Here is a 55,200-nt window from a genome sequence, read left to right as displayed (position 1 = left end):
GGGTCTTGTGCGGCAGGCCGCCTTCATACCCGCGGTTGCGCTTGAACAATTTCAGCAGCCCGTCCAGCGCCGCCTCGTACTGCTGGCGCGAGAGCTGCTGCACTGCCAGCTGATACGCCGCCTCGTCATCCTCGGCGTTCTGTGCCAGGCGTGACTTCAGGTCGGCCACGTCCGGCAGGCTGGCGGCCTGCTTGAGGAACGTCAGCTGCGCCTTGGCACCGGCCAGTGCAGCCTTGTGCTCATCGCTCTTGACCGCATCGAGCACGGTCTGCGCTTCGCCCAGCTCGCCACGCTCGGCCAGGCAACGGGCATACAGGATCAGTGCGGCGGCATTGCTGTTGTCTTCGGTCAGCAGGGCCTGGAGCAGCGCCTCGGCCTCGCTGAAGCGTCCCTCGGCAAACAGCCCCTGGGCCACTACCAGCGGGTCGGCCGCCGCCGGTGGCGGCAGTTGCACATGCGGTTCGAGCATTGCGCGGATTTCCGACTCCGGGCGTGCCTCGGCAAAGCCGTCGACCGGCTGGCCATCCTTGAACAGCACCACCGTCGGCAGGCTGCGGATACCGAAGCGCGCGACAATGTCCTGTTCCACATCGCAGTTGACCTTGGCCAGCAGCAGCTCACCCCGGTATTCGGCGGTGATTTTCTCCAGCAGCGGCATCAGCACCTTGCACGGCGCGCACCAGTCGGCCCAGAAGTCGACGAGCACGGGTTTGACGTGGGAGTTCTGGATCACCGACTGGTCGAAGTCGGCGCTGGTGGCATTGAAGATGTACGGGGTTTCCTGGCTCATCGCGACTCTCGCAAATCCTTGAATGGCAACACTATAAAGCGCTGCGGCTGGCGTGGTACAGGCTCACCTGGCGGAATTCGTGGGGTTCGGCCAGGTCTGGCAGGGTCAGGGCGTGCAGGGTGTCGAGCTGGCGGTACAGGGGGTGACGGAAGTCGCGCACCCGCGAGTCGGCCACCAGCGCCTGGTGCCCGCGGCTGAGAAACGCATCGAGCAGCGGCAGGTTGGCGCGGTCGTAGAGCACATCGGCCACCAGCACCAGGTCGAAGCGGTCGGCCTCGGCGAAGAAATCGCTGGAGTAGCCCAACTGCACCTGGTTGAGCGCGGCATTCGCGCGGCTTGCCTGCAGCGCCAGCGGGTCGAGGTCGCAGGCCACCACTTCAAGCGCCCCGGCGCGGGCGGCGGCGATGCCGGCAATGCCCGAGCCTGCGCCGAAGTCCAGCACGCGTTTGCCGGCCACCCACTCGGGGCGGGCGGCCAGGTAGCGCGCCATGGCCAGACCGCTGGCCCAGCAGAAGGCCCAGTAGGGCGGCTCGTGCAGGATGCGCCGGGTTTCCTCGGGGCTGAACGCGCGGTCCATGTTGTGCGCATCGATCAGCCACAGCTTGAGGTCGCAGGCCGGCAGCTCGCTGACCACCAGCCGTGCGTCCCCCAGCAGCCCGCTCAACGCCTGTTGCAGGTGGATCGGCGCGGTCACGGCGCTTTTTCGAGGCGCAGCGGGCCGGTGGCCTGGGTTTGCGGGCTGCTGACCGCCACAGGTTGCAGGTGCAGGATCAGCTGCCCGGACTGGCTGGCGCGCCCGCGCAGCTCCACCCGCGCACCGGCAGGGAACGCCTCGGGGTTGAAACGCAGCTGGAACGGCAGGTCCTGGCCGTTGGCGTCCAGGTTGCTGCTGGCCAGCAGGCGTTGCGGGCGGCCGCGCGGGTCGACCACCAGCAGCGCCAGCTCGACCTCGGCGCCCGACGGGATGCCGAGCAGGGTGCCGCTGATTTCACGCTGGTAGGCCGGCAGCGGGCCCAGGGCCACAGGTTGCTTGGCCGCTACCGGGGCCTTGGGGGCCAGCACCGGCTTGGGTTCATCGCTGCTGCAGGCGGCCAGCAGGGCGGCAAAACTGAGCACAACGAGCGCTCTAAAGGGCATGATCAATTCCTTCGGGGGGATATTTCCTCACTGGATGGTAACTGCTTTGGCTTGTCTTGCCAGTGGGATGCGCTACCATGACCCTCCCTTTTTTTGTTGCCTGCCACCATGCACTGTCCCTTCTGCGGTGCCAACGACACCAAGGTCATCGACTCGCGACTGGTTGCCGAGGGCGAACAAGTGCGCCGTCGCCGCGAATGCGTGGCCTGCGGTGAGCGCTTCACCACCTTCGAAACCGCCGAACTGGTGCTGCCGCGCCTGATCAAGACCGACGGCAGCCGCCAGCCCTTCGACGAAGAAAAACTGCGCGCCGGCATGCAGCGGGCGCTGGAAAAGCGCCCGGTGAGCGTCGAGCGCCTCGAAGCGGCGCTGGCCCACATCAAGCACAAGCTGCGCGCCACCGGCGAGCGCGAGGTCAAGTCGCTGGTCGTCGGCGAACTGGTGATGGCCGAGCTGCAAAAGCTCGACGAAGTGGCCTACATCCGCTTCGCCTCGGTGTACCGCCGCTTCCAGGACCTGGACGAATTTCGTGAAGAAATCGACCGCCTGGCGCGCGAGCCTTCCAAGCAATGAGCCTGCCCAGCGAACGCGACGTGCTCGACGCCCACTACATGGCCCGTGCGCTGGAACTGGCGCGCAAGGGTCTCTATTCCACCCATCCCAACCCGCGGGTCGGTTGCGTGATCGTGCGTGACGGGCAGGTGGTCGGCGAAGGCTGGCACGTACGCGCCGGCGAACCGCATGCCGAGGTGCACGCGCTGCGCCAGGCCGGCGAGCTGGCCCGTGGCGCCTGTGCCTATGTGACCCTGGAGCCGTGCAGCCACCACGGGCGCACGCCGCCGTGTGCCGAGGCGCTGGTCAAGGCCGGTGTGGCGCGGGTGGTGGCGGCCATGCAGGACCCCAACCCGCAAGTGGCGGGGCAGGGGCTCAAGCGCCTGGCCGACGTCGGTATCGAGGTTGCCAGCGGTGTGCTGGAGGCCGAGGCCCGCGCACTCAACCCGGGCTTTCTGAAACGCATGGAACACGGCCTGCCCTTTGTGCGGGTCAAACTGGCGATGAGCCTGGACGGGCGCACCGCCATGGCCAGTGGCGAGAGCCAGTGGATCACCGGCCCGGCCGCACGCTCGGCGGTGCAGCGTCTGCGCGCGCGCTCCAGCGTGGTGCTGACCAGCGCCCAGAGCGCGCTGGCCGACAACGCGCGCATGACCGTGCGCGCCAGCGAGCTTGGGCTGGACGCCGACAGCACCGCCCTGGCGATGGCCCGCCCACCGTTGCGCGTGCTCATCGACGGGCGCCTGCGCCTGCCGCTGACGGCGCCGTTCTTCCAGGCCGGCCCGGTGCTGGTGGTGACGGCCGCCGCGCCAGTTGCGCAGTACGCCGAGGCCGGCCATGACCTGCTGAGCCTGCCCGGCCCCGACGGGCACGTCGATCTGCCCGCGCTGCTGCGCGAACTGGCCCGGCGTGGTGCCAGCGAGGTGCTGGTGGAGGCCGGCCCGGGCCTGGCCGGTGCCTTCGCGCAACAGGGCCTGGTGGACGAATACCAGCTCTTCATCGCTGCCAAGTTTCTCGGCTCCAGTGCCCGCCCATTGCTCGATTGGCCCCTGGCCAGAATGAGCGAAGCGCAGGCCCTCAAAATCACCGACATGCGCGCCGTAGGCGATGACTGGCGAGTCACTGCCATTCCTGTGCCTGCGCCCGGCGTATAATTCGCGGCCTGCGCCTTGCGCGACCCGTTCTGAAGGAGGACTCATGTTCACCGGCATCATCGAATCCATCGGCAGCATCCGTTCACTCACCCCCAAAGGCGGCGACGTGCGCGTGTATGTCGAAACCGGCAAGCTCGACCTGGGCGACGTGAAACTGGGCGACAGTATCGCCGTCAACGGCGTGTGCCTGACCGCCGTCGAACTGCCTGGCGACGGTTTCTGGGCTGACGTCAGCCGCGAAACCCTCGACTGCACCGCCTTTGCCGACTTCAAGGTAGGCAGCCGGGTCAACCTGGAAAAGGCCCTGACCCCCAGCAGCCGTCTGGGCGGCCACCTGGTCAGCGGCCACGTCGACGGTGTCGGCGAGGTCATCTCGCGCAGCGATAACGCCCGCGCCATCCAGTTCCGCCTGCGCGCGCCGGCCGAACTGGCCAAGTACATCGCCCACAAGGGCTCGATCACCGTCGATGGCACCAGCCTCACGGTCAACCAGGTCGATGGCGCCGAGTTCGAGCTGACCATCGTGCCGCACACCCTCGCTGAAACCATCATGGCCGACTATCGCACTGGGCGTCGGGTTAACCTTGAGGTCGACCTGCTGGCCCGTTACCTGGAGCGTCTGCTGCTGGGCGACAAGGCCGCCGAGCCGGGCAAGGGTGGCATCACCGAAAGTTTCCTGGCCGCCAACGGCTATCTGAAATCCTGATTTAGAAGGGGGTGCCGCGTGGCGCTCAACAGCATCGAAGAACTGGTCGAAGACATTCGCCAGGGCAAAATGGTCATCCTGATGGATGACGAAGACCGCGAGAACGAAGGCGACCTGATCATGGCCGCCGAGTGCTGCAAGGCCGAACACATCAACTTCATGGCCAAGCACGCCCGTGGTCTGATCTGCATGCCGATGTCGCGCGAGCGCTGCGAGCTGCTCAAGCTGCCGCTGATGGCCCCGCGCAACGGCTCGGGCTTCGGCACCAAGTTCACCGTTTCGATCGAAGCTGCCGAAGGCGTCACCACCGGTATCTCCGCCGCCGACCGCGCGCGCACCGTGCAGGCCGCCGCCGCCCGGGACGCCAAGGCCGAAGACATCGTCAGCCCGGGCCACATCTTCCCGCTGATGGCCCAGCCCGGCGGTACCCTGGCCCGTGCCGGCCACACCGAGGCGGCCTGCGACCTGGCGCGCATGGCCGGTTTCGAGCCGAGCGGGGTGATCTGCGAGGTGATGAACGACGACGGCACCATGTCGCGTCGCGCCGAGCTGGAAGTGTTCGCCGCCGAGCACAACATCAAGATCGGCACCATCGCCGACCTGATCCACTACCGCATGATCCACGAACGTACCATTCAGCGGATTTCCGAGCAGCCGCTGGACAGCGAACTGGGTCAGTTCAACCTGGTGACCTACCGCGATTCGGTCGAAGGCGACGTGCACATGGCCCTGACCCTGGGCAAGATCTGCGCCGAGGAACCGACCCTGGTGCGGGTGCACAACATGGACCCGCTGCGCGACCTGCTGCTGGTCAAGCAGCCCGGTCGCTGGAGCCTGCGCGCCGCGATGAGCGCCGTGGCAGAGGCCGGCAGCGGCGTGGTGCTGCTGCTCGGCCACCCGCTGGACGGCGACGTGCTGCTGGCGCATATCCGCGAAAGCGCCGACAGCAGCCAGGTCAAGACACCCACCACCTACAGCACCGTGGGTGCCGGTTCGCAGATTCTGCGCGACCTGGGCGTACGCAAGATGCGCCTGATGAGTTCGCCAATGAAGTTCAATGCGATATCCGGATTCGATCTGGAAGTTGTAGAATACGTGCCCTCCGAATAAAGCAGGGGCTGGTTTCCCGCTGTTGATCCGGAACAAAACTCCCACAGGCCGCACCGTTGCGGCCTGGCTCTTTAAGATGAGAACCCCGCAATGTCCCTGAAGACCATCGAAGGTACCTTCATTGCCCCCAAAGGTCGCTATGCTTTGGTGGTTGGCCGCTTCAACAGCTTCGTCGTCGAAAGCCTGGTAAGCGGTGCCGTTGATGCCCTGGTTCGCCACGGCGTGAGCGAAAGCGACATCACCATCATCCGTGCACCGGGTGCGTTCGAGATTCCGCTGGTGGCACAGAAGGTCGCCCAGCAGAGCGAATACGCCGCGATCATCGCCCTGGGCGCCGTGATCCGTGGTGGCACCCCGCACTTCGAATACGTGGCGGGCGAATGCACCAAGGGCCTGGCCCAGGTGTCCATGGAGTTCGGCGTGCCGGTTGCCTTCGGTGTCCTGACCGTCGATTCGATCGAACAGGCCATCGAGCGTTCCGGCACCAAGGCCGGCAACAAGGGCGCCGAAGCGGCCCTGTCCGCCCTGGAAATGGTCAGCCTGCTGGCGCAGTTGGAGGCCAAGTGATTAGCGACGAAAGCGATCGTTTCAACCCGCGCGATCCAAAACCTGCGGATGCTGGCAAGCCCTCCAAGAGCGCCAAGCGTCGCGAAGCCCGCAAGCTCGCGACCCAGGCGCTGTACCAGTGGCACATGGCCAAGCACTCGCTGAACGAGATCGAAGCGCAGTTCCGGGTCGATAACGATTTCACCGATGTCGACGGTGCCTACTTCCGCGAGATCCTGCACGGCGTGCCGGCGATCAAGGAAGAAATCGACAAGGCCCTTGCGCCTTGCCTGGACACCGTGCTCGAAGAGCTCGATCCGGTCGAGCTGTCGGTGCTGCGCCTGTCCACCTGGGAGCTGATCAAGCGGGTCGACGTGCCTTACCGCGTGGTCATCAACGAAGGTATCGAGCTGGCCAAGGTGTACGGCGCCACTGACGGGCACAAGTTCGTCAACGGTGTGCTCGACAAGCTCGCACTGCGGCTGCGCGAAGCCGAAGTGAAGGCGTTCAAGCGCTGATTGCGGCGCTGCCTGCCCATGGGTGAATTCGAGCTGATCCGCCACTACTTCGCCGCCGCGCCCTGTGCGCAGGCCGGCGACGGGGTCGCCCTGGGGATCGGCGACGATTGCGCCCTGCTGGCGCTGCCGGCCGGCGAGCAACTGGCCGTGTCCACCGACACGCTGGTGGCCGGGGTGCATTTCCCGGCTGTGTGCGACCCGTTCCTGCTCGGCCAGCGCTCGCTGGCGGTGGCTGCCAGTGACCTGGCAGCCATGGGCGCCACCCCCGTGGCCTTTACCCTTGCCCTGACTCTGCCGACGGTTCACGCCGATTGGCTGAAGGCCTATGCCCAGGGTCTGAACCTGATGGCCCGACAATGCGGCCTGAGCCTGGTAGGCGGGGACACCACCCATGGGCCGCTGAGCCTGACCATGACCGTGTTCGGCCGCGTGCCTGCCGGCCAGGCCCTGACGCGCAGCGGTGCGCAGCCTGGTGACCTGGTGTGTGTCGGCGGTGAGCTGGGCAACGCTGCCGGGGCCTTGCCGCTGGTGCTTGGCGAACGCGAGGCGGCGGTGGCGCTGGCCGAGCCGCTGCTGGCGCACTACTGGTCGCCGCCACCGCAACTGGCGCTGGGTCAGGCGCTGCGAGGCAAGGCCAGCGCGGCGCTGGATATCTCCGATGGCCTGCTGGCCGATTGCGGACACATTGCCACGGCCTCGGGCGTGTCGATTGTGCTGTCGCTCGAACAGCTGCCGCTGGGTGCGGCGCTGCAGGGCCTGCTGGGCCTGGAAGGTGCGCGACAGGCCGCGCTCACCGGTGGCGACGACTACGTGATTGCCTTCACCTTGCCCCCCGCGCACCTGGCCGGCCTGCAGGCTGCCGGCTGGCCGGTGCACGTGGTCGGTCGGGTGGAGGCGGGCAGCGGCGTCAGCCTGCGTGACCACGCCGGGGCGGACATCACCCCGCGCACGCGGGGTTATCAACATTTTTAGGGAGACACCGTGACCGATCACCCCAATCAGGTGCCGGCAGAAAACGTGCCGCCTTCAGTCTGGCGCAACCCCTGGCATTTTCTGGCCTTCGGCTTCGGCTCCGGCACCCTGCCCAAGGCGCCGGGCACCTGGGGTTCGCTGGTGGCCGTGCCGTTCATCCCGCTGTGGCAGATGCTGCCCGACTGGGGCTACTGGCTGATGCTGGGGCTGACCATGCTGTTCGGCGTATGGTTGTGCGGCAAGGTCGCCGACGACCTGGGCGTGCATGACCACGAGGGCATCGTCTGGGACGAGATGGTCGGCATGTGGATAACCCTCTGGCTGGTACCGGAAGGTTGGCTATGGTTGTTGGCAGGCTTTCTGATGTTCCGCTTCTTCGACATACTCAAGCCGTGGCCGATCCGCTGGATCGACCGGCATGTGCATGGCGGTTTCGGCATCATGTTCGATGACGTGCTGGCCGGCGTGTTCGCCTGGTTGGGCATGCAGGCGCTGGTGTGGAGTTTCACCTGAAGGGAGTGGCCTGATGCGCGCATGGCGAGTGTTGCTGCTGGTGTTGGCGCTGGGTGGCGGCATCGCCTGGGCTGGCGAGCCGACCGCGTTGCCGCAGGAGGTGCGCCTGGCCAGCGAGATCTGGCCGGACTACACCGACGTCGAAGGGCGCGGCATGGCCTGGGACGTGCTGCGCAAGGTGTTCGAGCCGGCGGGGGTCAAGGTGCTCGCCATCAGCGTGCCCTACAGCCGCGCAGTGGGCCTGGTCAAACGCGCCGAGGCCGATGCCTGGGTCGGCTCCTACGAGCAGGAAAGCAACGACTACCTTTACCCGCGCAACGCCTTCGACCAGGACCATATCTACGCCCTGGGGCTGGCCAGCCTGCCGGTGCCGAGCGCCGCCACCATCGGCCGCTACAAGCTCTCCTGGGTGCGTGGCTACGAGTACCAGCGCTACCTGCCCGATGTGAAGGAGTTTCGCGAGGTGCAGCGGCGCGACGGCATCCTGCCGATGCTCGAACTCAAGCGCGTGGACTTCTACATCGATGCCCAGACCGAGGTGGACTACGTGTACAACCAGGCCCGTGACAAGGCCCGGTTCCGCCGTACCCACATCGCCGAGTTGCCGTTGTACCTGGCCTTTGCCAGGACCGAGCAGGCCTGTGCGCTCCGGGCGCTGTTCGATCGGCGCATGGACGAACTGATCGCCAGCGGTGAATTGCGCGAGATCTTCGAGCGCTGGCAGCAGCCGTATCCGTTCCCGATTCCGGGCAGGGCGAACGTGCCAGCATCTAACTTCTCGATCTGTTTGCCCAAGAATTCAGCCTAAGCACCTGCCTTACGCTGCTGTTACAATCGGCGCACATCAAATTTCACGTTATTGATCAGGAGCACAAGGTGCCCGTCGTCTTTGTTGCCGCTTCCAAGCTGCCCACCCCCTTTGCCACGTTCACCATGCATGGTTTTCTCGACGAAGCCACCGGCCGCGAGCACGTTGTGCTCAGCCTGGGTGATGTAGCCGATGGCGAGCCGGTACTGGGGCGCCTGCATTCCGAATGCCTGACCGGCGATGCGCTGTTCAGCCAGCGCTGCGACTGTGGTTCGCAGCTGGAGGCCGCTCTGCAGGCCATTGCCCGCGAAGGCCGTGGCGTGCTGCTGTATCTGCGTCAGGAGGGCCGTGGCATCGGCCTGCTGAACAAGATTCGCGCCTACGAACTGCAGGACGGCGGCGCCGACACCGTCGAGGCCAACGAGCGCCTGGGCTTTGCCGCCGACCAGCGTGACTACGCCATGTGCCAGCCGATGCTCGAGCACCTGGGCGTCACGTCATTGCGCCTGATGACCAACAACCCGCGCAAGGTAAAAGCCCTCACCGCCATGGGCATTGCGGTAGCCGAGCGCGTGCCGCTGCACACCGGGCACAATCCGCACAACAAGCACTACCTGGCCACCAAGGCCGGCAAGCTCGGCCACATGATGGGCAACGAGCACCAGGGCGAGGCCGGTCGGGCGTGACCCGCGGCCAGGTCAAGCGGCGGCTGGCGTTCGCCTGGTGGCAGTTCTTCGCGATTGCCCTGGCGCCGCTGCTGGTGTTCGGCTGGGCATTCGGGGGCAGCGTGGCGCGTGTCCCGCTGCTGGTGATGCCGGTGTTTCTGGCCGGGCTGGCCTCGATGTTCTTCAGCCTGCCGCGTTTCAGCGCCTACAAGCGTGCATTGATTGCCACTGAAAAGGCGCTGAACAGCGCTGAGGAGCCGGCGGCCTGGATAGAGCTGGCGCGGGTTCGCCGTGTGTCGATGCTGTTTGCCTGCCTGCCGGCGTGGGTGGCCGCACTGTCGGTGTTCGTGGGCCTGGAGGGAGTGCCGCAGATTCTGCTGGCCATCGCCAGCGTGGTGATCCTTTACCTGTACCGGGTACCGCGTCAGCTGGGCTGATGCGCCCTTCGCCAGCCAGGCTGGCTCCTGCAGGCAGGAGCAAGCCTGGCTGGCGAAGGGGTCTAAAGGCCCAGCAGTTGCATCCGCTGACGCACCGAAGCCTCGATCCCGGCAGCATCCAGCCCGCATTCGGCCAGCATCTGCGCCGGCTTGGCATGCTCGACGTACACATCCGGCAAGCCCAGGTGCAGCATCGGCTTGAGCACGCCTTCAGCGCTCAGGAACTCGCTGACCGCAGAGCCGGCGCCGCCCATGATGGCGTTCTCTTCGATGGTCACCAGCAGGTCGTGGCTGCCGGCCAGCTCGCGCACCAGCGCTTCATCCAGCGGCTTGACGAAACGCATGTCGACCACGGTGGCATCCAGGTTTTCGGCCACCTTCAGTGCTTCTGCCAGTTGCACACCGAACACCAGCAGGGCGACCTTGCTGCCCTGGCGGCGAATCACGCCCTTGCCGATCTCCAGCGGCTCAAGGTCGCCGTCGATCGTCGCGTTCGGCCCGCTGCCACGCGGGTAGCGCACGGCGGCAGGGCCGTTGTACAGGTGCCCGGTGCTGAGCATCTTGCGCAGTTCGTTCTCGTCGCTGGGGGTCATCACCAGCATGCCGGGGATGCAGCGCAGAAACGACAGGTCGAAGCTGCCGGCGTGGGTCGGGCCGTCTTCGCCCACCAGGCCGGCGCGGTCGATGGCGAACAGCACGTCGAGGTTCTGCACCGCTACGTCATGGATCAGCTGGTCGTAGGCGCGCTGCAGGAAGGTCGAATAGATCGCCACCACCGGCTTGGCGCCCTCGCAGGCCATGCCCGCCGCCAGCGTCACCGCGTGCTGCTCGGCAATCGCCACGTCGAAGTAGCGCTCGGGGTAGCGTTCGCTGAACGCCACCAGGTCCGAGCCTTCCTTCATGGCAGGGGTGATGCCCACCAGGCGCTGGTCGGCGGCGGCCATGTCGCACAGCCACTGGCCGAACACCGCCGAGTACTTCGGCCCGGCGGCCTTTTTCGGCGCGGTGGCCGGGGCGTCCAGCGGTTCGAGCTTGGTGATCGCGTGGTAGCCGATCGGGTCGACCTCGGCCGGGGCGAAACCCTTGCCCTTCTTGGTCACCACGTGCAGGAACTGCGGCCCCTTGAGGTCGCGCATGTTGCGCAGGGTGGCGATCAGGGTAGGCAGGTCGTGGCCGTCGATGGGGCCGATGTAGTTCCAGCCCAGCTCTTCGAACAGGGTGCCGGGCACCAGCATGCCCTTGGCATACTCTTCGGTGCGGCGGGCGATCTCCCAGGCGCCGGGCAGGCGCGACAGCACCTTCTTGCTGCCCTCGCGCATGCTTGCATAGGTGCGGCTGGAGAGGATCTTGGCCAGGTAGTTGGACAGGCCGCCGACATTGCGCGAAATCGACATGTCGTTGTCGTTGAGGATCACCAGCATGTCGGCGTTGACTTCCTGGGCGTGGTTCAACGCCTCGAAGGCCATGCCGGCGGTGAGCGCGCCGTCACCGATCACTGCAATCGACTTGCGTGCCTGGTTCTGCAGGCGGGCGGCGATGGCCATGCCCAGCGCGGCGCTGATCGAGGTGCTGGAGTGCCCGACGCCAAAGGTGTCGTACTCGCTCTCGACGCGGCGCGGGAAGGCGGCCAGGCCGTCCTTCTGACGCAGGCTGTGCATGCGTTCGCGCCGACCCGTGAGGATCTTGTGCGGATACGCCTGGTGGCCCACATCCCACACCAGCCGGTCGTCCGGGGTGTCGAAGACGTAGTGCAGGGCGATCGTCAGTTCGATGACGCCCAGGCCGGCACCGAAGTGCCCGCCGGTCTGGCCGACGCTATAGAGCAGCTCCTGGCGCAGTTCGTCGGCCAGTTTCTCCAGGTCGGCTTCGGCCAGACGACGCAGGCCGGCTGGCGTATCGGCACGGTCAAGCAGCGGCGTGACCGGGCGTTCGCGGGGGATCTCTTGAAACGTCGTGGGCATCAGGCGAATCGTTATAGGTGTGATGAGGCGGCAGTTTACCTTATTGCGGTGAAGGCTGCCCATTGAGGTATGTGGTGTGCGTTTCGCCGGCAATGCCGGCTCCTACAGGGTTCGATGCAGGAGCCGGCATTGCCGGCGAAGGGCCGCTGCGGTCAGCTGCGGCGTTCGACGATGTACCGCGCCAGCGCCCGCAGCGGCTCGGCCTTGTCATCGAACCCAGCCAGCGCTGCCAGCGCCTGGTCGCGCAGTTCCAGCGCGTAGGCCTTGGCGGCTTCGAGCCCCAGCAATGCCGGGTAGGTCGGCTTGTCGCGGGCGATATCTGCGCCCTGGCGCTTGCCCAGGGTCGCGGTATCGCTCTCGACATCCAGGATGTCGTCCTGCACCTGGAACGCCAGGCCGATGGCCTGGGCATACTGCTGCAAGGCCGCAAGCGTCTGGGCATCGGCCCGCGCGCTGGCCAGGGCGCCGACCTTGACGCTGGTTTCGATCAGCGCGCCGGTCTTGTGCCGGTGCATATATTCCAGCGCGGTCTGATCGAGCTTGAGCCCCACCGAGCCCAGGTCGATGGCCTGGCCACCGACCATGCCGGCGGGGCCGGCGCCCTGGGCCACGGCCTGCACCATGGCCAGGCGAATGGCATCGCCCTGCGGGCTCAGGCGCGGGTCGAGCAGGGCGCTGAAGGCCAGGCTCTGCAAGCCGTCGCCGGCCAGGATCGCGCAGGCCTCGTCGAATTTCTTGTGGGTGGTGGGCTGGCCGCGACGCAGGTCGTCGTCGTCCATTGCCGGCAGGTCGTCATGCACCAGCGAATAGGCGTGGATCAGCTCGACTGCGCAGGCGGCGCCGTCGGCATCGCTGCTGGCGCCACCCAGCGCCTCGCAGGCGGCATAGGCCAGCAGCGGGCGTACCCGCTTGCCGCCGTTCATCACGCTGTAGCGCATGGCGGCATACAGGCGCTCGAGTTCGCTCGAGGGGGCGTGGAACAGGGTTTCCAGCGCGGCATCCACCTGGGCCTGGCAACGGGCCTGGTAGGCGGCAATCATTCCGGCTGTTCCGCGTCGAACGGCTCGGCGCGCAACTCGCCGTCGCGCTCCAGCAGCACCTGGACCTTCTGCTCGGCCTGGGTCAGGGCGCTCTGGCAATCGCGGGTCAGGCCGATGCCTTGCTCGAAGGCGGTCAGCGAATCTTCCAGCGACAGTTCGCCGTTCTCCAGGCGTTCGACCAGCGCTTGCAGGTCGGCAAGGGATTGCTCGAAGTCAATGGCAGCTTTTTTTCGGGCCATGGCGGCTGTCTCTGGTGGCGGTTTGAACGGCGCGACACTAGCAGAGCAGGGCAGGGGGAGCAAATCAGCGCCTGTGATCTTTCGTCGCATTCTGTTGCATAAATGCCGTGGGAACAGGCTTGATTTTCCTGCACTGCTTGCATTGTGGGGGCTCACTGCTGTCTGCCATAATCGCGCCCGCTCTGCGCCGCGGGTTGTATCCGGGTCAGGGTCCCCCCTTCCATGTCGCGTAATGGACTACGTTGTGAGCTTTCTTTCGATCGAGTTCGGCCTCTGCTTCACTCTGTTTTTCGCGGTCTACTGGAGCCTTTGCTGGAGCGTTCGCCTGCAGAACGTCCTGCTGCTGGCGGGCAGCTATGCGCTGGTCGCAAGCTTCAGCCTCGATTCGCTGTACATCCTGCTCGGCTACACCCTGCTGGTCTACCTGCTGGGGCTGTTCAGCGCGCGACATCCCGGACGGCGCTTCACCTACCTGATGGTGTTGCTGCTGGTGCTGGGCTGCTTCTATGTCTTCAAGTACCAGGAATTCTTCGTGGGGGGCGTGCAGGCCGCGCTGGCCGACCTGGGCCTGGACGTCTCGCTGCCGGTGCTGGAGGTGCTGCTGCCGATCGGGCTGTCGTTCTACACCTTCCATTCGGTCAGCTACCTGGTGTCGATCAACCGCGGTGAAATGGCCCCGGCCGCGCCGCTGGACCTGGCCCTGTACCTGGCCTTCTTCCCCAGCCTGGTGGCCGGCCCGGTCAACCGCGCCGCGCACATGCTGCCGCAGATTCGCCCGGCGCAGATCCGCCAGGTGCTGGAGCCGCAGCGGGCGCTGGGGCTGATTGCGCTGGCGGTGGTCAAGCTGTTCTTCTTCAGTGCCTGGCTGGGCAGCGAGTGGGTCGACCCGGTGTTCGAGACCCCAAGCGGCTTCAGCGCCGAGCAACTGCTGCTGAGCGTGTACGGCTACAGCCTGCTGATCTACCTGAACTTCAGCGGCTACACCAACCTGGTGACCGGCGTGGCGCTGCTGCTGGGCTTTCGCCTGCCGGCCAACTTCAATGCGCCCTACGCGGCCCGCAACCTCAAGGAGTTCTGGGGGCGCTGGCACATCAGCCTGTCGACCTTCATTCGCGACTACGTGTACATCCCGCTGGGCGGCAACCGCCAGGGCGTATGGCGCGGCAACCTGAACATGCTGCTGGCGATGCTGGTTTCCGGCCTGTGGCACGGCGCGAGCCTCAACTTCATCATCTGGGGTGCGCTGCACGGCGTGGGGCTGGCGCTGTACAAGGCCTCAACCTACGTGCTGCCACAACCGATGCGCTGGCCGGGCGCGGATGTGCTGGCGCGCCTGCTGACCTTCCACTACGTCGCCTTCGCCTGGATCTTCTTTCGCTGCGCGAGCCTGGATGATGCGCTGGACATGCTCGGCGGCATCGCCGGCCTGAGCCTGGGCGGGCTGTTGAGCCCCACCGGCCTGCTGTTGCTGGGCTGCGTGCTGTACATCGCGGTGTACCCGCAGGTGCTGGCGCTGCTGCGCCAGGGTTTTGCCGCCAGCAGCCGGCTGCCCTGGCAGCTCTACCCGATCCCGCTGGGGCTGTTCGTGTCGTTGGTCATCTTCGCTTCGCAATCGGGCGTGCCGGGGTTCATCTATGCAAGCTTCTAGTACCGGTCAGCTGTTCAAGACGCAAATGGGCGCGGCCAAGGTGCTGTACGCGATCCTGGTCACCACCTTGCTGCTGTTCTGGCTGAACCAGAACTCCATCAGCCTGTACTGCCAGCAGAAGTACCACCAGAGCTGCGAGCTGCCCTGGGTAGGGCAGAGCCAGGCGTGGCGCCTGGGCGGCAACCTGACCCAGGCCCTGGGGGATGCGCGCAGCAGCTTCATCGACAGCCTGGAGCGCCAGACCCTGCTGGCCCAGGCCGAGGGCGTGCCGACGGTCGAGCTGCCGCCCAGTATGCCGGTGGTGCTGGTCGACCTGGCGCAGCCCCATGCCAAGGCGCCGGCGCCTGCCAAGGTACCGGTGGTGGCGCCGACACCTGCGGCCAGGCCCCCTGCAGTGCAGCCAGCGACAGTGCCGCCGGTTGTGGCGCAGGCGCCCGCCGCGCAACCGGTCAAGGTGGCGGCGCAACCGCTGGTGCCGGGGCAGCCGCCCAAGGCCGTGAGCCTGGCGGCTGGCGACGAAGTGTTCCTGGTGGGCGACTCGCTGATGCAGGGCGTGGCGCCGCACCTGGCCAACACCTTGCTCAAGCGCTACCAGATCAAGAGCGTCAACCTCAGCCGCCAGAGCACGGGCCTGGCGTACCCCGGTTTTTTCAACTGGCCGCAGACGGTGTCCGACACGCTGCAGAATCACCCCAACATCCGCCTGATGGTGGTGTTCCTGGGCCCGAACGACCCGTGGGACATGCCCGAGTCCAAGGGCAAGCCGTTCCTGCGCTTCAAATCGCCTGAGTGGGAGGCGCTGTACCGCAAGCGCATCGACCGGATCCTGGACGAGGCCCGCGCGCACAAAGTGCAGGTGATCTGGGTCGGCCCGCCCAACATGCAAAAGCCCAGGTTGTCGACGGCCATGGCCTATCTCAGCGGGCTGTATGAAAGCCAGGCGCAGCTGTACCAGCAGCATTACGTGTCGGCCAACGGCGTGCTCGGTTACCAGGCCGACGAGTTCTCCTATACCCTGCAGAACAGCCAGGGCAAACGGGTCAAGACCCGTGTCGACGACGGCATCCACTTCACCACCACGGGCCAGAAGCTGATCGCCGAGCAGGTACTGTCGATGATCGCCTTCCCGGGCCTGACCGTAACGGGACACTGAGCATGCGCCGAGCGCACAACATCCTGGTGCTGGCGGCGCTTATCTGCGCGCTGCCGGGCTGCAGCCCGGTGGCGGCGGTCAACGCGCCGGCCGCGCGCCCCCTCGCCGTGCAGCAGAAGGCGACCGGCAGCCGTGACGGCAACCTTGCGGTGCTGGCCGGCAAGCTGCGCACCTCCAGTCGCACACCGGTCAATATCGTGCAATTCGGAGATTCGCACACTGCCGCCGACCTGTTCAGCGGCGAGATGCGTCGCCTGCTGCAGTCGCAGTACGGCGATGGCGGCATAGGCTTCGTGGCGGCGACACCGGTACCTGGTACGCGCTACGACAACCTGATCCTCAAGACGGCCAGGCGCCAGTGGGAGCTGGTGTCGGCGCGCAACCAGCAAAGCACCCAGTTCCCGCTGGGGGGCTACCTGTCGGTACCGCTGGCGGCGAACCCGAGCGTGCGCCTGGAGGCGCGCGAACCCAGTGCCCAGCGCTACCGTATCTCGGCCCTGTACCAGGCGCGGGAGAACAGCAGCCTTACCGCCCGTGGCGGGCAGAACGCGGCGCGCCGCGTGATGCTGGCCGCAAGCAACGGGCAGTGGCGCTTCAGCCCGCCGCTCAACAGCATCAGCCTGCCGGTGGACATGAGCCTGAATGCCCACCCGGGCACGGTGCTGGGTGGCTGGTACATCCAGGGCCAGAAGAACGCCGGGGTGACCTATTCGGCCCTGGGCATCAACGGTGCGCGGCTGGAGGTGCAGGACAAATGGCAGGCTGGCTGGCAGGAAAACCTCAAGGCCCTGCGCCCGGACCTGATCATTCTGGCCTATGGCACCAACGAGGCGTTCGACAACACCCTGGACATGGCCAAGTACCGTGACCAGTTGCGCCGTACCGTGGCCCAGCTCAAGCGGGTGCAGCCACGGGCGGTGATCCTGCTGGTGGGGCCTTCAGACTCGATCAAGCAGCGTGGCGCGCGCACCTGCGCGACGCGGCGCCCGCAGTCGTTGCCGCAGGTGGTGCAGATCCAGCGCCAGGTGGCACGCCAGGCCAACGTGCTGTTCTGGGACTGGCAGGCCTACATGGGCGGGGAGTGCTCGATTGCGCGCTGGCAGGCAGAGGGGCTGGCGCGAGGCGACCTGGTGCACCTGACGGCCGATGGCTATCGCAAGAGTGCGTCGGGGCTGTATGACTACCTGCGTGGGCAGTTGGGGCTGCGCTGAGGCAAAAAAAGAGGGGCTGTATCGGTGTCGGGATTGGCTTGCGGCGCCCCGGTGCATCGATGACAGCCCCCCAGCTTCGAGCCACAGGGGCGTCGAACTCAGGTGCAAGCATAGAATGGTTTTTTGGGGCCTGCTGTAGGACTTTTGGACAGATCTCGAAGGGTTCTTCGTCAGCAAGGCTGACTCCTGCCGTTTATCCCAACCCTGCAGGAGCCAGCCTTGCTGGCGAAAGCCGCGCTGTAGTCAGCCCGCCGGGGTCAGCCCCAGCGCGTAATCGAGGTACCCGCGATACGCCGTTTCCCAGTCATCCTGGAAGGTGTGCCCGGCCGGGTGTTCGTGGCTTTGCACCGGGTTGCTGCCTTCGAATGCCTTCTGCGTGGTTGCGGTCAGTTCCAGGTTGCTCGAATGCTCCTTGGCGCCGTGCACGATCACGATGCGCTTGTCCTTGGCCTTCTGCACGGCGAATGGAATGCGAAAGCCGCCCGGCGACAGCAGTACTGCGCCGCTGTAATGCTGCGGGTATTCGGCGATCAGGTGCGCCGCATGTTCGGCGCCCTGGGAAAAGCCGATCAGCGCCACGTTCGAGCGGTCGATGCGGGTCTGCTTTTCCAGGGCCTTGAGCGCGGCCGCCACGGCTTTCTCGGTCGGCTCGACCGAGTGTTGCTGCCACATGAACTGGCCCTCGTCGCGCTTGAGCGTGCCGTTCACACCCACCAGTACGGCGCGTTCGCCCACCAGCTCTTCACGCATGCGAATGCCCTTGCTGCCTTCGGTGCCGTAGCCGGACAACCACACCACTACCGGCCAGCCGCCGGCCGGGGCCTTGCCTTCGGGGATGCTGAACGCCGCCGCACCGGCATCCTTGGCCTGTTTGGCGTAGTTGGTCTCGGCGCTCTGCAGCAGTTTCTTGTAGGCCGGTGCGTCCTTCATGCCCTCCAGCTCGTCGTCGTCACGCAGGATCACGGCCTGCCAGAAGCCTCGCTCGCGGGCCTGGTCGAGCAGGTCGCCAGCCAGATCGAACTTCTCCATCGAGGCCAGGGCGGCGCCGGCCTGGTAGGACGCATAGGCGTTCTTCGGGTCCAGGCGTGCGGCCGTCAGGTAATAGGCCAGGGCGCCAGCCATGTTGTCGTGCTCGCTTTTCTCCTTGTCGCCGGCATCGATGAATTCCTGTGCGTCGGCATCGTTCAGGTAGAGGTTGGCCATGCCGGCCAGGCCCTGCCAGCGGCCCTTGGCAACGGCCTCGTCTTCGTCGGCGAAGCTGGCGGTGGCGGTAAGGCTCAGGGCGGTGAACAGGCTGAGGGTGGCAAAGTGCAGACGAGGAGATGTCATGAACGACAAGACCGAGAGTCCTTTTTCGGTGGAAGGGAAAGTGTGCCGGCCAATACGGCCGGGGCGCGGATTCTAGCATGGCAGCTCAGCTGCGCAGCTGGTTCCAGTCCAGTTCGAAGCGCGCCAGGTATTTGCGCAGGCGGTCGGCATCGTTGGGTTTTTCCTTGTCCTGGCGCGACACCGCAAACAGCTGGCGCCCTGCGTCGGACAGCGAGCGGGCATCGCGACACACCCGCAGCACGGCCTCCAGTTGCAGGCGGTCGAACAGGTCCAGCTCACGCCCTTCAAGCAACGGCTCGGTGGGCGCCGCAACCCCCCAGGCCCGTTGCAGCCGGGTGATCTCTTCGCTGACCAGGGGCTCGTCGATGCGTCCGCTGTCGGCCAGGGTCGCCATGCGCGTGATCGAGGCCGACAGTTCGCGAAAGTTGCCGGCCCAGCGTGCTTGCGGTGAATGGGCGAACGCCAGGTACTGGCGCTTGGCTTCAAGGTTGAAGCGCACGTTGCGGCCCTGTTCGCGGGCGTGGCGCTGCAGTTCGAAATCGATGTTCGGCTCGATGTCTTCGCGCCGCCCGGCCAGCCCCGGCAGTTCGAAGGTCCACAGGTTGATGCGCGCATACAGGTCTTCGCGAAACAGCCCTTCGGCCACCTGCTTGCGCAGGTCACGGTGGGTGCCGGCGATCAGCTGGAAGTCGCTTTGCACCTCGTTGTCTGCGCCCATCGGGAAGAAGCGCTTCTCTTCGATGGCCTTGAGCAGCATGGCCTGTTCGTCGGCGCCCAGTTCGCCGATTTCGTCGAGAAACAGCATGCCGCCGTCGGCGGCGCGCAGCAGGCCGTCGCGGGCGTTCTGTGCACCCGTGAAGGCGCCCTTGATATGCCCGAACAGGCTCGACATGGCGCCGTCGCCGCGCAGCGTGGCGCAGTTCACTTCGACGAAGCGGCCCTCCAGCTGGTGGCGCGTGCGCTTGAGTTCATGGATGCGCCGAGCCAGGAACGACTTGCCGGCACCGGTCGGCCCCACCAGCAGCATCGGGGCGGTGGAGCGCAGGGCGACGCGCTCGATCTGCTCGATGGAGTGGTTGAACGCCACGTTGCGCGTGGCGATGCCGGCCTTGAGAAACGCCAGGCTGTGCGCCTGCTCGCGCTGAAAGCGCGAAGCGATGTGGTCATAGCGCGACAGGTCGAGGTCGATCAGCGTGCTGGTGCCGGCCGGGTCACGCTCTTCTTCCTTGCCGCGCGCCGGCGAGGTCTGCACCAGCCGCGCCGGCAGGTAGCGCGCCTCGGTCAGCAGAAACCAGCAGATCTGCGCAACGTGGGTGCCGGTGGTGATGTGCACCAGGTAGTCCTCGTGCTCGGTGTCGAAGTGGTAGCTGCTGGCGAAGTCATGCAGCGCGCCGTACATCTCTTCGAAATCCCACGGGTTGTGCAGTGCCAGGCGGTGCAGGCGCACCTCGGTGTGGGGCGACACGCTGAGTACATCCTCGCGCAGGCGCTCGGCCAGGCCCAGATCACGTTCGCTCTTGCCGTGAATCAGCTCCAGGCGGTCGATCGAAAGATCAGGCTGCTGGCACAGCGCGACGGTGGGCCGCCACTTGTTCCAGCGCGCGGCACCCTTTCCGTTGCGGTCGAGGGTGGTACCGATGAAGCCGATGGCAACGCTGCGCTTGTGCATGCTGTTTATCTTTTTGGATAAATGAAGAGATAAAAGTATACATAAAAGCCCTCAAGCATTTGCCCTGTGCGCAGGTTGATTTAACGAAGATGAAAATAAAACACTTATAAATCAAATAGTTGAAAATAAAATCTAGCACTTTGACGAAACCTGGCACGCCCCTCGCAATAACGCTTTCGACCGCATCGCCAAGCAGGCCAACGGGTCGGGGTTCACAACCCCACCGGTGCACGAGCCCACCCCTGGTGTTGGTGTCGTGCATGCCGCCGCCGCAACGACCGGTCGCTGGCGCAACCCCGGATGGGGCCGCCAACGAGCCTAGAACTCGTTACATACCCTCCACGGTAGCTGTACCCGTAACACCCGCCGGTGAGGCGAGGGCAACGCACTTGCAGCCAGGATGGCTGACTGTCGCGAAGGACGCCCCCGCCACCGCTGGTACGCCCGGCCTGCTGGCCGGGCCCGGGGCAAGGCGCAACGTCGGACCGAAGGACTCGGTCGGCAAAGGACTCTGATGTCCCGACGCGTGCACCTCCCCCCGGGCCCCACCTGCAGCGCTCGGCGTACCGGCAGCACCGGCACCACGGAATTCATTGAAAGGGAAATACAGAATGAAACTGCTCAAGCGCTTCATCGTGAAAAAGAACGAACGCGGCCTGCTGTTCTGCGAGGGCGACTTCGTGTCGATCCTGGAACCGGGCGTGCATCAGCGCTTTGACCTGCATAACCGGCTGACGGTGGAAACCTTCAGCCTCAACACCCCGCGCTTCGAGCACCGCCTGGCCGGCTACCTGCGCCAGAGCGAGCCGGCGGTGGTGGATCAGTACTTCGAGCGCATGGACCTGGCCGAACACGAAGTGGGCCTGCGTTTCGAGGATGGCGCACTGGCGGAACTGCTGCCACCGGGCAGCCGCCAGCTGTACTGGAAGGGCCAGAGCGCGCAGACCCTGCAGCGCATCGACCTGACCCACAGCTATCGCCTGGAGCCGACCCTGCTCGGCCAGCTCGGCCAGCCCAAGCTGCGCGGCCGCACCCTGGCCGGGCTGGATGCGGTGCTGCTGGCGCCGGTGCCGGCCTTCCATGTGGGCGTGCTCAAGGTCGATGGCGCAGTGGTCGAGCTGCTGCCGGCCGGTCAGTACGGCTTCTGGCGCTTCAACCGCCAGGTGAGCGTCGACATGGTCGACATGCGCATCCAGTCGCTGGAGGTCAGCGGCCAGGAGATCCTCACCCGCGACAAGGTCAGCCTGCGCCTGAACCTGGCGGCCAACTGGCGCTACAGCGACGTGCTGATGGCCTTCGCCAGCCTCAGCAAACCGCTGGAGCACCTGTACCGCGAGGTGCAGTTCGGCCTGCGTGCGGCCGTGGGCACGCGTACCCTCGACGAGCTGCTGGAGAACAAGCAACTGATCGACGACACCGTCAGCCAGTACCTGGCCGAGAAACTGGTGGGCAGCGGCATCGAGGTCAGCGGCCTGGGCGTGCGCGACATCATTCTGCCGGGTGAAATGAAGACCTTGCTGGCGCAAGTGGTGGAGGCGGAGAAGGCGGCCCAGGCCAACGTGATCCGGCGCCGCGAGGAAACTTCGGCGACCCGTTCGCTGCTCAACACCGCCAAGGTCATGGAAGACAACCCGACGGCCCTGCGCCTGAAGGAGCTGGAAACCCTGGAGCGGGTGGCCGAGCGCATCGACCGGATTTCGGTATTCGGCGGGCTGGATCAGGTGTTGAATGGGCTGGTCAGCCTGAAAACCGCATGACACCTGCCAGGCCTTCGGGCCTGGCGGGCTACAAGGACAATTGAGATGAAACACATGAACATCCTCGAAGTGGCCAACGGCAAACCGATCAAGCTCTGGACACAGGGCGTGCCGGTGGACGAGGACGCACGCCAGCAACTGATGAACACCGCGCGCCTGCCGTTCATCTTCAAGCACCTGGCCGTGATGCCCGATGTGCACGTGGGCAAGGGCTCGACCATTGGCAGCGTGATCCCTACCCTGGGCGCGATCATCCCGGCGGCGGTGGGCGTGGACATCGGCTGCGGCATGATCGCGGCGCGCACCTCGCTGGTGGCGGCCGACCTGCCCGACAACCTGCAAGGGCTGCGCAGCGCCATCGAGAAGGCAGTGCCCCACGGCAAGACCTTCGGCCGGCGCGATCAGGGCGCGTGGAACCACGTACCGACCGTCGCCGATCAGGCGTGGTCGGCCCTGGCCGGGCGTTTCAAGGCGATCACCGACAAGTACCCGCAACTGCAGAAGACCAACAATCGCCAGCACCTGGGCACCTTGGGCGGCGGCAACCACTTCATCGAGGTGTGCCTGGATGAGGCCGACCGCGTGTGGTTCATGCTGCACAGCGGCTCGCGGGGCGTGGGCAATGCCATCGGCAACCTGTTCATCGAGCTGGCCAAGGCCGACATGCGCCAGCACATCGCCAACCTGCCGGACAAGGAACTGGCGTACTTCGAGGAAGGCAGCCGGCATTTCGACGATTACGTCCAGGCGGTGGAGTGGGCCCAGGACTTTGCCCGGCAGAACCGTGCGCTGATGATGCACGCGGTGATCGAGGCCACGCGCCAGGTCATCCGCAAGCCCTTTGAGGCCAACCTGCAGGGGGTCAACTGCCACCACAACTACGTGCAGAAAGAGCAGCACTTCGGCCAGGAGATCCTGGTGACGCGCAAGGGCGCGGTGTCGGCGCAGAAGGGCCAGCTGGGGATCATTCCGGGCTCGATGGGCGCCAAGAGTTTCATCGTGCGCGGCCTGGGCAACGAGGAATCGTTCTGCTCCTGCAGCCATGGTGCCGGGCGGGTCATGAGCCGTACCCGGGCCAAACAGGCCTTCACCCTTGAGGACCAGGTGCGCGCCACCGCGCATGTGGAGTGCCGCAAGGACAAGGACGTGATCGACGAGATCCCGATGGCCTACAAGGACATCGATGCGGTGATGGCGGCGCAGCGCGAGCTGGTGGAAGTGGTGCACACGTTGCGTCAGGTGGTGTGTGTGAAAGGCTGACGGCCCCTTCGCCGGCCGTGCCGGCGAAGGGGCACAACGAGGATTCGAACATGAACATGGAAGACCGTCACCCCTTGCCCAGTGCGATGCGCAGCTGGGTACTCGAAGAACTGCAACGCATCGAGCGCGAGCATGACGTGCGCGTGCTCTACGCCTGCGAATCCGGCAGCCGCGCCTGGGGTTTTGCCTCCACCGACAGCGACTTCGACGTGCGCTTCATCTACGTGCACCGCCAGGATTGGTACCTGCGCATCGACGAGCCACGCGACGTGATCGAGCGCCCGCTCACCGACGAACTCGACATCAGTGGCTGGGAGCTGCGCAAGACCCTGCGCCTGCTGCGCAATGCCAACCCGACCCTGCTCGAATGGCTCGACTCGCCGCTGGTGTACCGCGCCGAGCCGGGGGCGCTGCAAGCCTTGCGCGGCCTGGCCAGGCAGTTCCATTCGCCGCAGGCGGCGTTTCACCACTACCTGTCGATGGCCACCAAGAACTTTCGCATCTACCTGCAGGGCGAAGAGGTGCGCCTGAAGAAGTACCTCTACGTATTGCGCCCGTTGCTGGCGGTGCGCTGGATCGAACAGGGCCTGGGCATGCCGCCCACCGCGTTCGCCCAACTGGTGGAGGCGACCCTGCACGACCCGCTGCTGCTGGCCGACCTGGACGAGCTGCTTCGCGTCAAGCGCATCGCCAGCGAAGCCGATTACGGGCCTCGCCGCGTACTGCTGCACCAGTTCATCGAGAGCGAGCTGGCACGAGGGGGAGCCGCCCCGGCACTGCCCAGGCCCCACGGCGATGTAAAACTGCTCGACGACTATTTGCGTGATACTGTGCGCCGTTTTTCATAGGAGCCTGTATGAACAAGGATGTCGACGCATGCTGAACCTGCGGCTGGCGCAACGCTGGGAGCGCCTGGGCAATCGCGATACCGAGGTGGGCCTGATGCTGCTGTTCGCCCTGCTGGCCGCGCTGTTTGCCTGGGGCGCCTATGTCATGGCCTATCCGGAGCATGGCTGTGTGCGCATGGGCAAGGGCAACAGCGGCCCCCTGGAGTGCAACCCGCGCCAGCTGCTCAACAATGCTGTCGGGCTGCTGTTGATCGGCGTCTGTTGCGCAAGCCCCATCTTCTACATCCTGTGGCACTGGATCAAAGACATGGCGCGGCCATTGACGCTGGAAGAGGAATAGCTCGATGACCGACAGCAAATACGAACGCCTGCCCCACGCCGGTGACTTCGAGCGGGTGGCCGGCACCGAGATCGTCTACCTCTCGCCCCTGCCGATCCCCACCGGCATGCCGGCCTACAGCAGCCGCAACCTGCACCGCGAATCCAACGAGGTGTACCTGGACTTTGCCATCGGCCAGGGCAACTTCGAGTTCATGGCGCGCTGCGGCATCGCCTCGGTGATGGGCGTGGTTACCTGCTTCATGCTCACTGCCTTGCTCGGCTCCTGGGCACGCCGCCATGTGGAGCCGTTCTGGAGCACCTTCTCCGACTTCATGGCCAACGGGTTCATCTGGGGCTTCATCGCCTGCCTGTCGTTGCTGTATGCGGGGATGTTCTGGCGGGTGATGCGCGAGGTGACGATTCACCCGCCGATACGCTTCAACCGCCAGCGCCGCGAGGTGGCGTTCGTGCCCACTCGGGGCGCGGCGCCGATCTTCGTGCCGTGGGAGTCGGTGATCGCCTGCGTCAGCGCGGGGCGCACCGTCACCGAGTACGCCGTGCTGCCCGCCTTCAACCTGATGTTCTGCCTGCGTCAGGCCGACACCGGCAATGTGCTGTGGATCAACGTGCCCAGCGGCCACCTGGGCGCGGCGATTGCCGAATGGGAAGCGATCCGGGTGTACATGGAAGAGGGCCCGGCGAGCCTGCCGCCAGCGCCCGATGAAGAGTTCGAGGAGGGCACCGTGGCGTTCTTCCACATGGCCCGCCAGGGCTATCGCGACAACTTCCCGTGGTGGCAGCACTGGTTTGGCTTTCTGTTTGTGCAGGCCTTCGGCGGCTGGACCTTGCCGTGCCACATCTCGCACTGGGTCAACAACCGGCCCAAGGCGGGCATACCTCCTGAGGTGAAGGCGTGGTCGACGCCGCTGCCGGCTGAACAGCATGCCAGGCCCAGCGCCGAACTGCTGGCGCAGAGCGAAGAGGTGCGCAGTACCTTGCGTCGTGGCCAGACCCTGCTCGACTACTTCAATGTGAAGTTTGGCGACCCGGCTGAACCGGCAGCCGAGGCGGCCTCAGGTTCAGCGCCAGCACGCTGATCAGCACCAACGGCCCGCCCAGCATCACCGAAGCCGAGGGCCGCTCGCCCAGCAGCGCTGCGGCGATCAGCATGGCGAAGGCGGGTATCAGGTACAGCGCCAGGGTCACCCGGGTGACTTCGCAGTGGCGCAGTACCCAGGCCCAGGCCAGGTAGGCCAGCGCGCTGGGGAATACCCCCAGCACCAGCACCGCAGTGTTGGCCTGGGACGGCGCGTGGCCCAGGTCGTCGAGCAGCCCCGGCAGGTACACCATCAGCAATGCAGTGCCCGACCATACGGTGTAGCAGGTGATGGTCAGCGCGTCGTAGCGGTGGCCGTGGTGTTTCTGCAGGGCGAAATAGATGCTCCACGACAATGCCGCCACCAGAATCAGCAACCCGTGCGGGTCGAACTGACCGAGCCCGCGATCGCCGGCCACCACGATCACCGCGCCGGCCATGCCCAGCAGCAGGCAGCCCCAATGCCAGGCCCCGGCCACCTGCTTGAACACCCAGTGCGCGATCAGCAGGCTGAACAGCGGCGTGGACTGCGCCAGCACACTGGCCGCCCCGGCGCTGACCCCACGCTGGCCGTAGTTGATGGCCACATGGTGCAGGCTGACCGCGAACAGGCCAAGCAACAGCAGGGTGGGCACGTCCCTGAGCCGGGGCAGGGTGATGCCGCGCAGCAGCGCGATGACCGCCATGAACAGCGACGCCACGATAAAGCGCGCCAGCGCCAGGTGCGTGGGCGCATAGCCCTGCAAGCCCAGGCGGATGCCGGTGGGCGAGTAGGCCCAGCACAGCAGCACGAAGAGTACGGCGCAGGCGATTTTCAGTGAGCTGGGGCGGGTCATGGGGTGGACTTCCGATGGGCGGGTGCGCTCAGTATCGGAACGCCTACTGCTCACTACAATCGACTTATACTGAGCCAATCGTTCACTTTGGGTGATGTATGGAGCTGATGCAGATCCGCATGTTCAAGACCGTCCACGACACCGGCAGCATTGCCCGTGCGGCCGAGGTGCTGCACTACGTACCGTCCAACATCACGGCGCGGATCAAGGCGCTGGAGGCCGAGCTGGGCGTGCCGTTGTTCCATCGCCGCGGGCGCGGGCTGGTGATCAGTCCGGCGGGGGAAACCTTCTTGCCCTATGCCACGCAGATGCTGGCCCTGGCCGAGGCCTCCAGGCAGGCGCTGGCGCCGTCCGCCAAACCATCCGGACGCTTGCGCATCGGCGCCATCGAGTCCTCGGCCAGCGGGCGCCTGCCGCGGTTTCTGGCGCAGTACCATGCGCGCTATCCCGAGGTGACGCTGGAGCTGAGCACCGGCACCTGGTCGCAGATGCTCGACGATGTGCTCAACCACCGTCTCGATGGTGCGATCGTGGCGGTGGATGTCGAGCGCCCGCACCTGCGCCGCACCCTGATGTACCAGGAAGACCTGCTGCTGATCGGCGCACCGTCACTGGGGCCGCTGCGCAGCGCCGCGGACCTGGTGGGCAAGGCCGTGTTCATGTGGCCTGAAGGCTGTCCGTATCGGGCGGCACTGGAGCACTGGCTGCAGGCCCAGGGGCACAAGCTGCCCATCGTGGGCATCGGCAGCTACGGTGCGATAGTCAGCTGCGTCAGCGCCGGCACCGGGGTGTCACTGGTGCCGCGCGGCATCTACGAGCAGTACCGCCAGGGCGCAGGGTGGATCGGGCACGAGTTCGCCGACCTGAAGGCGGTCGACAACCTGTTCTACTGGCACGAGGGGGCGGGGCGACATCCGGCGCGGGAGGCATTCGTGCAGATGCTGCGCGATGGCCTGGCAGGGAATGTGCAAGTGGATTCGCTCAGCACCGCTGACGCCGCGGGTACGTAGAACCTGGCGTCGGATCATGGCATGATGCCATTACTTTTTATATTGATATTCACTCGATGAGCGCCCCGTCTGTGTCAACGATGTCCTTGCTGGTGTGCGATGACTCCATGGTGGCCCGCAAGCAGGTGCTGCGCGCGCTGCCCGCCAACTGGCCGGTAACGGTTACCGAGGCCAGCGACGGGCGCCAGGCCATGGACGCCATACGCCGCGGCCTGGGCCAGGTGGTGCTGCTGGACCTGACCATGCCCACCATGGATGGCTACCAGGTGCTGGCTGCGCTGCGTGACGAAGGCCTGAGCCCCAAGGTCATCGTGATCTCGGGCGATGTGCAGGAAGAGGCCGTGCGCCGGGTGCTGGACCTGGGCGCGCTGGCGTTTCTGAAAAAACCCTTCGACCAGGACGAGCTGCGCCGCCTGCTGGCCCAGCTGGGGCTGCTGGGTGAGCGCTCGGCGACACCGCTGGCCGGTGCGGCGACTGCCGTCATCGGCTTTCGCGAGGTGTTCAGCGAAACGGTCAACGTCGCCATCGGCCGCGCCGCGGCCCTGATCGCCAAGGTGCTGGGCGTGTTCGTGCAGTTGCCGGTGCCCAGCGTCAACCTCTTCGAGGTGGGCGAGTTGCACATGGCGCTGGCCGACGCGGGCAGCAGCCAGCGGCTCACGGCAATCTGCCAGGGCTTCATCGGCAGCGGCATCGCCGGCGAGGCCCTGCTGATGTTCCACGATTCGGAAATCGCCGACATGGCCAAGCTGATGCGCCACCAGAGCATCGAGTATTCCGACATGGAGCTGTTGCTGGACTTCTCCAGCGTATTGATCGGTGCGTGCCTGAGCAGCATTGCCGAGCAGATCGACGTGGTGTTCTCCCAGGGCCACCCGCAGATCCTCGGGCAGCACGGCACCATCGACGAGCTTATCCAGGTCAACGGCCAACGCTGGCAGAAAACCCTGGCGGTCGAGATCAGCTACAGCCTGGAAGGGCACGATATCCGTTTCGACCTGCTGTTGCTGTTCACCGAAGACTCCATCGAGCGCTTGACCCATAAACTTGCCTACCTGATGAACTGAGCCCATGCGCGATCCTATCGACCTGAAGGAATTTCACTGGCTGCTGAGCATCGTGCAGAGCATCGATGTGGGCGTGGTGGTGCTCGACCGCGAACATCGGGTGCAGGTGTGGAACACCTTCATGGAAAACCGCTCGGGGGTGCAGCCCAGGGATGCCTACAACCAGTGCTTCTTCAGCCTGTTCCCCGAGGTCGACCGGCAATGGTTCAGCCACAAGGTGGACAGCGTCGCGACCCTGGGCACCCCGGCTTTCACCATCTGGGAGCAGCGCCCGTATCTGGTGCGGTTCAAGAACTACCAGCCGATCACCGGCCAGGTGGATTTCATGTACCAGAACACCACGCTGCTGCCGTTGCGCTCCACCGACAGCGAGATCCGCCAGATCTGCCTGGTGATCTACGACGTGACCGATGTGGCCACCAACCGCCACCAGTTGCAGGCCGCCAACGCGCAGTTGCAGAAGCTGTCCAGCACCGATTGCCTGACCGGGCTGTACAACCGCGGGCATTGGGAGGAGTGCCTGCAACTGGCGCATGCGCGCAATCAGCGCTATGGCAATGCCACCAGCCTGGTGATGTTCGACATCGACCATTTCAAGCGAGTCAACGACACCTATGGTCACCCGGCGGGCGATGCCGTCATTCGCCAGGTGGCCAGGGTGGTTCGCGAGCAGATCCGTGACAGCGACGTGGCCGGCCGTTACGGTGGCGAAGAGTTCGGCGTGGTGCTGACGGACACCGACAAGGCCGGCGCGCTGATCTTTGCCGAGCGCCTGCGCAAGGCGGTCGAACGCCTGAGCGTCAGCCATGAGGGGCAGGACATCCGTTTCACCATCAGCCTGGGCGTAGCCGATCTGAGCCATCCCTCCAGCAGCCACGCCGAACTGATTGCCTGGGCCGACCATGCGCTGTACCTGTCCAAGCACGGCGGGCGCAACCGGGTGACGGTGCATGAACCCGCGGTGGTGGCGGGCTAGCTCACCTTAAGGCGCAGGAGCAGGCCTGATATTTCAGTTGATAATCATTCGCAATTGAATGCAGAATAGCGGCCCTCCCAACCCGCTCCTGCCTTCAATGGTCGTCGCCGTGTCCTGCCCCAGCGATAAACTCCAGTTGTACCTTTCCCACCGTGCTGCGCTGGTCGACTATTCGGCACCCATCGTCGGCTGCCGTGCGCAGGCCGAGGACGTGGTGCAGGAGGCCTGGCTGCGTTTCTGCGGGCAGGCCGACGCCGGTGCGCAGTTGGGCAACCCGGTGGGGTACCTGTACCGCATCGTGCGCAACCTGTCGTTCGACCTGCTGCGCCGCACGACCCTGGAAAACCGCCAGCCCGATGGCGGCGAACGGCTCGATGAGCTGCCGTCGAGCGCACCGTCGCCGGAGCATCAGGCCCTGCACCGCGATCAGTTGCGTGTGCTGCAGGACGCCCTGGCGCTGCTGCCGGAGCGGGCGCGGCAGGCCTTTCACATGCACCGCTTGCAGCACATGACTTTTCAGGAAATTGCCGCCCGCTTGAATATTTCGACTAGTCTGGCGCACCAACTGGTGCGTGACGCACTGACCCACTGTGCGGAGCATCTGGCCGATGACTGATACCACCCCGTCTTGCCGAACGCCCGGCTCGCTGAAGGACGACCCGGTGTGGCAGGCCGCCATGGACTGGCTGCTGCAATGCAATGCCGAACCGGACAACGTGCTGCTGCACCAGGCCCATGCGCGCTGGCTGGCCGCTGACGAACGCCATGCGGCGGCCTGGCGCAAGGTGCAAAAGGTCTGGATGCTGAGCGCCGGCATCGACCCGCTGGAGCCACCAACGGCGCATCAGGTGCCCGCCGCACCGCGCATGGCAGCCCGCCGGCGCAGTTGGCCACGCCGGGCGCTGGCGGCGAGCGCGCTGGCGGCCTGTGTGCTGTTGCTGGTGGGGCGTGCACCGCCGGCCGACTACAGCAGCACGGCGGGCGAGCACCGGCAGGTGCGCCTGAGCGACGGCAGCCACATCGAACTGGGCAGCGACAGCGCCATCCGCGTGGCGTTCGAGCCGGGTGCGCGTGCGGTCACGCTGCTCAAGGGCCAGGCATTCTTCGAGGTCAGCCATGACGCCGCGCGGCCCTTCACGGTGCAGGCCGAAGACGTGAAGGTGACCGTCACCGGCACGGCGTTCGATGTGGACCTGAGCCGCAGCGCGGTGTCGGTAGCAGTGCAGAGCGGCTCGGTGCAGGTGCGTGACAGGCGCGGCGAACTGGCAGTGCCGGCGCTGGGTGCGGGCGACAGCCTGCGCGTGGGGCTGAACCAGGGCCCGGCGCAGCGCAGCCGGGTGCAGCTGGAGCAGGTTGCGGCATGGCGCCAATGGCAGTTGCTGGTCAACGACCGTCCATTGGCCGAAGTCATCGAGCAACTGCGTGCCTATTACCCCGGCGTGTTGCTGCTGCAGGACCGTGCCCTGGGCCAGCGGCGCATCACCGCGTCGCTGAACCTGCGGTCGCCAGGTAGCGCGCTGCAACTGGCCATCGCCCCGCTGGGCGGGCAGCTGACGCAATGGGGGCCGTACATCACGGTCATCCGTGAGCGCGCTTCGCCGCCTGGGAAAAAATAAATTCACGAAGTTCTGGAAATTCCCCATCGCCGTTCGTTTATTGCCCCGCTGAGTTAATCGTACAGATTCTCATTTACAGGCGCGTATCGTTCGCGCCGCACGGGGAGTTCACCAGAGCATGTCCATTCGCACCCAAGAGTCGTTGCAGGGTCGTCGGCGCAGTGCGCGCCTGCTGTTGCTGTCAGTGGGGCTGGCAGTGTCGTTGCCGGTGCTGGCCGATGACGAGCCGGCGCGCCACAGCATCGATATCGCGCGCCAGCCGCTGGGCTCTGCGCTGATGGCGCTGGGGCAGCAGACCGGCCTGCAGATCAGTGTCGAAAGCCAGTTGCTGGGCAACCTCAGTGCCCCGCCGGTGCGTGGCGAGCTGAGCGCCGATCAGGCGCTGGCGATCCTGCTCAAGGGCAGCGACCTGGAATGGGTGCATATCGGCGACGACGCGCTGCTGCTGCAACGGGTGGTGCGTCCGCGTGCCGACCAGATCCAGCTGGAAAACACCAAGGTCCGCGAACGGGCGCTGCTGCCACAGGGTGAAACCCATATCGATCGCGAGCTTATCGAGGCAATGCCGGCCGGCAACGGCGACATCACCAGCCTGCTGCGCAGCCACCCCAACGTTCAGTTCGACGACAACCAGCTCAGCAGCAAGACACCCGGAGAAATCGCCCCGGCCAACATCAGCATCAACGGCGCGGCGTTCTACCAGAACGCCTTCCTGGTCGACGGCATCAACATGAACAACGACATCGACCCGGCCGAAGACCGCGTGCAGTTGCTGGACAGGGTGCCGGGGCGCAGCCAGGGCCTGGCGCTGGACACCGACCTGCTGGAGAACATCACGGTTCTGGACAGCAACGTGCCGGCCGCCTACGGCGGCTTCAACGGTGGGGTGATCGACGCCCAGACCCGCGCCCCGACCAAGGCCCTGCACGGCAAGTTCTCGGTACAGACCACGCGCTCGGCCTGGACCAAATACCACATCGACGAGACGGAAGAGCAGCGCATGGAGAACTCCGGCTCGCCCGACGAGCAGCCCGAGTTCGACAAGGTCATCGTGCGCGGTACCTTGCAAGGCCACCTGACCGACACCTTCGGCCTGATCGGCAACTTCAGCCAGAAGCGCTCGACCATTCCGCTGAGCCTCTACTCCTACAACAACGTCGAAGAGATGGGCTATCACAAGGAGAAGCAGGAGCGGCGCATCGACAACTACTTCCTCAAGTCGGTGTGGCAGGCCAGCGACCGGCTCACCGTCGAGACCAGCGTGACCCACGCGCCCGAGGAGAGCCATTACTTCCGGGCCAACGTCGCCAACTCCGGCTATGACAACAAGGTTGGCGGTACCCAGTTGAACCTGCGCACCGTGTGGGACGGCGACCTGGCCCGTGTCGAACAGACCCTGGCCTGGAGCCGCCAGGAACAGAGCCGCACCTCGGACTCGGCCGACTACTGGACCTGGCGCAAGTCGACCACCAAGGACTGGGGCATAGGCAGCAAGACCACCGCCAACACCCTGGAGGGGGGCTGGGGCGATATCGAACAGCAGCAGCGCACCTGGCAGTACAAGCTCAATGCCGACTGGCGCAGCTTCGACTGGCTGGGCGCCATTCACCGCCCGCAGACCGGCCTGGAGTTCTCCCGCCAGTACGTGCGCTACGAGCGCCTCACCGACAGCAGTACCTACGTGGCCCCGGCCGCCACCAACAGCTGTACCAACAGCGCGGGGGTGACCGATTCCGTTGCCTGCAACATGGGCGAGACCGTCAGTGGCTGGGCCGGCCAGTACATGAAGAGCCGCACCCGCTATGCCCCCGGCGAATTCGATTTCACCACCACCACCTGGGGCAGTTGGGTGCAGGACGAGATCACCCTGGGCAAGCTGACCCTGCGCCCCGGCGTGCGCGTGGACAGTGACGACTACATGGACAAGACCACCTGGGCACCGCGCTTCTCCCTGGAGTACGACGTGTTCGGTGACCGCACCACCTTGCTCAGTGCCGGTGCCAACCGCTACTACGGCCGCAGCGTCACCAGCTGGCAGTTGCAGGACGGGCGCAACCGCCTGCGCTTCAACGAAACCCGCGCGAGCCTCGACAAACCCTGGGTGACCAAGTCCAACGGCAGCAACCAGACGCTGTTCAATCAGCTCGACATCCCCTATGACGACGAGCTGATGCTGGGCGTGGTGCAGCAGTGGGCCGGCATCGAGTACGGCCTCAAGTACGTCAATCGCAAGGGCCGCGACCAGGTGGTACAGGTGTCCGGACGCACCCTGGGGCAGCCGTCCACCGACCCTGACCTGGCCAGCAACTACACCACCTACACCAACGACGGCAAGAGCGAGACCGACACCTACACCCTGACCGTGACGCCGATGCAGCGCTGGACGCTGCTGGGCACGCAGACCGGCGGCCAGCTGGCGCTGAACTGGACCGACAGCAAGGCTTCCTCGCCCAGCTACGTGCAGGCCGACGACACCTACTACCAGAATGACGTGATCCAGTACCAGGGCAGCTTCATCAACTACCAGGACCGCCCGGCGACCAACTACAACCGACCGTGGACGGCGCGCCTGACCACCATCACCGACATCCCCCAGGCCAACCTGCAGTGGAGCAACTTCTGGCGCTACCGGGCCGGCTACAAGCGCATCGGCGACACCGGGCGCAACGTCGATTACAGGGGCACCTCGGTGGATGTGTGGGAAGAGCAGAAATTCGACGCGGCGCTGACCTGGGACACGCGTCTGGGCTGGCGTATCCCCACCGCACGGGACCAGGCCATCTTCGTCAACGTCGACGTGTTCAACGTGCTCGACAAGAAGTCGGTCAATGCCAACGCCACGGTCAACAGCAATTCGGTGTCGACCTATGAAGTGGGTCGCCAGTACTGGCTGGAAGTGGGGTACACCTTCTGAGATGCGCCTGTTCCTGATTGGCATCGCACTCATGCTGGCCAGCCCGGCCCTGTGGGCGCAGCACCACGCACCCCTGTGTGCATCGGCTGATGCGGCCTGCCTGCGCGAGGCCTACAGCCGCCCGCCGGCACACTGGCCGGCGCCGCAGGTGGACGCCGGCGTGGCCTGGCAGGAGCTGGGGCCACTGCCCGAGCGTGCACCCTCGCCTGCGCACAACCCCTACACCGAACAGAAGGCAGCGCTGGGGCGCACGCTGTTCTTCGACCCGCGCCTGTCGCGGTCGGGGCAGATCGCCTGTGCCTCGTGCCACGAGCCGGACCTGGCGTTCGCCGATGGGCGCCGGGTGTCGTTCGGGCATGGGCGTGCGCCAGGCCGGCGCAATGCGCCGAGCGTGGTCACCAGTGGCCTGGCCCCACAGCTGTTCTGGGATGGCCGCGCCGACAGCCTGGAAACCCAGGCGCTGATGCCGGTCGTCGATCCGGCGGAAATGGCCTTCAGCGTCGACGAACTGGTGGCCCGGTTGCGTGCCAGCGCCGATTACCCGGCACTGTTTGCCGTGGCGTTTCCCGGGCAGGCGCTGGGTGCCGAGCAGATTGCCGCAGCCCTGGCGACCTATCAGCGCGATCTGTTGCGGGTCGCGCAGCGCACGCCGTTCGAGCGCTTCCTGCGCGGTCGCACTGCTGCGCTGAGTGACCAGCAGCTACACGGGCTGCACCTGTTTCGCACCAAGGCGCGCTGCATGAACTGCCACTTCGGGCCGGGAATGAGCGACCAGCGTTTTCACAATGCCGGCCTGACGTTCTACGGGCGCAGCCGCGAGGACCTTGGTCGCCATGAAGTCACCGGCCTGGCCGCGGACGTGGGGCGTTTTCGCACCCCTTCGCTGCGCCTGGTGAGCCGCACCGGCCCGTGGTTCCACAACGGTTTCGCCAGCAGCCTCGATCAGGTGCTGGCGTTCTACAACGTGGGCATGCCGCGGCCGGTGCCGAAGCCTGGGCAGCAGGGCGATCCGCTGTTTCCTGTCACCTCCGCACAGTTCGAGGCGCTGGGGCTGGACCGGGTGGAGTTGAAGGCGTTGAAGGCATTTCTGGAGGCGCTGTGAGCGGGTGCTGCATTACGCGGTAGTATCACCGTCCTGGCCGGCAGGCACCGTTCGGTGCTGCGGCCGGATGACCGTTGCAATGGTGTTATTGGAGAGGCAATCAGCGTGAACGATTCACAGATGCTCGAGGACCTGGTGTCCCGCTACCTGGCCGGCGAAAGGCCCGAGTTCGTATTCTTCTGGGGCCATCAGGTGAGCCGCAAGGGTGTCACCGCCTCGTGTTTCAGCCAGTGGTACGTGGCGCCGTTCGAGGTGGACGGGCAGTCGTACCAGTCGGCCGAGCACTACATGATGGCCGAGAAGGCGGCGCTGTTTGGTGATGAACAGACGCGGGCACGGATCATCGAGGCGACCGATCCCAATGCGGCCAAGGCACTCGGACGCCAGGTGCGCGGGTTCGACGAGGCGCGGTGGGCACAGGAGCGCTTCGCGATCGTGGTGCGGGCCAACCAGGCCAAGTTTTCCCAGAACGCGGAACTGGGGGCCTTCCTGCAGGGCACCGGCACGCGGGTGATCGTGGAGGCCAGCCCGGTGGACCGGGTGTGGGGGATCGGCCTGGCACAGGATGACCAGAACGCCCACCGGCCGGACCGCTGGCGCGGCCTGAACCTGCTGGGCTTCGCGCTGATGCAGGTGCGCGACGCGGCGCAGGCCTGAGGGCCCGCCGGCCCGCGCTCAGGGCTGGCTCGGCAAGCCGAGCCGCGCCTGGATGAACGCGACGAAGGCAGTGAGCTTGGGCAGTGACTTCTTCGAGCGTGGATACACCATCTGCACCGGTTTGTGGGCCGGTACATACGCCCCCAGAATGCTCACCAGCTCCTTGTTCGCCAGCGCGGCGGCCACCAGAAAGTCCGGCTGCATCAGGATCCCGCTGCCGGCAATGGCGGCCTGCAGCAGTACCTGGCCATCGTTGCTGCGAAGCACCGCCTGCTCGGGCCAGAACACCTCTTTGCCAGCCTGCTTGAGTGGCCAGGCAAAGCGGTTGTTCCAGGAGGTGTGGGTGAGAATTCGGTGGGCGTGGAGCGCCTCCGGTGTTGTCGGCTCGCCGGCCTTCTCGAGGTATTTCGGGGCGGCGCAGATCACCATCTGATAGGGCGGCAGGGGCTGCGAGACCAGGTTGGCGTCAACCAGCTCGGCGATCCTGAAGCCCAGGTCGAAGGCACTCTCGTAGAGGTCCACCACCTCGTTGCTCAGGATCAGCTCGACCTGAACCTGCGGGTAGCGCTGCATGAACTCGGTCACCAGCGGGCCGACCAGCGATACCCCCAGTGTCATCGGCGCGGTCACCCGCAGCAGGCCACTGGGTGCGTCGCTGGAGGCTTCTACCCGGTTGTAGGCGTAGGCGACCTGCTCCAGGGCGGTCCTGGCCTCGGCATAGAAGATACGGCCTTCGCCGGTTATGGTCTGCCGGCGTGTGGTGCGTTGAACCAGCCGGGTGTTCAGGGTTTTCTCAAGGCTCTGGACATGCCGCCCCACCATCACCGCCGACATCCCCAGCGCGGCAGCCGCCCCGGCAAAGCTGCCGGCTTCGACCACGGCAACAAATACTTCCATCTGCCTGAGCTTGCTCATCGAGTGATCCGAGAGGTGATGATTACTAACGTTGAGTGAGCCAATTGCTAACCTGGCGTGCGTTTATTGCGCTTTAGTTTATCCCTATAGTCCGTGGCATTGAACCAGAGCACGAGGTGTCATCCCATGCGACATGTACTGAGCCAGGCGCTGGGCGCATTCGCGCGCGCCGATCTGCTGCAGGGCGCCACCGGCATACAACGCGCCGAGCGTATCGAGCACCATCTGGGCCTGCCGGCCATGGGTGTCGGCCTGTACCTCAAGCGCGATGACCACATGCTTGTCGGCGGTGGCGGCAACAAGCTGCGCAAACTGGAGTTCCACCTGGGCGAGGCGCTGAAGAACGGCGTCGACACCCTGATCACCGTGGGCGGCATCCAGTCCAACCATGCGCGGTTGACGGCCGCCGTGTGCGCCCGGCTGGGGCTTGAATGCGAACTGATCCTCAGCCGTGCGGTGCCCAGGGCCGATCGCGATTACGAGCTCAATGGCAATGTGCTGCTCGACCAGCTGTTCGGGGCCAGGGTGCAGGTGCTGGACAGGGGCGCCGATGCACTGGCAGCGGCCGAGGCGCGCGCGCAGCAGTTGCGTGCGGCAGGTCGCAAGGTGCTGGTCATTCCCACCGGCGGTTCCACGCCGCTTGGCAGCCTGGGCTACGCCCGTTGCGCCGAAGAGATCGTGCAGCAGGAAACCGCGATGGGCGTGCAATTCGACGAGGTCGTGGTTCCCAATGGCAGCGCCGGCACCCATGCTGGGCTTGCGGCGGGGTTCGAGGTACTGGGGCGGGGTGCGGCGAGCGTCAGGTCCTGGTCGGTGCTGGCCGACCAGCAGGCCGCGGCGGCCACGACCCTGCAGTTGGCTCGCCAGGCGCTGGCCTTGCTGGGCCATGCTGCAAGCCTCGATGCGAGTGCGATCAACATCGATGGCAGCCAGTTGGGCGAAGGCTACGGGCTGCCGACCCAGGCCATGCTCGAAGCGGTGCGCCTGATCGCGCGCTGCGAAGGTGTGCTGGTGGACCCGGTGTACTCGGGCAAGGCCTTCGCCGGGCTGCTGGCCGACCTGCGACAGGGCCGCTATCGCCGCGGCGATAACGTGCTGTTCATCATGACCGGTGGCACCCCGGGGCTTTACGCCTACAGGGAAACCTTCGCCGAGCCGGTGCAAGGCGCCAGTTGCGTGGCGTCGAGATAGCCCTTGACCGCCCTTGCCACGCCAGGCGCCTGCAGGCCGATTTCGCGCAGCTGCCCGCTCAGGGGGTTGCGGTAGCCGATGAAGAACAGGCCCCGCGCAACGCTCGACTGGCCGTCGTCATCCACGGTCGGCTTGCCGTCCGCCGTGAGCGCCTCGGGGTACTGGATCAGCGCCTCCAGGCCGGTGGTGTAGCCGGTGCCCGCAACGATCACGTCCATGCGCAGCGTGCAGCGCTCGGTGCGGTCGATGCCGGTGTGGGCCACGGCGCCTTGCTCGTTCAGTTCCAGCAGCGGGCCGACCACCTTGATGCGGCGCTGTTTCAGGTCGTCGATCACCGGCATGAACAGCGTCGGCGTGACACTGCCCAGCCCGGACACGCCCTGTGCCGGTGGTGGCAGGCCGTAGGCCGACAGGTCGCCGACCCAGCGCCGCGACAACCAGCTCAGCACCGCGTCGCTCGCGCGGGGCGGTAGCCGACGGATCAACGTACCCAGTGCCGCCAGCGGCACGCCGAACAGGCTCTTGGGCAGAAAGTGCGGCGCGCGCCGCACCGACAGCGTGACCGACGCGGCATGGGGTACCAGGCGGCTGGCTATCTCGCAGGACGAATTGCCGCTGCCGACCACCACCACGTGCTTGCCGGCGTAGGCACGTGCATTGCCGAAGTGCGCAGCATGCACGATCTGCCCGGCAAAGCGCTGTGCCCCCGGCCACTGCGGGATCGACGGTACGCACGAGGTACCGGTGGCGACCACCAGCGCCGGTGCGCGCCACTCGCGGCCATCACGGCAACGCACCTGCCACATCGATTGCGCCTGAAGGTAGCCGACCGATTCCACGTCGCACCCGGTCAGCACCTCGAAGCCGCCCCGGGCCGGCAGTGACGCCAGCACCCGGGCCAGGTCATCGCGGCTCGGCCAGCGGCCTGCCGCCCATGGAAAGCGCCCGCCCGGCAACCCGGAAAACCAGCGCCCGGTGTTCAGGCGCAGGCCGTCATAGTGGTTGCGCCACACGTCGCCCACGGCCTGCGTGCGCTCTAGCACCAGCGGGCGCAGGCCGGCGCGTACCAGCTCGTAGGCGCAGGACAGCCCCGCCGGCCCGCCCCCCACCACCAGCACCCTGTGCGCGTTGTCAGCCATGGGTGGCGCCGCCGGTGTGTTGCACCTCCACCGTCAGGGGCACGGGACGCATGATGGTGTCGGGGATCGGCGCGGTCGGCAGCAGCTTGGCCAGCAATGCGTCCACGCGCTCGGGTGATTCTTCGGTATCGATCGACACCTGCACCTGGATGCTTTCAAAGCCCGGGTTGCCGCTGGTCACGCCAAATGCGGCGCGAAAATCCACGCGGCCGCTCACGTCCAGCACCAGGCTGTTGACCTTGACTCCGGATGCCGACAGGCCGCCGATGTAGGTGGCCGCCAGGCAGTTGCCGATACCCGCCAGCAAAAGTTCCTGGGGCGTGGCGCCCAGGCCGGCACCGCCATAGGCGCAGGGCTCGTCGCCGTGCAGCACGGCACCGGACTTGACCTTGGTGAGGGTCTGGTAGCCCTCGGTCCACTGCACACTGGTGTGGTAGAGCGGGCGTGCGATGTCACCCTCGCCATCGGCCCGGATGCGTTCGCGAACTGCTCGGCCGGCGTTGGCCTGGAGGCCGTTGATGGTGACGCGGTGGGTGGTTTCACTCATGGTCTGTGCTCTTCAAGGGGCGGCATGGCGGTCGAATGACCGTGTGCCAATCAGTTAATCGGGAGGTCCCGTGTCGACTAGAAATGCTCGGCCAGCCGGGTTTCGTGGGTCAGAAACGCGTCCAGCCGTTCTTGCAGGTCAAGCAGTTGCGCCGAGCGCACCTGGCGCGGGCGCGGCAGGTCGATTTCCAGGATCTGGGCGATGCGGCCGTGGGGCGTGCTGGCCATCAGCACGATACGGTCGGCCAGCAGCAGCGCCTCCTGCAGGTCGTGGGTCACCATCAGCACCGTGGCGCCGCTGGTGTTCCAGGCGCGCAGCAACTGGTCCTGCATCAGGCGCCGGGTCTGTGCGTCCAGTGCCGAAAACGGCTCGTCGAGCAGCAGCAGGCGTGGCTCCAGGGCCAGTGCCCTGGCCAGGGCGATGCGCTGGCACATGCCGCCGGACAATGCCGCCGGCCGGTGCCGGGCGAATTCGGCCAGGCCCACGTCGGCAAGCAACTGCTCGGCGCGCCGGGTGGCCGCTTCACGGTCCAGCCCGCGGTTGAGCAGGGCGATGGCAATGTTTTCCACCGCACTCATCCAGGGGAACAGGTTGTTCTGCTGGAAGATCAGCGCACTGTCGGGCTGGTTGCCGCTCACTGCCTGGCCGTCGTACAGCAGGTGCCCGGTGCTGGGTTGCTGCAGGCCCGCGGCGATGTTGAGCAGGGTACTCTTGCCGCACCCGCTGCGCCCCAGCAGCACGGTGAAACTGGCGGCCTTGATATCCAGGTCACCCACCTCGACCCGTGTGCCGCCTTCGAACTGCTTGCTCAGGCCACGAAAACTCAGCGTGGCGCCCCGGCTCATGACGCCCACCCGGTGAGGCGGCGTCCGAGCAACAGCATCAGGCGATCCACCACGAAACCCACGACACCAATGGTCATCACACCCACCATCACCAACGGCATGTTGTACATCTGCTGGGCCATGATGATCATGTAGCCCAACCCGGAATTGATTCCCGCCATCTCCCCGGCCAGCACCGCCATCCATGCGCCGAAGAACGCCATGCGCAGGCTGGTCATCGCACTGGGGGCGATTGCCGGCAGTCGCACGCGCAGCCAGATCTGTTGGCGCGTGCACCTCAGGTTGCGGGCGATGTTCAGGTACTGCGGGTCGATGGCATCCAGCGCGGCGACCAGCGACAGCGTCATGGTGCCCAGCACGGCCAGGAACACCACGAACACCGCGGCCTGTCCGCCGATGCCGATCACCGCGATGGTGAAGGGGACCCAGGCCACCGGTGAGATCGGCGCCAGGGTCTGCACCAGCGGCAGGATCAGGCGGCGCAGCAGCTTCACCTCGGTGGTGATCACCGCCAGCAGCAGCGCCACCAGGCTGCCAGCCAGCAACCCGCCGCTGACCCGCAGCAGGGTCACCAGCAAGGCCTCCAGCAAGCCGCTGCGCTGCTGCCCGAAACCCACCACCGCTTCGCCGGAAAACGCATACGGCAGGGTCACGCTAGGCGGCGGGAGCACGCGGCCATCCAGCCAGCCAGACTGCACCGCCAGCTCCCATGCGCCGATCAGCAATGCCCACGCCAGCAGGAACCACAGCGTGTCGCGCAGCGCGTCCAGATAACGCGGGGCACGGCGTGCGTCGGGCTGCCGGCTCAGGGTCAGAACGGCCTGGTTCATCCCGTCACCTGGGCAGCAGGTTGATGACGCAGGTCCAGAACCGCATCGATCGGGTTGTCGGTGAAGTAGCCCAGTTCGACCAGGTAGCCGGCGCCGCGCTTGAGGCCGGCCACGCCTACCGGGCTGATGACCGGGTTGGGCGCCTGGCGTGCCAGGGCCACCTTGAGCACCTCGTTGGATACCCCGTAGATCGGCTGCAATTGCTGGATGGCGTTGTCGAAGTCGGCTTTCATCGCAGTGGCCGATGCCTGCAGCAGTTCCAGGTAGCGTTTGAGCAGCGGCCCCTGTTCCTGGCTGGTGCGCACCTGCGTGGTGATCACGCAGTCGGCGGCCTCCGGGCCCCACACCGCGTTGGAGTCGCTCAGGTAGCGTGCGCCGGTGGTGCTGACCACGTTCTGGGCATAGGGCTGTGCCAGGGTGCACACGTCGAGGCGGCCGTTGGCGATGGCTTCGCCCATCCCGGCCATGCTCGGGAAGAAGGTCATCTGATAGTCGTTGTAGGATTTGCCGTGGCGCGCCATCGAGCCGTAGCCCACCAGTTCCAGGGTATCCAGGCGCAGGGTGCCGACGCGCAGGCCGCTGCCTGCGGCGGCGATGAATTCATCCAGGCTGGCCACCGAGCCGTTGCGCGCCACCAGTTCGATGCCGCCTTGCCCCGAGCCACCGATGATGCGCAGCTCCTGGGTGCCCTTGGCGTAGGCGGCTGCGGTCATGGTCCAGGGCCCGTGCATCAGTTCCAGCCGACCTGCCAACAAGGCCTGCAGGGCATCGCTTGGGCTGTTGAATTGCGTCAGCTCCACCTGCAGGCCCGCCGCCGCAAAATCACCGCGCAGCTTTGCCAGCAGCAGGTGCGACACGCAGCCGGCGGGCATGTGCCCCACACGCAGCAGTGGCCCGCCGGTGGCAGCTTCGACCTTGCTGGCCGCTGCCAGCAGCGCGGTGCCGGCGGCGCTCAGCGCCAGCATGCCGCAGCCACAGGCGCACATGAACGAGCGGCGGCTCAGGTTGGACTGGAGTGCGGGCGTCGCTTGCGCGCCACTGGTGGAGAACAATCGCTGGAAAAAATCTCTCATCACACGCATCCCAAAACAGGTAGACCGATCGTTCTCGGCAGGCGCGTGAAGTATGTGAGATCTGCGATATAAGCAGAACTAATATTTTAAGCTTAGCTTATGCCTCGTTAGCATATAGGCGCCGAGGCCTGCACCGGCAGCGGTGCAGGGGGCGGGCTAGGCGGCTTTCGCTTCGCGCAGCAGGGTCAGCAGGATCGAGCGTGCAACCTGTGCGCTTCTGGCGTTGCGCGAGACCATCGCGGTGGCGATGGCACCGTCGATCAGCAGCGAGATCTGCTGCGCGACCCAGGCCGGTTCCGGCAGCCCGCAGGCCGCGGCCAGTTGCTCGATGCGGTCATGCACCCGATCGAAGTGCGCCTGGGCCAGGTCACGTACCCAGCTGGAAGACTTGTCGTGTTCGGCGACGGCGTTGGTGAACAGGCAGCCGAAGAAGCGCCCGCTGGCGAACCATTCCTCGAGCAGGTCGAACAGAAAGATCAGGCGTTGCTCCGGGTCGTCGGTACGCTGAGGCAGTGCCTGGTCAAACCAGCCAAACCACATCGCTGCCTCGCGATCGAACACGGCACGCAGCAGGTTCTCCTTGGAGCCATAGGTCTCGTACAGCGTGCGCCGCGCGACCTTGGCATCGCTGAGCAGGCGCGAAACGCCCGTTGCATGAATGCCTTCACGGCAGAACAGCCGTCGCGCGCTTTCCAGCAGGCGCTCGGCGGCAACGGTCGGGGGTGTGCTTTCCATCAAAATCGGTTCCGGCTGAATCAGTTTGGTGCAGAGTGCAACTTAATGGGTGGGGTGTCATCAGGGAAAGTGCTGGAGGTTGGGTTTTCGCGGGCAGGGAGAGGGGGCAGGTGCGTAGTTTGCCCTGGGCATCATCAGGCCAGATGCACACCTGGCGGGCGGATTGCCCCTTGCACGAACTGCGCTCGCCCTAAATAATGCGATCAATTACCATTTGCATATTTAATGGCCCCCTTATGTCCGCACTCGAGCCTTTGGCACTTCACCAGCTTTATTCCGAACACAACGGTTGGCTGAAAGGCTGGTTGCGCATGCGCCTGGGCAATTCGGCCGATGCTGCGGATCTGGCCCAGGACACCTTCGTGCGGGTCATGACGGCACGCAACGCCGCGCCGATCCGAGAGCCGCGGGGCTACCTGACTGCAATTGCGCGCTCGCTGTTGATCGACAAGTCGAGGCGACGGGCGATCGAGCAGGCGTATCTGGTGGCCCTGGCGCAGAAGCCTGAACCGGTCGAGGTATCACCTGAGGTGCGCTTGTCCATTCTCGAGATGCTGGTGGCGGTCGACAGCCTGCTGGACGGGCTGGGCAAGCGTACCCGGGAGATCTTTCTGTCGGTGCAGCTGGAAGGGCAGACCTATGTGGCGGTGGCCGAACGCCTCGGGGTCTCGGTCACCACGGTGAAGAACCATCTGGTGCGAGCCATGACCGAGTGCCTGTTGCTGGCGGACAACTGATGAGCGCGGCGCTCGATCGTCGGACCCTCGAGGCTGCTGCGACCTGGTACGTGCAGCTCAACGATGCAGGGGTGGACGAGGCTTGCACCCGGGCCTGGCAGCAATGGTTGGGGGCAGATCCTTTGCACGCCGAGGCATGGGCGCGGGTCGAGGCGTTCCAGCGGCAATGGGCAACGGTACCCGCACATGCCGCCCGGTCAGGGCTGGATGCGGCCCAGGCGCAACGCCGCGAGGTATTGAAGATCCTCGGCGTGTTGCTGGCGGTCGGGGGCAGCAGCTGGATGATCGGCAAACCGCTGGCGAACCATGGCCTGTTCGCTCAGCAGAGCACGGGCGCGCGCGAGCGTCGCTCGCTGCGGCTGGACGACGGATCGCAGCTGGAACTCAATGCCAACACCGCGCTGGATGCGAGCTTCGACGGGCAACTTCGGCTTATCCGTCTTTACCGCGGGGAGATCCTCGTGCAAACCGCCAAGGATCCTGGGCAGCGGCCGTTTATCGTCGAGACCCAGGACGGGCGCATCCACGCGCTCGGGACGCGCTTCAGCGTGCGCCAGATGACGGACCGGACCCGCGTGGGTGTGCTGCAGTCGGCGGTCGAGCTCCGTCCTCGCCGTCACCCGGAGCGGGCAGTGCGTCTGGAGGCCGGTCAGCAGGCGGCGTTCGATCCTGATCGCGCCGATCCTGCCGGTGTCTTGGCCCAGGGTTCGACCGCGTGGGTGCAGGGCATGCTGAGTGTCAACGAGTGGCGCCTCGGGGAGTTCATCGACGAGTTGGGGCGCTATCGCCCGGGCGTGCTGCGCTGCGCCGGGGCGGTTCGCGACCTGAGCATTTCCGGAGCGTTTCGTATCGACGATACAGATGCGGTCCTGGAAAACCTGACCCGGACCTTGCCGGTGAAGCTGCGTTACCTGACCCGCTACTGGGTCAGTGTCGAAGCCGTCTGAACCGTCACTGACAGAAAATACGCGGAGCACCTTGCTGATTATGATTCTCATCCGTCAATGACAGGAGCCGCGATGACAGCGGATTTCTGCCAAGACAACAGAAGGATCATTTCATGCCCCAGCTTTGCTTCTCCCCCTCGATCTCATTGCCCCGCGCAGTGCGCCTGGCGATGTTCGGCCTGACGATGGCGAGTGTGCCGGGGGTGGTGCTGATGCCTGCTGCGGCTCACGCCCAGAGCCGTATCGCCTACCACATCGGCGCAGGCCCGCTGGGTAGCGCGCTGACCCAGTTCGGCGTACAGGCGGGTGTGACGATTTCCTTCGATCCGCGGCAGATCCATGCGCTGACCACCCCGGGCCTTGATGGTGCCTATGGGGTCGATGAGGGGCTGGCGCTGCTGCTGTCCAACAGCGGCTTGCGCGCTCAGCGCCAGGCCAATGGTGGGTATCTGCTGGTCCAGGACGGTTCCTCGGACGCGGTCGTGCTCGGCGCCACCACCGTCAACGGGCAGGGCCTGGGCGCCACGACCGAGGGCACCGGTTCGTACACCACGGGTTCGACCAACACGGCAACCAAGCTCGCCCTGAGCCTGCGGGAAACACCGCAGTCGGTGACGGTGATCACCCGCAAGAGGATGGACGACCAGAACATCCAGAGCCTGGACGACATCGCGCGCACGGCGACCGGTATCACCCTCACCAAGATCGGCACTGATCGCTCCACCTATTACTCGCGCGGCTTCGAGATCAGCGACCTGCAATATGACGGCATTCCGACCAACATCTCGGAAAACTACTCCATGGACGTCATGTCCACCTCGAACATGGCCATCTATGACCGCGTCGAGGTCGTACGCGGCGCCAACGGCCTGATGCAGGGCACGGGCAACCCGTCGGCGGCGATCAACCTGGTACGCAAACGGCCGACCCAGGACTTTCGTCTGGGCGCGGAGCTGGGGGCAGGCTCCTGGGACAACTACCGTGGCCAGGTGGATGTTTCCGGGCCACTGACCCCTACGGGCAATGTTCGCGGCCGTGCAGTGGCCTACTACAACAACGCCAACAGCTACCGCGACGGCTCCGAGCGTGACAACCAGTTGCTGTACCTGGTGGGGGAGGCGGATCTGAAGGATTCCACCGTACTGACGGTGGGCGCCACTCTCCAGAAAGACAACCAGAACGGCTATGACTGGGGCGGCTTGAACACTCGTCGTGACGGCTCCTTCTATCCGCTTTCGCGTTCCACCAACCTCAACGGCAAGTGGGCCCATCTGGATCGCAACAACTACACGCTGTTCAGCGACCTCACGCACACCTTCGACAACGAGTGGAAGTTGACCCTGGCCATGAATGCGATCTGGTCGAACGCCGACTTTCTCTCCGCGTACCCGAACCGGGTAGCGGGCGACAACTATCGCATGACCGTCTCCCAGGCCGATTACGAAGACACCCAGTTCGCCCTGGACCTCTATGCTACCGGGCCCTTCGAGCTGTTCGGGCGCAAGCATCAGTTGATGCTCGGGGCCAACACGCGCAAGGACGAGTTCGACGCGGTGATCAAGAGCGCCACCAACAACCCGACGATCGACATCACCGACTTCGACTACAGTGCCCTGCCCAGCCCGATCCTCAATGCTATCGGCGCAGACTACAACTACACCCGCAAGGAGCGCGGCCTGTATGGTGCCTCGCGCTTCAGCCTGACCGATGACCTGAGCCTGATCGTCGGTACGCGGGTGAGCTGGTCGGACTACAAGGTGGCCAGCCCCTATACCAATGACCAGTATCGGGAGAATGGCCGGCTGGTGCCCTATGCCGGGCTGGTGCTGGACCTGGACAAGCACCACACCTGGTATGCCAGCTACACCGAGATCTACAAGACACAGAGTTACTACGGTGTCGGCAATACCTTGCTTGACCCGATCGAAGGCGAGAATTACGAAACCGGCATCAAGGGTGAGTACTTCGATGGTCGGCTGAACACCTCGCTGGCAATCTTCCAGACCAGCTTGGAGAACATGCCCGAGGCGTTGCCGGTGTCGCCCACCTGTGGTGTGACGGGGACGAGCAAGTGCTACGAAACAGGCGCAAAAGTGCGTAACCGTGGCTTCGAACTGGAAGTTTCCGGCGAGCCGTTGGAGAACTGGAATGTCAGCGCTGGCTATACCTATAGCGATCCCGAATATGTGGCGGGCGCCAGCAAGGGTTCGGACTACTACCGCAAGATCCCGCGCCGCCTGCTCAAGGTGGCGACCGACTACCGCTTGCCCGGTGTCCTCGACCACTGGCGTGTGGGCGGCGATGTCTATGCACAGAGCCGCACTGCCGCCGACGTGACCGGGTACGACATCAAGCAGGGCGGCTACACCTTGCTCAACCTGCATGCGCACTATCAGATCAACCAACAGTTCAGCGTGCAGTACAACCTCAACAACGTTCTGGACAAGGTCTACTACCAGTCCTTGCCCACTTCCAACAACTTCGGCGGCCTGTACTACGGTGATCCGCGCAATTTTGCGGTGACGCTGCGCTACCAATACTGATGCAAGGCCTGGGCGTGGCTTTTCGGAGAGTCCCGATGGCGTGGCCATGTCCAGGCGGCCTTTACCCGTCTCCCCATGCAAGGTTTGGGAATGGCTTCAGGGGTTGGGACGGGTTTTTCTGGGCATTAAAAAGCCGGCTTGTGGCCGGCTTCTCGGGGACAGTCTTGGCTGACTTTTGGTAAGCCGCAACCGCCTTCAAATCGTGATCCGGCGCTGGGGCCGGGGGTGGCGGGGGCAGTGTGTGCCGCGCCACGCCCTCAGGATGCAAGGCTGCAACCGGGGCTTGAGTGCGGCACAGCATACTGGGAATGGATCGCAATGCCCAGCAAAAAAACCGCTGCAACCGCTTTAGCGCGGGCGATCATCCCGCAGGTGAGCCCACCAGAACACCCACCCCAGTACCTCCAGACCCTGGTTGCGGATTTGCGACAGGCTGTAGGTTTCGCTCGGAAATTCGTCACCGTCATGGCTGTGCAGACGCAATGCGCCATTGGCCCGTTCGCTCAAGGTGTGCACCCGCAAGCGCCCGTTGTGCAGCAGCGCGTACATCTCGCCCTCGATCACGCGGGTCAGGCTGCGGTCTATCGCCAAGGTTGCGCCGTACTGCAGCAAGGGGTTCATGTTGTAGTCGGGCATGCTCACGCAAAGCGCCTGCGCAGCATCGACCCCGAGGTTGTCCAGCGCACAGCGCGGCAAACGCAGGTGGCGGCCAGGGATTTCGGCAAACTGCCGGGGCTGCGCATGGTAGAAGGGCAGCAGCACGTCCTGCTCGCCATGCGCGGCGAACAGGCTGTGGTCCGGGGCCTGCTGCTCCTGCTCGCCACGGTTGCGGCTGACCCGCGGCAGCGGGTTGTGGTGCTTGGGGCCCTCGCCAGTACGCAGCCAGCGAGGGCGTACGCACAGCAGCTCGGCAATCTCGTCCAGACGCGCCATAGGCACGCCGCGCTGGAACCAGTTGTTCACATGCTGCGGCGTCACCCCGCGCTGGGCGGCAAAGTCGGAAGCGGTCAGGTTGCACTCGCGCAGGAGCGCTTTCAAACGATCACCAGATGTATTCATGGTGATTGAGTTTAGTGAGGGAAAAGAAGGGTTTATATAAACATTGGGTTGAAGTGTTTCGCGGGCAAAAGCGGGGGTATTACAGGGGGTTCTGTTAGTGTTGTAGGAATAATCGGACGCTGTTGTTTCAAGCAGCGAGCCGCAGATGCAAAAAAGCCCCGCAATCGCGGGGCTTTTCCTCAAGCGCAGTGCTTAGCCCTTGTAGGCTGCCACCGACTTGGTGATCTCGGCACGGGCCGCTTCTGCGTCACCCCAGCCGTCGATCTTGACCCACTTGCCTTTCTCCAGATCCTTGTAGTTCTCGAAGAAGTGCTTGATCTGCTCCAGCAGCAGTGCCGGCAGGTCGGTGTACTCTTTGACGTCGACGTACAGCTGCGACAGCTTGTCGTGCGGTACTGCGATGACCTTGGCGTCGCCGCCGCCGTCGTCGGTCATGTGCAGGATACCGACCGGGCGAGCACGGATCACCGAACCTGGGGCTACCGGGTACGGGGTCACCACCAGCACGTCCAGCGGATCACCGTCGTCAGCCAGGGTGTTGGGGATGAAGCCGTAGTTGGCCGGGTAGAACATCGGGGTGGCCATGAAGCGGTCCACGAACAGGCAATCGCTGTCCTTGTCGATCTCGTACTTGATCGGTGCGTGGTTGGCTGGAATCTCGATGGCGACGTAGATGTCGTTCGGCAGGTCTTTGCCAGCCGGAATCTTGCTGTAGCTCATTGGGCATTGCCCCCATGTTTGGCCAAAAATTGGTCGCGATTATAGGCACATTCCGTAACGCTTGCCACGCCCGGCCAGATGCCCGGCCTGGTCAATTAGTCGTGTGCTGGTAGTGCGGATGGCTACGTTGCAGCTGTTGCAGGCGGGCCAGCGGATCCTGGCGGTAGAACGCGCTCAGTTGCGCGTAAACCGCGGGGTAGGCCTGCATCAGCAGGTCCGGGGCACTGAAGAAGTATTCGCTGGTCACGGCGAAGAATTCGGCCGGGTTTTCCGCTGCATAGGGGTCGATGGCCGTTTCGGCATCGGGGTTGCGGTCAAGCTGGCGGTTGAGATCGTCGTAGGCCTGCTGCATGGCCTGCGCCCAGTCCGCCACGCGCATGCTGTCATGCAGCGGCGGCAGGCCATTGGCATCGCCGTTGAGCATGTCGAGCTTGTGCGCCAGCTCGTGAATCACCAGGTTGTAGCCTTCCCAGCCACCGCTGGCCAGCACCCCGGGCCAGGCCAGGATCACCGGGCCCTGCTGCCAGGCCTCGCCACTGTGTTCGCCATCCCATTCATGCTCCACACCGCTGGCATCACGGTGGCGCTGGGGGCTGACGAAGTCATCGGGGTACAGCACGATTTCATGGAAGCCCTGGTACCAGTTCAGATCGCCCAGGTGCAGCAGCGGCAGTTGCGCCTGGGCCGCCAGGTGCAGGCGCTGCTCGGCATCGGCGTCGACGCCGGGCAGGGTGGTGAGGTGCTTTTGCTGCAGGAACAGGATGCAGGCTTCACGCAGCCAGTGATCTTCTTCGTCGCTGATGCCGTCGAGCATCGGCAGGCCCTCGCGTACCCGCTGCCACTGCTGCGGCTCGATCGGGTAGCGGGCCAGGGTACGACGGCGCCGCCAGGCGCTCAGGCTCCACATGTGCGCGGGTTACTGGGCCTTGGCCTGGCCACGGCCCATGCGGCTGCGCACCAGGCCGATGATCATCGGCACCAGCGACAGCAGGATGATCGCCACGATCATCAGCGACAGGTTGGACTTGATGAACGGCACGTTGCCGAAGAAGTAGCCCAGCGTCACCAGGCCACACACCCACAGGATGGTGCCGGCGACGCTGAACATCAGAAAACGCGGATAGACCATTTTTGCCAGGCCCGCGACGAAAGGCGCGAAGGTGCGCAGGATCGGCAGGAAGCGCGCCAGGGTGACGGTCTTGCCGCCATGGCGTTCGTAGAAGTCGTGGGTCTGCTGCAGGTAGTCGCGGCGGAAGATCTTCGAGTCGGGGTTGCGGAACAGGCGTTCCCCGGCCGTTCGCCCGATCACGTAGTTGGTGCTGTCGCCCAGGATGGCTGCCGCCATCAGCAGGCCGCACAGCAGTACCGGGTCCATGCCGCCGCCGGCGGCCACGGCACCGGCGATGAACAGCAGCGAATCGCCCGGCAGGAACGGCATGACGACCAGGCCGGTCTCGCAGAAGATCACCAGGAACAGGATGGCGTAGATCCACGGACCGTAATTGTTGACCAGCAAATCGAGGTAGGTATCGAGATGCAGAATGAGGTCCAGCGGGTTGAAATCCATGTACGGCACCTTGTTCAAGACCCGGCTCTACGGGCATGCGAGGACTGGCAGTGCGAAGTGTGTAGCCGTTACCCGGGGTAAGGGTAAAATTTCACACAAATTGAAAGGCCGCATTATACGGGCATGGCGTGATTATGGCGGAGCAGTTTGTAGCGGCGGATTTCTGGGCCCCAGCGCAGCGGGGCTGCTATGCAGCCCATCGCCAGCAAGGCTGGCGCCTACATGGCCAGTGCGCAGACCTGTGGAAGCCGGCTTTGCTGACGAAGGATGCCCGTCAGTCGGAATGGATCGGGAGGATATAGCTCTTGAACTCGGTATCTGCCTTGAACCCCATCGACTCGTAGGTCTTCATTGCCACCTCGTTGTCGCTGCTGGTCGAGGCACGCAGGCGCACGGCGTTGGTGTCCTTGGCCAGTTTCTTCGCCTCGCGCATCAGGTTGTCGGCCACCAGCATGCGCCGCGAGTCTTCGGCCACATAGATGTCGTTGAGTATCCATACGCGCTTGAGCGATAGCGACGAAAAGCTCGGGTACAGCTGGCAGAAACCCATCAGCTTGTTGTCATCGTCGTCCGGCAGCGCCAGGTAGATGATCGACTCGTCGCGCTCCAGGCGTTTTTCCAGAAACGAGCGCGAAGAGTCCGGATAGGGCAATTGCCCATAGAACTCGCGGTATTTGACGAACAGAGGGGCGAGCAGATCCAGATGCTCAAGAGTTGCTTTGATAATTCGCATAAGCAGGCCTCGGGTCCATGGGGAGTGGCGGCGAACCTCGGGCAGCCGTCACCCCAGATGCTGCCTAAAGCGCGAAAAAAGCGCAATCCGCTAAAAAGTGGTCAGTTCTCAATCATTGCCGAGTAAGAAGTTTCCATTTTTAGGGGTGTCGGCGTCTGATTCCAGGGTCTGGACCTGGGCTTCATCCTTCAGGTTGACCCCCGAGAGCTGCCGACGGCAGGCCTCGCGCATCAGGTACAGCAGGCGGTGGGCGGCCATGCCGTAGCTCAGCCCCTCCAGGCGTACGTTGGAAATGCAGTTGCGGTAGGCGTCGGTGAGGCCGACCCTGGGGCTGTAGGTGAAATACAGGCCCAGGCTGTCGGGGGAGCTCAGGCCCGGACGTTCGCCGATCAGGATCACAGTCATTTTCGCGCCCAGCAATTCGCCGACTTCATCGGCCACCGCCACCCGGCCCTGCTCCACCAGCACCACCGGGGCGGTGGACCATCCCTCGGCATCGATGTGCTCCTGCAGACGGTTGAGAAACGGCAGCGTGTGCCGGTGCACCGCCAGGGCCGAGAGGCCGTCGGCCACGATGATCGCCAGGTCGACCCCGCCCGGGTTGGCCTGGGCATGCTCGCGCAGTTGCCGGGCCGATTCCTCATGCAGGCGCCGCCCCAGGTCCGGGCGTTGCAGGTAGCTGTGGCGGTCGCTGGCGGCGCTGTGCAAGAGGATGCTGTCGCGCCCGCGTTGGCTAAGCTGTTCGCGCAGGCCCGCATGGTCGAATGCCAGGTGCACGGCATCGCGGGCCTGGGCGTGGGCGCACTGGAAGTCCAGCTGTGCGCGGGTCGGCAGGCTGGTACCGGTGCGCCCCAGGGCGATGCGCGCCGGGGTCAGGCGGCGCAGGTCGAGCCAGGGGTTGTCGCTGTTGTCGTGCTGCGTGGGTTGCTTGTCCATGGCTCGCTTATCCCAGTTGCGCCAGCGCCTGGCGGAAGGCCGGTGGCAGGTTGTCGCCAAACCGCACCCGGCCATCGGCCTGGGTGAAGATGCCCATGCGCGCCAGCCACGCCTCGAACTCCGGGGCCGGTTTCAGGCCCAGGGTCTGGCGTGCGTACAGCGCGTCGTGGAACGAGGTGGTCTGGTAGTTGAGCATGATGTCGTCGGAGCCGGGGATGCCCATGATGAAGTTGATCCCGGCCACCCCCAGCAGCGTCAGCAGCGTGTCCATGTCGTCCTGGTCGGCCTCGGCATGGTTGGTGTAGCAGATATCGCAGCCCATCGGCACGCCCAGCAGCTTGCCGCAGAAGTGGTCTTCCAGGCCGGCGCGGATGATCTGCTTGCCGTTGTACAGGTACTCCGGGCCGATGAAGCCGACCACGGTGTTGACCAGAAACGGCTTGAAATGCCGTGCCACGGCATAGGCCCGGGTTTCGCAGGTCTGCTGGTCGACGCCATGGTGCGCGTTGGCCGACAGCGCGCTGCCCTGGCCGGTCTCGAAGTACATCAGGTTCTGCCCGAGGGTACCGCGGTTCAGGCTCAGGCCGGCGTCGTAGCCTTCCTGCAACAGGTTGAGGTTGATGCCGAAACTGGCGTTGGCCGCCTCGGTGCCGGCAATGGACTGGAACACCAGGTCCAGCGGTACGCCGCGGTTGACGGCCTCGATCGAGGTGGTGACGTGGGTCAGCACACAGGCCTGGGTGGGGATGTCGTAGCGCTGGATGATCGCGTCGAGCATCTCCAGCAGGGCACAGATCGAGGCGATACTGTCGGTGGCCGGGTTGATGCCGATCATGGCGTCGCCGTTGCCGTACAGCAGGCCGTCGAGAATGCTCGCGGCGATGCCGGCCGGCTCATCCGTGGGGTGGTTGGGCTGCAGGCGGGTGGACAGGCGCCCGCGCAGGCCCAGGGTGCCGCGAAAGCGCGTGACCACGCGGATTTTCTGCGCCACCAGCACCAGGTCCTGCACGCGCATGATCTTCGAGACCGCAGCGGCCATTTCCGGGGTCAGCCCCGGGGCCAGGGCGCGCAGGCTGTCTTCGTCGGCCTGCTCGCTCAGCAGCCAGTCGCGCAGCCCGCCCACGGTCAGGTGGCTGACGGCGGCAAAGGCCTGTTTGTCGTGGGTGTCGATGATCAGGCGGGTGACTTCGTCGTCTTCGTAAGGGATCAGCGCCTCGCTGAGGAAGTGACTGAGCGGGATATCGGCCAGCGCCATCTGCGCGGCCACCCGTTCGGCGTCGTTGCCGGCCGCCACCCCGGCGAGAAAGTCGCCGGAGCGGGCCGGGCTGGCCTTGGCCATGACGTCCTTGAGGCTGTCGAAGCGGTAGGTCTGGGTGCCCACCGTGTGTACAAAACTGCTCATACGCAATCTCCATGGCGCCGCAGGCCAGGCCTGCGGCGCGGGGCGGTCAGTGCAAGGCCTCTTCGGCCTTCTGGATCGCGGCAAACTCTTCCTCCGGCGTGCCGGCCACCAGGTGGTGTCGGCTATAGAAGGCAAAGTACGCAATCAGCACGCCATAGATGATCGCAGCGCCAATCACCACCCGCGGGTCGACCAGGAAACCTGCGACCACCGCCAGGCAGGCCAGCACCAGCGCCACGCCCGAGGTGAAGATGCCGCCCGGGGTCCGGTACGGACGCTCCATTTTGGGGCGTTTTATGCGCAGGGTGATGTGCGCGGCCATCATCAGTACATAGGACAGCGTAGCGCCGAATACCGCCACCAGAATCAGCAGGTCGCCCTGGCCGGTCAGCGACAGCGCAAAGCCGATGATGCCGGGGATGATCAGCGCCAGTACCGGGGCCTTGCTACGGTTGGTCTGCGACAGCTTGCGCGGCAGGTAGCCGGCGCGCGACAGGGCGAAGATCTGCCGTGAATAGGCGTAGATGATCGAGAAGAAGCTGGCGATCAGGCCAGCCAGGCCCACCAGGTTGACGAAGCCGCCCATCCAGGTCGAGCCGCCGTAGGCCTTGGCCAGCGCCTCCACCAGTGGGTTGCCCGAGCTTTTCAGCGCTTCGGCGCCGGCGCCGCCCGGGCCGATCACCAGGATCAGCAGCGCGAAGCTGAGCAGCACCAGCATCGCACCGATCAGGCCGCGGGGCAGGTCGCGCTTGGGGTTCTTGGTTTCTTCGGCGGCCAGCGGCACGCCTTCGACCGCCAGGAAGAACCAGATGGCGTAGGGGATTGCCGCCCACACGCCGACGTAGCCGAACGGCAGGAAGCTGCTGGCGCCGGCTGCGTCGGTCTTGGCGATGTCGAACAGGTTGTTCGAATCGAAGTGCGGCACCATCGCGATCAGGAACACCGCCAGGGCAATCGCGGCCACGGCGGTGATGATGAACATCAGCTTGAGCGCTTCGCCCACGCCGAAAATGTGGATGCCGATGAAGATGATGTAGAACGCCAGGTAGATCACCCAGCCGCCGATGCCGAACAGCGATTCGCAGTACGCGCCGATGAACACTGCGATGGCGGCGGGGGCGATGGCGTATTCGATGAGGATCGCGGTGCCGGTCAGAAACCCGCCCCAGGGCCCGAAGGCGCTGCGGGCGAAGCCGTAGCCACCGCCGGCGGTGGGGATCATCGAGGACAGTTCGGCCAGCGAAAAGCACATGCACAGGTACATCGTGGCCATCAGCAGCGTGGCCAGGAACATGCCGCCCCAGCCACCCTGGGCCAGGCCGAAGTTCCACCCGGCGTAGTCGCCGGAGATCACGTAGGCGACGCCCAGACCCACCAGCAGGACCCAGCCTGCGGCACCTTTTTTCAGTTCACGTTGCTGGAAATACTCGGAACCGACCTTTTCGAAATCGACGGAAGCCGGCGCGTTGCCGGAATGATCGCTTGGCATGGGAATTCACCTGTTCTTTTTTTAGTCACCGGCGGGTGCCGGCCTGTGGTGATGGTCTTGCACGAAAGGGGCCAGAACAGCTGCAAGCTTCAAGCTGCAAGCCGCAAGAGAAGGCAAATCGCATGGGGTCTGCTTTTTCTTGCTGCTTGAAGCTTGCCGCTTGCAACCGGGCTTCCT

The 55,200-nt window shown here is 65.4% G+C and carries 55 protein-coding genes (1 of these 55 only partly in view); 31 read left to right on the top strand and 24 right to left on the bottom strand.

The window, feature by feature from the left end:
• The 3 genes in view from trxA to DN388_RS20035 are tightly spaced (at most 31 nt apart) and all read right to left on the bottom strand, a layout consistent with a single transcriptional unit that may run on beyond the window.
• On the bottom strand, nucleotides 1-790 hold the 5' portion of the coding sequence (gene trxA, locus DN388_RS20045) for a thioredoxin (RefSeq protein WP_054916424.1). It extends 83 nt beyond the left edge of the window; 790 of the gene's 873 nt are visible here — the first part of the coding sequence; its start codon is at nucleotides 788-790; its stop codon lies off the left edge, out of view.
• A 31-nt stretch (nucleotides 791-821) separates the two neighbouring features.
• Nucleotides 822-1,484 (bottom strand): methyltransferase, encoded by a 663-nt coding sequence (locus DN388_RS20040; RefSeq protein ID WP_054916423.1) that lies wholly within the window; start codon nucleotides 1,482-1,484, stop codon nucleotides 822-824.
• The gene (locus DN388_RS20035) at nucleotides 1,481-1,927 is read right to left on the bottom strand and encodes a YbaY family lipoprotein (RefSeq protein WP_043861898.1); all 447 of its coding nucleotides are present in this window, start codon (nucleotides 1,925-1,927) and stop codon (nucleotides 1,481-1,483) included. The genes DN388_RS20040 and DN388_RS20035 overlap by 4 nt, the downstream gene beginning before the upstream one ends.
• A 108-nt stretch (nucleotides 1,928-2,035) precedes the next feature.
• Here DN388_RS20035 and nrdR point away from each other — a divergent pair, with 108 nt between their 5' ends.
• The 11 genes from nrdR to DN388_RS19980 all read left to right on the top strand — a co-directional run bounded on the left by nrdR (nucleotide 2,036) and on the right by DN388_RS19980 (nucleotide 9,908).
• Complete coding sequence (gene nrdR, locus DN388_RS20030; RefSeq protein WP_043861897.1) at nucleotides 2,036-2,500, top strand: transcriptional regulator NrdR; 465 nt, start codon at nucleotides 2,036-2,038, stop codon at nucleotides 2,498-2,500.
• The gene (ribD, locus tag DN388_RS20025; protein ID WP_255001896.1) at nucleotides 2,497-3,633 is read left to right on the top strand and encodes a bifunctional diaminohydroxyphosphoribosylaminopyrimidine deaminase/5-amino-6-(5-phosphoribosylamino)uracil reductase RibD; all 1,137 of its coding nucleotides are present in this window, start codon (nucleotides 2,497-2,499) and stop codon (nucleotides 3,631-3,633) included. The genes nrdR and ribD overlap by 4 nt, the downstream gene beginning before the upstream one ends.
• Nucleotides 3,634-3,676: 43 nt before the next feature.
• Entirely contained in the window at nucleotides 3,677-4,339 is a 663-nt protein-coding gene (locus DN388_RS20020; protein WP_043861895.1) for a riboflavin synthase, read from the top strand.
• A gap of 18 nt (nucleotides 4,340-4,357) precedes the next feature.
• Entirely contained in the window at nucleotides 4,358-5,449 is a 1,092-nt protein-coding gene (gene ribBA / locus DN388_RS20015; protein ID WP_043861894.1) for a bifunctional 3,4-dihydroxy-2-butanone-4-phosphate synthase/GTP cyclohydrolase II, read from the top strand.
• A 90-nt stretch (nucleotides 5,450-5,539) separates the two neighbouring features.
• Nucleotides 5,540-6,016 carry a 6,7-dimethyl-8-ribityllumazine synthase gene (ribE, locus tag DN388_RS20010; RefSeq protein ID WP_043861893.1) on the top strand — a complete coding sequence of 159 codons (477 nt, stop codon included), beginning with the start codon at nucleotides 5,540-5,542 and terminating at the stop codon, nucleotides 6,014-6,016.
• Nucleotides 6,013-6,513: a transcription antitermination factor NusB gene (gene nusB, locus DN388_RS20005; protein WP_255001890.1), complete on the top strand. Its 501-nt coding sequence runs from the start codon at nucleotides 6,013-6,015 to the stop codon at nucleotides 6,511-6,513. The genes ribE and nusB overlap by 4 nt, the downstream gene beginning before the upstream one ends.
• An 18-nt stretch (nucleotides 6,514-6,531) precedes the next feature.
• Complete coding sequence (gene thiL, locus DN388_RS20000; RefSeq protein ID WP_058541918.1) at nucleotides 6,532-7,485, top strand: thiamine-phosphate kinase; 954 nt, start codon at nucleotides 6,532-6,534, stop codon at nucleotides 7,483-7,485.
• A gap of 9 nt (nucleotides 7,486-7,494) precedes the next feature.
• Nucleotides 7,495-7,998 carry a phosphatidylglycerophosphatase A gene (locus DN388_RS19995; protein WP_043861890.1) on the top strand — a complete coding sequence of 168 codons (504 nt, stop codon included), beginning with the start codon at nucleotides 7,495-7,497 and terminating at the stop codon, nucleotides 7,996-7,998.
• Nucleotides 7,999-8,011: 13 nt separating this feature from the next.
• Nucleotides 8,012-8,806 (top strand): ABC transporter substrate-binding protein, encoded by a 795-nt coding sequence (locus DN388_RS19990; protein WP_255001888.1) that lies wholly within the window; start codon nucleotides 8,012-8,014, stop codon nucleotides 8,804-8,806.
• A 68-nt stretch (nucleotides 8,807-8,874) separates the two neighbouring features.
• Entirely contained in the window at nucleotides 8,875-9,492 is a 618-nt protein-coding gene (ribA, locus tag DN388_RS19985) for a GTP cyclohydrolase II (protein WP_043861888.1), read from the top strand.
• On the top strand, nucleotides 9,489-9,908 hold the full coding sequence (locus DN388_RS19980) for a hypothetical protein (protein ID WP_043861887.1): 420 nt from the start codon (nucleotides 9,489-9,491) through the stop codon (nucleotides 9,906-9,908). The genes ribA and DN388_RS19980 overlap by 4 nt, the downstream gene beginning before the upstream one ends.
• 62 nt (nucleotides 9,909-9,970) lie before the next feature.
• Here the strand turns inward: DN388_RS19980 and dxs are convergent, their stop codons facing one another.
• From dxs to DN388_RS19965, 3 genes are all read right to left on the bottom strand, one after another.
• Nucleotides 9,971-11,869 carry a 1-deoxy-D-xylulose-5-phosphate synthase gene (dxs, locus tag DN388_RS19975; RefSeq protein ID WP_100634155.1) on the bottom strand — a complete coding sequence of 633 codons (1,899 nt, stop codon included), beginning with the start codon at nucleotides 11,867-11,869 and terminating at the stop codon, nucleotides 9,971-9,973.
• Between the two features lie 152 nt (nucleotides 11,870-12,021).
• Nucleotides 12,022-12,909, bottom strand: coding sequence for a polyprenyl synthetase family protein (locus DN388_RS19970; protein WP_210014646.1), 888 nt, complete (start codon nucleotides 12,907-12,909; stop codon nucleotides 12,022-12,024).
• On the bottom strand, nucleotides 12,906-13,148 hold the full coding sequence (locus tag DN388_RS19965; protein ID WP_043861884.1) for an exodeoxyribonuclease VII small subunit: 243 nt from the start codon (nucleotides 13,146-13,148) through the stop codon (nucleotides 12,906-12,908). The genes DN388_RS19970 and DN388_RS19965 overlap by 4 nt, the downstream gene beginning before the upstream one ends.
• A 244-nt stretch (nucleotides 13,149-13,392) precedes the next feature.
• On the opposite strand from DN388_RS19965, the gene DN388_RS19960 reads away from it, so the two are divergent.
• Genes DN388_RS19960 through DN388_RS19950 form a run of 3 tightly spaced genes read left to right on the top strand, consistent with a single transcriptional unit; the run spans nucleotide 13,393 to nucleotide 17,160 of the window.
• The gene (locus tag DN388_RS19960; RefSeq protein WP_043861883.1) at nucleotides 13,393-14,796 is read left to right on the top strand and encodes an MBOAT family protein; all 1,404 of its coding nucleotides are present in this window, start codon (nucleotides 13,393-13,395) and stop codon (nucleotides 14,794-14,796) included.
• A complete protein-coding gene (locus tag DN388_RS19955) occupies nucleotides 14,783-15,949 on the top strand; it encodes an SGNH family hydrolase (protein WP_255001877.1) in 1,167 nt (388 codons plus the stop codon). The genes DN388_RS19960 and DN388_RS19955 overlap by 14 nt, the downstream gene beginning before the upstream one ends.
• Before the next feature lie 2 nt (nucleotides 15,950-15,951).
• On the top strand, nucleotides 15,952-17,160 hold the full coding sequence (locus DN388_RS19950) for an SGNH/GDSL hydrolase family protein (protein WP_043861881.1): 1,209 nt from the start codon (nucleotides 15,952-15,954) through the stop codon (nucleotides 17,158-17,160).
• A gap of 243 nt (nucleotides 17,161-17,403) precedes the next feature.
• Here DN388_RS19950 and DN388_RS19945 read toward each other — a convergent pair whose 3' ends face one another.
• Together DN388_RS19945 and rtcR are read right to left on the bottom strand one after the other, a co-directional pair.
• A complete protein-coding gene (locus DN388_RS19945; RefSeq protein WP_255001872.1) occupies nucleotides 17,404-18,489 on the bottom strand; it encodes a dienelactone hydrolase family protein in 1,086 nt (361 codons plus the stop codon).
• Nucleotides 18,490-18,574: 85 nt separating this feature from the next.
• Nucleotides 18,575-20,158: an RNA repair transcriptional activator RtcR gene (rtcR, locus tag DN388_RS19940; RefSeq protein ID WP_043861879.1), complete on the bottom strand. Its 1,584-nt coding sequence runs from the start codon at nucleotides 20,156-20,158 to the stop codon at nucleotides 18,575-18,577.
• Nucleotides 20,159-20,769: 611 nt separating this feature from the next.
• Here rtcR and DN388_RS19935 point away from each other — a divergent pair.
• The 5 genes from DN388_RS19935 to DN388_RS19915 are packed head-to-tail and all read left to right on the top strand — an operon-like array spanning nucleotide 20,770 to nucleotide 25,441.
• Nucleotides 20,770-21,915 carry a slipin family protein gene (locus DN388_RS19935; RefSeq protein ID WP_054916416.1) on the top strand — a complete coding sequence of 382 codons (1,146 nt, stop codon included), beginning with the start codon at nucleotides 20,770-20,772 and terminating at the stop codon, nucleotides 21,913-21,915.
• Nucleotides 21,916-21,960: 45 nt separating this feature from the next.
• A complete protein-coding gene (locus DN388_RS19930) occupies nucleotides 21,961-23,175 on the top strand; it encodes an RtcB family protein (protein ID WP_088514360.1) in 1,215 nt (404 codons plus the stop codon).
• Between the two features lie 50 nt (nucleotides 23,176-23,225).
• Complete coding sequence (locus DN388_RS19925) at nucleotides 23,226-24,023, top strand: nucleotidyltransferase domain-containing protein (RefSeq protein ID WP_043861877.1); 798 nt, start codon at nucleotides 23,226-23,228, stop codon at nucleotides 24,021-24,023.
• Between the two features lie 28 nt (nucleotides 24,024-24,051).
• The gene (locus DN388_RS19920) at nucleotides 24,052-24,363 is read left to right on the top strand and encodes a hypothetical protein (RefSeq protein WP_043861876.1); all 312 of its coding nucleotides are present in this window, start codon (nucleotides 24,052-24,054) and stop codon (nucleotides 24,361-24,363) included.
• 4 nt (nucleotides 24,364-24,367) lie between these two features.
• Entirely contained in the window at nucleotides 24,368-25,441 is a 1,074-nt protein-coding gene (locus DN388_RS19915) for a DUF6708 domain-containing protein (protein WP_058541910.1), read from the top strand.
• Here DN388_RS19915 and DN388_RS19910 read toward each other — a convergent pair.
• Entirely contained in the window at nucleotides 25,371-26,276 is a 906-nt protein-coding gene (locus tag DN388_RS19910) for a DMT family transporter (RefSeq protein WP_054916415.1), read from the bottom strand. The genes DN388_RS19915 and DN388_RS19910 overlap by 71 nt on opposite strands.
• 98 nt (nucleotides 26,277-26,374) lie before the next feature.
• Here DN388_RS19910 and DN388_RS19905 point away from each other — a divergent pair, with 98 nt between their 5' ends.
• The 8 genes from DN388_RS19905 to DN388_RS19870 all read left to right on the top strand — a co-directional run bounded on the left by DN388_RS19905 (nucleotide 26,375) and on the right by DN388_RS19870 (nucleotide 35,615).
• On the top strand, nucleotides 26,375-27,286 hold the full coding sequence (locus DN388_RS19905) for a LysR family transcriptional regulator (RefSeq protein ID WP_054916414.1): 912 nt from the start codon (nucleotides 26,375-26,377) through the stop codon (nucleotides 27,284-27,286).
• Between the two features lie 56 nt (nucleotides 27,287-27,342).
• Complete coding sequence (locus DN388_RS19900) at nucleotides 27,343-28,350, top strand: response regulator (RefSeq protein ID WP_043861873.1); 1,008 nt, start codon at nucleotides 27,343-27,345, stop codon at nucleotides 28,348-28,350.
• 4 nt (nucleotides 28,351-28,354) lie between these two features.
• Complete coding sequence (locus tag DN388_RS19895; protein ID WP_123753515.1) at nucleotides 28,355-29,326, top strand: sensor domain-containing diguanylate cyclase; 972 nt, start codon at nucleotides 28,355-28,357, stop codon at nucleotides 29,324-29,326.
• Nucleotides 29,327-29,423: 97 nt separating this feature from the next.
• Nucleotides 29,424-29,942 carry a sigma-70 family RNA polymerase sigma factor gene (locus DN388_RS19890; RefSeq protein WP_043861871.1) on the top strand — a complete coding sequence of 173 codons (519 nt, stop codon included), beginning with the start codon at nucleotides 29,424-29,426 and terminating at the stop codon, nucleotides 29,940-29,942.
• Nucleotides 29,935-30,942, top strand: a complete 1,008-nt coding sequence (locus tag DN388_RS19885; RefSeq protein ID WP_231390680.1) for a FecR domain-containing protein — start codon at nucleotides 29,935-29,937, stop codon at nucleotides 30,940-30,942. Before DN388_RS19890 ends, DN388_RS19885 begins: the two co-directional genes overlap by 8 nt.
• Before the next feature lie 118 nt (nucleotides 30,943-31,060).
• On the top strand, nucleotides 31,061-33,856 hold the full coding sequence (locus DN388_RS19880; protein WP_253086463.1) for a TonB-dependent receptor: 2,796 nt from the start codon (nucleotides 31,061-31,063) through the stop codon (nucleotides 33,854-33,856).
• 1 nt (nucleotide 33,857) lies between these two features.
• Entirely contained in the window at nucleotides 33,858-34,958 is a 1,101-nt protein-coding gene (locus DN388_RS19875; RefSeq protein ID WP_054916412.1) for a cytochrome-c peroxidase, read from the top strand.
• 105 nt (nucleotides 34,959-35,063) lie between these two features.
• Nucleotides 35,064-35,615 (top strand): NADAR family protein, encoded by a 552-nt coding sequence (locus DN388_RS19870; protein WP_054916411.1) that lies wholly within the window; start codon nucleotides 35,064-35,066, stop codon nucleotides 35,613-35,615.
• Between the two features lie 18 nt (nucleotides 35,616-35,633).
• Here the strand turns inward: DN388_RS19870 and DN388_RS19865 are convergent, their stop codons facing one another.
• Nucleotides 35,634-36,530: a LysR substrate-binding domain-containing protein gene (locus tag DN388_RS19865; protein ID WP_054916410.1), complete on the bottom strand. Its 897-nt coding sequence runs from the start codon at nucleotides 36,528-36,530 to the stop codon at nucleotides 35,634-35,636.
• Between the two features lie 126 nt (nucleotides 36,531-36,656).
• On the opposite strand from DN388_RS19865, the gene DN388_RS19860 reads away from it, so the two are divergent.
• A complete protein-coding gene (locus DN388_RS19860) occupies nucleotides 36,657-37,721 on the top strand; it encodes a D-cysteine desulfhydrase family protein (protein ID WP_255001854.1) in 1,065 nt (354 codons plus the stop codon).
• On the opposite strand, the gene DN388_RS19855 is transcribed toward DN388_RS19860, so the two are convergent.
• The 6 genes from DN388_RS19855 to DN388_RS19830 all read right to left on the bottom strand — a co-directional run bounded on the left by DN388_RS19855 (nucleotide 37,664) and on the right by DN388_RS19830 (nucleotide 42,890).
• Complete coding sequence (locus DN388_RS19855; protein ID WP_058541904.1) at nucleotides 37,664-38,860, bottom strand: NAD(P)/FAD-dependent oxidoreductase; 1,197 nt, start codon at nucleotides 38,858-38,860, stop codon at nucleotides 37,664-37,666. The two genes, DN388_RS19860 and DN388_RS19855, sit on opposite strands and share 58 nt — an antisense overlap.
• Nucleotides 38,853-39,407: an OsmC family protein gene (locus tag DN388_RS19850; RefSeq protein WP_043863935.1), complete on the bottom strand. Its 555-nt coding sequence runs from the start codon at nucleotides 39,405-39,407 to the stop codon at nucleotides 38,853-38,855. The genes DN388_RS19855 and DN388_RS19850 overlap by 8 nt, the downstream gene beginning before the upstream one ends.
• A 77-nt stretch (nucleotides 39,408-39,484) precedes the next feature.
• Nucleotides 39,485-40,252 (bottom strand): ABC transporter ATP-binding protein, encoded by a 768-nt coding sequence (locus DN388_RS19845; RefSeq protein ID WP_043863934.1) that lies wholly within the window; start codon nucleotides 40,250-40,252, stop codon nucleotides 39,485-39,487.
• Nucleotides 40,249-41,082 (bottom strand): ABC transporter permease, encoded by an 834-nt coding sequence (locus DN388_RS19840; RefSeq protein WP_078481402.1) that lies wholly within the window; start codon nucleotides 41,080-41,082, stop codon nucleotides 40,249-40,251. The genes DN388_RS19845 and DN388_RS19840 overlap by 4 nt, the downstream gene beginning before the upstream one ends.
• Entirely contained in the window at nucleotides 41,079-42,155 is a 1,077-nt protein-coding gene (locus DN388_RS19835) for an ABC transporter substrate-binding protein (protein ID WP_052504310.1), read from the bottom strand. The genes DN388_RS19840 and DN388_RS19835 overlap by 4 nt, the downstream gene beginning before the upstream one ends.
• A 156-nt stretch (nucleotides 42,156-42,311) precedes the next feature.
• A complete protein-coding gene (locus DN388_RS19830; protein ID WP_043863931.1) occupies nucleotides 42,312-42,890 on the bottom strand; it encodes a TetR/AcrR family transcriptional regulator in 579 nt (192 codons plus the stop codon).
• A gap of 236 nt (nucleotides 42,891-43,126) precedes the next feature.
• Here DN388_RS19830 and DN388_RS19825 point away from each other — a divergent pair, with 236 nt between their 5' ends.
• The 3 genes from DN388_RS19825 to DN388_RS19815 all read left to right on the top strand — a co-directional run bounded on the left by DN388_RS19825 (nucleotide 43,127) and on the right by DN388_RS19815 (nucleotide 47,117).
• Entirely contained in the window at nucleotides 43,127-43,627 is a 501-nt protein-coding gene (locus DN388_RS19825; protein ID WP_043863930.1) for a sigma-70 family RNA polymerase sigma factor, read from the top strand.
• A complete protein-coding gene (locus DN388_RS19820) occupies nucleotides 43,627-44,574 on the top strand; it encodes a FecR domain-containing protein (RefSeq protein ID WP_088514350.1) in 948 nt (315 codons plus the stop codon). The genes DN388_RS19825 and DN388_RS19820 overlap by 1 nt, the downstream gene beginning before the upstream one ends.
• A 113-nt stretch (nucleotides 44,575-44,687) precedes the next feature.
• A complete protein-coding gene (locus DN388_RS19815; RefSeq protein ID WP_255001849.1) occupies nucleotides 44,688-47,117 on the top strand; it encodes a TonB-dependent receptor in 2,430 nt (809 codons plus the stop codon).
• Between the two features lie 348 nt (nucleotides 47,118-47,465).
• Here DN388_RS19815 and DN388_RS19810 read toward each other — a convergent pair whose 3' ends face one another.
• The 8 genes from DN388_RS19810 to eat form a co-directional block, all read right to left on the bottom strand.
• A complete protein-coding gene (locus tag DN388_RS19810; RefSeq protein WP_255001846.1) occupies nucleotides 47,466-48,176 on the bottom strand; it encodes an XRE family transcriptional regulator in 711 nt (236 codons plus the stop codon).
• Between the two features lie 192 nt (nucleotides 48,177-48,368).
• The gene (gene ppa, locus DN388_RS19805; protein ID WP_043863926.1) at nucleotides 48,369-48,896 is read right to left on the bottom strand and encodes an inorganic diphosphatase; all 528 of its coding nucleotides are present in this window, start codon (nucleotides 48,894-48,896) and stop codon (nucleotides 48,369-48,371) included.
• 91 nt (nucleotides 48,897-48,987) lie between these two features.
• The gene (locus DN388_RS19800) at nucleotides 48,988-49,803 is read right to left on the bottom strand and encodes a zinc-dependent peptidase (RefSeq protein WP_043863925.1); all 816 of its coding nucleotides are present in this window, start codon (nucleotides 49,801-49,803) and stop codon (nucleotides 48,988-48,990) included.
• Nucleotides 49,804-49,812: 9 nt separating this feature from the next.
• Nucleotides 49,813-50,463 (bottom strand): DedA family protein, encoded by a 651-nt coding sequence (locus DN388_RS19795; RefSeq protein ID WP_043863945.1) that lies wholly within the window; start codon nucleotides 50,461-50,463, stop codon nucleotides 49,813-49,815.
• Between the two features lie 274 nt (nucleotides 50,464-50,737).
• Entirely contained in the window at nucleotides 50,738-51,196 is a 459-nt protein-coding gene (locus DN388_RS19790) for a GNAT family N-acetyltransferase (RefSeq protein WP_043863924.1), read from the bottom strand.
• A 108-nt stretch (nucleotides 51,197-51,304) separates the two neighbouring features.
• A complete protein-coding gene (gene eutC, locus DN388_RS19785) occupies nucleotides 51,305-52,132 on the bottom strand; it encodes an ethanolamine ammonia-lyase subunit EutC (protein WP_043863923.1) in 828 nt (275 codons plus the stop codon).
• Between the two features lie 7 nt (nucleotides 52,133-52,139).
• The gene (locus DN388_RS19780; RefSeq protein ID WP_054916335.1) at nucleotides 52,140-53,534 is read right to left on the bottom strand and encodes an ethanolamine ammonia-lyase subunit EutB; all 1,395 of its coding nucleotides are present in this window, start codon (nucleotides 53,532-53,534) and stop codon (nucleotides 52,140-52,142) included.
• A 46-nt stretch (nucleotides 53,535-53,580) separates the two neighbouring features.
• On the bottom strand, nucleotides 53,581-55,023 hold the full coding sequence (gene eat / locus DN388_RS19775; protein WP_043863921.1) for an ethanolamine permease: 1,443 nt from the start codon (nucleotides 55,021-55,023) through the stop codon (nucleotides 53,581-53,583).
• Nucleotides 55,024-55,200 lie beyond the last annotated feature (177 nt).

The organism is Pseudomonas sp. S12(2018) (assembly GCF_024355235.1).
GTDB lineage: Bacteria > Pseudomonadota > Gammaproteobacteria > Pseudomonadales > Pseudomonadaceae > Aquipseudomonas > Aquipseudomonas palmensis.
Note: the sequence above shows the minus strand (reverse complement) of the source record. Positions and strands in the feature narration are given on the sequence as shown.

Bases quoted from the DNA above. Each gene is read 5' to 3' on its own strand.
- DN388_RS19910 (WP_054916415.1), bottom strand. From the start codon at position 26,276: ATGACCCGCCCCAGCTCACTGAAAATCGCCTGCGCCGTACTCTTCGTG.
- DN388_RS19830 (WP_043863931.1), bottom strand. From the start codon at position 42,890: ATGGAAAGCACACCCCCGACCGTTGCCGCCGAGCGCCTGCTGGAAAGC.
- DN388_RS19790 (WP_043863924.1), bottom strand. From the start codon at position 51,196: ATGCGAATTATCAAAGCAACTCTTGAGCATCTGGATCTGCTCGCCCCT.
- ribE (WP_043861893.1), top strand. From the start codon at position 5,540: ATGTCCCTGAAGACCATCGAAGGTACCTTCATTGCCCCCAAAGGTCGC.
- DN388_RS19835 (WP_052504310.1), bottom strand. From the start codon at position 42,155: ATGAGAGATTTTTTCCAGCGATTGTTCTCCACCAGTGGCGCGCAAGCG.
- eutC (WP_043863923.1), bottom strand. From the start codon at position 52,132: ATGGACAAGCAACCCACGCAGCACGACAACAGCGACAACCCCTGGCTC.
- DN388_RS19850 (WP_043863935.1), bottom strand. From the start codon at position 39,407: ATGAGTGAAACCACCCACCGCGTCACCATCAACGGCCTCCAGGCCAAC.
- rtcR (WP_043861879.1), bottom strand. From the start codon at position 20,158: ATGCACAAGCGCAGCGTTGCCATCGGCTTCATCGGTACCACCCTCGAC.
- DN388_RS19945 (WP_255001872.1), bottom strand. From the start codon at position 18,489: ATGACATCTCCTCGTCTGCACTTTGCCACCCTCAGCCTGTTCACCGCC.
- DN388_RS19920 (WP_043861876.1), top strand. From the start codon at position 24,052: ATGCTGAACCTGCGGCTGGCGCAACGCTGGGAGCGCCTGGGCAATCGC.
- DN388_RS19820 (WP_088514350.1), top strand. From the start codon at position 43,627: ATGAGCGCGGCGCTCGATCGTCGGACCCTCGAGGCTGCTGCGACCTGG.
- DN388_RS19800 (WP_043863925.1), bottom strand. From the start codon at position 49,803: ATGTGGAGCCTGAGCGCCTGGCGGCGCCGTCGTACCCTGGCCCGCTAC.
- DN388_RS19845 (WP_043863934.1), bottom strand. From the start codon at position 40,252: ATGAGCCGGGGCGCCACGCTGAGTTTTCGTGGCCTGAGCAAGCAGTTC.
- DN388_RS19780 (WP_054916335.1), bottom strand. From the start codon at position 53,534: ATGAGCAGTTTTGTACACACGGTGGGCACCCAGACCTACCGCTTCGAC.
- DN388_RS19810 (WP_255001846.1), bottom strand. From the start codon at position 48,176: ATGAATACATCTGGTGATCGTTTGAAAGCGCTCCTGCGCGAGTGCAAC.
- DN388_RS19895 (WP_123753515.1), top strand. From the start codon at position 28,355: ATGCGCGATCCTATCGACCTGAAGGAATTTCACTGGCTGCTGAGCATC.
- DN388_RS19880 (WP_253086463.1), top strand. From the start codon at position 31,061: ATGTCCATTCGCACCCAAGAGTCGTTGCAGGGTCGTCGGCGCAGTGCG.
- DN388_RS19795 (WP_043863945.1), bottom strand. From the start codon at position 50,463: ATGGATTTCAACCCGCTGGACCTCATTCTGCATCTCGATACCTACCTC.
- DN388_RS19885 (WP_231390680.1), top strand. From the start codon at position 29,935: ATGACTGATACCACCCCGTCTTGCCGAACGCCCGGCTCGCTGAAGGAC.
- DN388_RS19890 (WP_043861871.1), top strand. From the start codon at position 29,424: ATGGTCGTCGCCGTGTCCTGCCCCAGCGATAAACTCCAGTTGTACCTT.
- DN388_RS19970 (WP_210014646.1), bottom strand. From the start codon at position 12,909: ATGATTGCCGCCTACCAGGCCCGTTGCCAGGCCCAGGTGGATGCCGCG.
- DN388_RS19915 (WP_058541910.1), top strand. From the start codon at position 24,368: ATGACCGACAGCAAATACGAACGCCTGCCCCACGCCGGTGACTTCGAG.
- DN388_RS19855 (WP_058541904.1), bottom strand. From the start codon at position 38,860: ATGGCTGACAACGCGCACAGGGTGCTGGTGGTGGGGGGCGGGCCGGCG.
- DN388_RS19955 (WP_255001877.1), top strand. From the start codon at position 14,783: ATGCAAGCTTCTAGTACCGGTCAGCTGTTCAAGACGCAAATGGGCGCG.
- ribD (WP_255001896.1), top strand. From the start codon at position 2,497: ATGAGCCTGCCCAGCGAACGCGACGTGCTCGACGCCCACTACATGGCC.
- DN388_RS19965 (WP_043861884.1), bottom strand. From the start codon at position 13,148: ATGGCCCGAAAAAAAGCTGCCATTGACTTCGAGCAATCCCTTGCCGAC.
- DN388_RS20035 (WP_043861898.1), bottom strand. From the start codon at position 1,927: ATGCCCTTTAGAGCGCTCGTTGTGCTCAGTTTTGCCGCCCTGCTGGCC.
- DN388_RS19875 (WP_054916412.1), top strand. From the start codon at position 33,858: ATGCGCCTGTTCCTGATTGGCATCGCACTCATGCTGGCCAGCCCGGCC.
- DN388_RS20020 (WP_043861895.1), top strand. From the start codon at position 3,677: ATGTTCACCGGCATCATCGAATCCATCGGCAGCATCCGTTCACTCACC.
- DN388_RS19990 (WP_255001888.1), top strand. From the start codon at position 8,012: ATGCGCGCATGGCGAGTGTTGCTGCTGGTGTTGGCGCTGGGTGGCGGC.
- DN388_RS19905 (WP_054916414.1), top strand. From the start codon at position 26,375: ATGGAGCTGATGCAGATCCGCATGTTCAAGACCGTCCACGACACCGGC.
- DN388_RS19815 (WP_255001849.1), top strand. From the start codon at position 44,688: ATGCCCCAGCTTTGCTTCTCCCCCTCGATCTCATTGCCCCGCGCAGTG.
- eat (WP_043863921.1), bottom strand. From the start codon at position 55,023: ATGCCAAGCGATCATTCCGGCAACGCGCCGGCTTCCGTCGATTTCGAA.
- nrdR (WP_043861897.1), top strand. From the start codon at position 2,036: ATGCACTGTCCCTTCTGCGGTGCCAACGACACCAAGGTCATCGACTCG.
- DN388_RS19825 (WP_043863930.1), top strand. From the start codon at position 43,127: ATGTCCGCACTCGAGCCTTTGGCACTTCACCAGCTTTATTCCGAACAC.
- DN388_RS19925 (WP_043861877.1), top strand. From the start codon at position 23,226: ATGAACATGGAAGACCGTCACCCCTTGCCCAGTGCGATGCGCAGCTGG.
- thiL (WP_058541918.1), top strand. From the start codon at position 6,532: ATGGGTGAATTCGAGCTGATCCGCCACTACTTCGCCGCCGCGCCCTGT.
- DN388_RS19865 (WP_054916410.1), bottom strand. From the start codon at position 36,530: ATGAGCAAGCTCAGGCAGATGGAAGTATTTGTTGCCGTGGTCGAAGCC.
- DN388_RS19930 (WP_088514360.1), top strand. From the start codon at position 21,961: ATGAAACACATGAACATCCTCGAAGTGGCCAACGGCAAACCGATCAAG.
- DN388_RS19840 (WP_078481402.1), bottom strand. From the start codon at position 41,082: ATGAACCAGGCCGTTCTGACCCTGAGCCGGCAGCCCGACGCACGCCGT.
- ppa (WP_043863926.1), bottom strand. From the start codon at position 48,896: ATGAGCTACAGCAAGATTCCGGCTGGCAAAGACCTGCCGAACGACATC.
- DN388_RS19935 (WP_054916416.1), top strand. From the start codon at position 20,770: ATGAAACTGCTCAAGCGCTTCATCGTGAAAAAGAACGAACGCGGCCTG.
- DN388_RS19900 (WP_043861873.1), top strand. From the start codon at position 27,343: ATGAGCGCCCCGTCTGTGTCAACGATGTCCTTGCTGGTGTGCGATGAC.
- dxs (WP_100634155.1), bottom strand. From the start codon at position 11,869: ATGCCCACGACGTTTCAAGAGATCCCCCGCGAACGCCCGGTCACGCCG.
- DN388_RS19950 (WP_043861881.1), top strand. From the start codon at position 15,952: ATGCGCCGAGCGCACAACATCCTGGTGCTGGCGGCGCTTATCTGCGCG.
- DN388_RS19860 (WP_255001854.1), top strand. From the start codon at position 36,657: ATGCGACATGTACTGAGCCAGGCGCTGGGCGCATTCGCGCGCGCCGAT.